Origin of the sequence: Nocardia jiangxiensis NBRC 101359, from assembly GCF_000308615.1 — a bacterium.
Taxonomy (GTDB): domain Bacteria; phylum Actinomycetota; class Actinomycetes; order Mycobacteriales; family Mycobacteriaceae; genus Nocardia; species Nocardia jiangxiensis.
This window is the reverse complement of sequence record NZ_BAGB01000013.1, coordinates 57,672-115,342: the sequence shown is the minus strand read 5'-3', so window position 1 is coordinate 115,342 and position 57,671 is coordinate 57,672. Positions and strand designations below refer to the sequence as shown.

43 protein-coding genes (2 of these 43 cut by a window edge) are annotated in these 57,671 nt (G+C 67.6%); 17 read left to right on the top strand and 26 right to left on the bottom strand.

Annotated features, from left to right (window positions below):
- A protein-coding gene (locus ON40_RS05105; protein WP_040818993.1) for a non-ribosomal peptide synthase/polyketide synthase crosses the window boundary here: on the bottom strand, window positions 1-16,095 show its 5' portion. The gene continues 34,125 nt to the left of window position 1, outside the view; only the first 16,095 of its 50,220 coding nucleotides appear in the window; the start codon lies at window positions 16,093-16,095; its stop codon lies off the left edge, out of view.
- Window positions 16,096-16,502: 407 nt separating this feature from the next.
- Window positions 16,503-17,309, bottom strand: a complete 807-nt coding sequence (gene cobM / locus ON40_RS05100; RefSeq protein WP_051192702.1) for a precorrin-4 C(11)-methyltransferase — start codon at window positions 17,307-17,309, stop codon at window positions 16,503-16,505.
- Between the two features lie 256 nt (window positions 17,310-17,565).
- On the opposite strand from cobM, the gene ON40_RS05095 reads away from it, so the two are divergent.
- A complete protein-coding gene (locus tag ON40_RS05095) occupies window positions 17,566-18,516 on the top strand; it encodes an Rpn family recombination-promoting nuclease/putative transposase (protein WP_040818992.1) in 951 nt (316 codons plus the stop codon).
- Window positions 18,517-18,518: 2 nt separating this feature from the next.
- Window positions 18,519-18,707 (top strand): hypothetical protein, encoded by a 189-nt coding sequence (locus tag ON40_RS05090; protein WP_040818991.1) that lies wholly within the window; start codon window positions 18,519-18,521, stop codon window positions 18,705-18,707.
- A 119-nt stretch (window positions 18,708-18,826) separates the two neighbouring features.
- Here ON40_RS05090 and ON40_RS47905 read toward each other — a convergent pair whose 3' ends face one another.
- The 5 genes from ON40_RS47905 to ON40_RS05065 form a co-directional block, all read right to left on the bottom strand.
- Complete coding sequence (locus tag ON40_RS47905) at window positions 18,827-19,138, bottom strand: DUF202 domain-containing protein (RefSeq protein ID WP_051192701.1); 312 nt, start codon at window positions 19,136-19,138, stop codon at window positions 18,827-18,829.
- A gap of 16 nt (window positions 19,139-19,154) precedes the next feature.
- Window positions 19,155-19,496, bottom strand: a complete 342-nt coding sequence (locus ON40_RS05080) for a YidH family protein (protein WP_040818988.1) — start codon at window positions 19,494-19,496, stop codon at window positions 19,155-19,157.
- 158 nt (window positions 19,497-19,654) lie between these two features.
- Window positions 19,655-20,083, bottom strand: a complete 429-nt coding sequence (locus ON40_RS05075) for a PPOX class F420-dependent oxidoreductase (RefSeq protein WP_040819450.1) — start codon at window positions 20,081-20,083, stop codon at window positions 19,655-19,657.
- A 62-nt stretch (window positions 20,084-20,145) separates the two neighbouring features.
- Window positions 20,146-20,784 (bottom strand): response regulator, encoded by a 639-nt coding sequence (locus ON40_RS05070; RefSeq protein WP_040818987.1) that lies wholly within the window; start codon window positions 20,782-20,784, stop codon window positions 20,146-20,148.
- A complete protein-coding gene (locus ON40_RS05065; protein ID WP_040818986.1) occupies window positions 20,784-21,932 on the bottom strand; it encodes a sensor histidine kinase in 1,149 nt (382 codons plus the stop codon). Before ON40_RS05065 ends, ON40_RS05070 begins: the two co-directional genes overlap by 1 nt.
- A 130-nt stretch (window positions 21,933-22,062) precedes the next feature.
- On the opposite strand from ON40_RS05065, the gene ON40_RS05060 reads away from it, so the two are divergent.
- Entirely contained in the window at window positions 22,063-23,109 is a 1,047-nt protein-coding gene (locus ON40_RS05060) for an ABC transporter permease (RefSeq protein WP_040818985.1), read from the top strand.
- 16 nt (window positions 23,110-23,125) lie between these two features.
- Window positions 23,126-23,848: an ABC transporter ATP-binding protein gene (locus tag ON40_RS05055; RefSeq protein ID WP_040818983.1), complete on the top strand. Its 723-nt coding sequence runs from the start codon at window positions 23,126-23,128 to the stop codon at window positions 23,846-23,848.
- Between the two features lie 51 nt (window positions 23,849-23,899).
- On the opposite strand, the gene ON40_RS05050 is transcribed toward ON40_RS05055, so the two are convergent.
- Both ON40_RS05050 and ON40_RS05045 read right to left on the bottom strand, forming a co-directional pair.
- Window positions 23,900-25,843: an acetoacetate--CoA ligase gene (locus tag ON40_RS05050; protein WP_040818981.1), complete on the bottom strand. Its 1,944-nt coding sequence runs from the start codon at window positions 25,841-25,843 to the stop codon at window positions 23,900-23,902.
- A 142-nt stretch (window positions 25,844-25,985) separates the two neighbouring features.
- A complete protein-coding gene (locus ON40_RS05045) occupies window positions 25,986-26,429 on the bottom strand; it encodes an SRPBCC family protein (RefSeq protein WP_040818978.1) in 444 nt (147 codons plus the stop codon).
- A 778-nt stretch (window positions 26,430-27,207) separates the two neighbouring features.
- Here ON40_RS05045 and ON40_RS05035 point away from each other — a divergent pair.
- On the top strand, window positions 27,208-28,458 hold the full coding sequence (locus ON40_RS05035; RefSeq protein ID WP_040818976.1) for a TetR/AcrR family transcriptional regulator: 1,251 nt from the start codon (window positions 27,208-27,210) through the stop codon (window positions 28,456-28,458).
- A gap of 64 nt (window positions 28,459-28,522) precedes the next feature.
- Here the strand turns inward: ON40_RS05035 and ON40_RS05030 are convergent, their stop codons facing one another.
- From ON40_RS05030 to ON40_RS05015, 4 genes are all read right to left on the bottom strand, one after another.
- A complete protein-coding gene (locus ON40_RS05030) occupies window positions 28,523-29,173 on the bottom strand; it encodes a hypothetical protein (RefSeq protein ID WP_157186198.1) in 651 nt (216 codons plus the stop codon).
- A 116-nt stretch (window positions 29,174-29,289) separates the two neighbouring features.
- The gene (locus ON40_RS05025; protein ID WP_083895442.1) at window positions 29,290-31,500 is read right to left on the bottom strand and encodes a glycosyltransferase family 39 protein; all 2,211 of its coding nucleotides are present in this window, start codon (window positions 31,498-31,500) and stop codon (window positions 29,290-29,292) included.
- Between the two features lie 124 nt (window positions 31,501-31,624).
- Window positions 31,625-32,341 (bottom strand): NUDIX hydrolase, encoded by a 717-nt coding sequence (locus ON40_RS05020; RefSeq protein ID WP_040818973.1) that lies wholly within the window; start codon window positions 32,339-32,341, stop codon window positions 31,625-31,627.
- A gap of 64 nt (window positions 32,342-32,405) precedes the next feature.
- On the bottom strand, window positions 32,406-32,678 hold the full coding sequence (locus tag ON40_RS05015; protein WP_040818970.1) for a hypothetical protein: 273 nt from the start codon (window positions 32,676-32,678) through the stop codon (window positions 32,406-32,408).
- Window positions 32,679-33,388: 710 nt separating this feature from the next.
- Here ON40_RS05015 and ON40_RS05010 point away from each other — a divergent pair.
- The 3 genes from ON40_RS05010 (at window position 33,389) to ON40_RS05000 (ending at window position 35,980) form a co-directional block, all read left to right on the top strand.
- On the top strand, window positions 33,389-34,288 hold the full coding sequence (locus ON40_RS05010) for a lipase family alpha/beta hydrolase (RefSeq protein ID WP_169541825.1): 900 nt from the start codon (window positions 33,389-33,391) through the stop codon (window positions 34,286-34,288).
- A 286-nt stretch (window positions 34,289-34,574) separates the two neighbouring features.
- Entirely contained in the window at window positions 34,575-35,015 is a 441-nt protein-coding gene (locus ON40_RS05005; RefSeq protein WP_040818965.1) for a MerR family transcriptional regulator, read from the top strand.
- A complete protein-coding gene (locus tag ON40_RS05000; protein WP_040818962.1) occupies window positions 35,012-35,980 on the top strand; it encodes an NAD-dependent epimerase/dehydratase family protein in 969 nt (322 codons plus the stop codon). The genes ON40_RS05005 and ON40_RS05000 overlap by 4 nt, the downstream gene beginning before the upstream one ends.
- Before the next feature lie 3 nt (window positions 35,981-35,983).
- On the opposite strand, the gene mftF is transcribed toward ON40_RS05000, so the two are convergent.
- Window positions 35,984-37,342: a mycofactocin biosynthesis glycosyltransferase MftF gene (gene mftF / locus ON40_RS04995; protein WP_051192699.1), complete on the bottom strand. Its 1,359-nt coding sequence runs from the start codon at window positions 37,340-37,342 to the stop codon at window positions 35,984-35,986.
- A gap of 396 nt (window positions 37,343-37,738) precedes the next feature.
- Here mftF and mftR2 point away from each other — a divergent pair, with 396 nt between their 5' ends.
- On the top strand, window positions 37,739-38,383 hold the full coding sequence (gene mftR2, locus ON40_RS04990) for a mycofactocin system transcriptional regulator MftR2 (RefSeq protein WP_051192698.1): 645 nt from the start codon (window positions 37,739-37,741) through the stop codon (window positions 38,381-38,383).
- Between the two features lie 58 nt (window positions 38,384-38,441).
- On the top strand, window positions 38,442-39,515 hold the full coding sequence (locus tag ON40_RS04985) for a ferredoxin--NADP reductase (RefSeq protein WP_040818958.1): 1,074 nt from the start codon (window positions 38,442-38,444) through the stop codon (window positions 39,513-39,515).
- A 177-nt stretch (window positions 39,516-39,692) separates the two neighbouring features.
- Here ON40_RS04985 and ON40_RS04980 read toward each other — a convergent pair whose 3' ends face one another.
- Together ON40_RS04980 and ON40_RS04975 are read right to left on the bottom strand one after the other, a co-directional pair.
- A complete protein-coding gene (locus tag ON40_RS04980; protein WP_040819442.1) occupies window positions 39,693-40,469 on the bottom strand; it encodes a glutamate racemase in 777 nt (258 codons plus the stop codon).
- A gap of 75 nt (window positions 40,470-40,544) precedes the next feature.
- On the bottom strand, window positions 40,545-41,729 hold the full coding sequence (locus ON40_RS04975; protein ID WP_040818955.1) for an NAD(P)/FAD-dependent oxidoreductase: 1,185 nt from the start codon (window positions 41,727-41,729) through the stop codon (window positions 40,545-40,547).
- A 224-nt stretch (window positions 41,730-41,953) separates the two neighbouring features.
- Between ON40_RS04975 and ON40_RS04970 the strand changes: the two genes are divergently transcribed.
- The 4 genes from ON40_RS04970 to ON40_RS04955 all read left to right on the top strand — a co-directional run bounded on the left by ON40_RS04970 (window position 41,954) and on the right by ON40_RS04955 (window position 45,590).
- Window positions 41,954-42,301, top strand: a complete 348-nt coding sequence (locus ON40_RS04970) for an SPW repeat domain-containing protein (protein WP_040818952.1) — start codon at window positions 41,954-41,956, stop codon at window positions 42,299-42,301.
- Window positions 42,301-42,930 (top strand): TetR/AcrR family transcriptional regulator, encoded by a 630-nt coding sequence (locus ON40_RS04965; RefSeq protein WP_085997646.1) that lies wholly within the window; start codon window positions 42,301-42,303, stop codon window positions 42,928-42,930. Before ON40_RS04970 ends, ON40_RS04965 begins: the two co-directional genes overlap by 1 nt.
- Window positions 42,931-43,069: 139 nt before the next feature.
- Window positions 43,070-44,029 carry a type IV toxin-antitoxin system AbiEi family antitoxin domain-containing protein gene (locus tag ON40_RS04960; RefSeq protein WP_040818949.1) on the top strand — a complete coding sequence of 320 codons (960 nt, stop codon included), beginning with the start codon at window positions 43,070-43,072 and terminating at the stop codon, window positions 44,027-44,029.
- 109 nt (window positions 44,030-44,138) lie between these two features.
- Entirely contained in the window at window positions 44,139-45,590 is a 1,452-nt protein-coding gene (locus ON40_RS04955) for a hypothetical protein (RefSeq protein WP_040818946.1), read from the top strand.
- 77 nt (window positions 45,591-45,667) lie between these two features.
- Here ON40_RS04955 and tuf read toward each other — a convergent pair whose 3' ends face one another.
- From tuf to hppD, 7 genes are all read right to left on the bottom strand, one after another.
- Window positions 45,668-46,858 carry an elongation factor Tu gene (gene tuf / locus ON40_RS04950; protein WP_040818943.1) on the bottom strand — a complete coding sequence of 397 codons (1,191 nt, stop codon included), beginning with the start codon at window positions 46,856-46,858 and terminating at the stop codon, window positions 45,668-45,670.
- A 99-nt stretch (window positions 46,859-46,957) separates the two neighbouring features.
- Window positions 46,958-49,060, bottom strand: coding sequence for an elongation factor G (fusA, locus tag ON40_RS04945; RefSeq protein WP_040818940.1), 2,103 nt, complete (start codon window positions 49,058-49,060; stop codon window positions 46,958-46,960).
- Window positions 49,061-49,246: 186 nt separating this feature from the next.
- On the bottom strand, window positions 49,247-49,717 hold the full coding sequence (gene rpsG / locus ON40_RS04940) for a 30S ribosomal protein S7 (protein ID WP_040818938.1): 471 nt from the start codon (window positions 49,715-49,717) through the stop codon (window positions 49,247-49,249).
- 1 nt (window position 49,718) lies between these two features.
- Complete coding sequence (gene rpsL / locus ON40_RS04935) at window positions 49,719-50,093, bottom strand: 30S ribosomal protein S12 (protein WP_014353064.1); 375 nt, start codon at window positions 50,091-50,093, stop codon at window positions 49,719-49,721.
- A 292-nt stretch (window positions 50,094-50,385) separates the two neighbouring features.
- Window positions 50,386-50,922: a DUF3558 domain-containing protein gene (locus ON40_RS04930; RefSeq protein WP_040818936.1), complete on the bottom strand. Its 537-nt coding sequence runs from the start codon at window positions 50,920-50,922 to the stop codon at window positions 50,386-50,388.
- Between the two features lie 8 nt (window positions 50,923-50,930).
- Window positions 50,931-51,464 (bottom strand): DUF3558 domain-containing protein, encoded by a 534-nt coding sequence (locus ON40_RS04925; RefSeq protein WP_040818935.1) that lies wholly within the window; start codon window positions 51,462-51,464, stop codon window positions 50,931-50,933.
- Between the two features lie 39 nt (window positions 51,465-51,503).
- A complete protein-coding gene (gene hppD, locus ON40_RS04920) occupies window positions 51,504-52,694 on the bottom strand; it encodes a 4-hydroxyphenylpyruvate dioxygenase (RefSeq protein WP_040818933.1) in 1,191 nt (396 codons plus the stop codon).
- A 136-nt stretch (window positions 52,695-52,830) separates the two neighbouring features.
- Here hppD and ON40_RS04915 point away from each other — a divergent pair, with 136 nt between their 5' ends.
- Window positions 52,831-53,346, top strand: coding sequence for an Lrp/AsnC family transcriptional regulator (locus ON40_RS04915; RefSeq protein WP_040818930.1), 516 nt, complete (start codon window positions 52,831-52,833; stop codon window positions 53,344-53,346).
- Window positions 53,347-53,354: 8 nt separating this feature from the next.
- Here ON40_RS04915 and ON40_RS04910 read toward each other — a convergent pair whose 3' ends face one another.
- Window positions 53,355-54,470 carry a winged helix DNA-binding domain-containing protein gene (locus tag ON40_RS04910; RefSeq protein ID WP_040818928.1) on the bottom strand — a complete coding sequence of 372 codons (1,116 nt, stop codon included), beginning with the start codon at window positions 54,468-54,470 and terminating at the stop codon, window positions 53,355-53,357.
- Between the two features lie 132 nt (window positions 54,471-54,602).
- Window positions 54,603-55,577: an NADPH:quinone oxidoreductase family protein gene (locus ON40_RS04905; protein ID WP_040818927.1), complete on the bottom strand. Its 975-nt coding sequence runs from the start codon at window positions 55,575-55,577 to the stop codon at window positions 54,603-54,605.
- Window positions 55,578-55,717: 140 nt separating this feature from the next.
- On the opposite strand from ON40_RS04905, the gene ON40_RS04900 reads away from it, so the two are divergent.
- Both ON40_RS04900 and ON40_RS53700 read left to right on the top strand, forming a co-directional pair.
- Window positions 55,718-56,005 (top strand): hypothetical protein, encoded by a 288-nt coding sequence (locus ON40_RS04900; RefSeq protein WP_051192696.1) that lies wholly within the window; start codon window positions 55,718-55,720, stop codon window positions 56,003-56,005.
- On the top strand, window positions 56,002-57,141 hold the full coding sequence (locus tag ON40_RS53700) for a lytic transglycosylase domain-containing protein (RefSeq protein ID WP_040818926.1): 1,140 nt from the start codon (window positions 56,002-56,004) through the stop codon (window positions 57,139-57,141). The genes ON40_RS04900 and ON40_RS53700 overlap by 4 nt, the downstream gene beginning before the upstream one ends.
- Window positions 57,142-57,144: 3 nt before the next feature.
- Here ON40_RS53700 and ON40_RS04890 read toward each other — a convergent pair whose 3' ends face one another.
- Window positions 57,145-57,671 carry the final stretch of a DUF7373 family lipoprotein gene (locus tag ON40_RS04890; protein ID WP_040818924.1) on the bottom strand. The gene runs 703 nt beyond the window's last position, so only the last 527 of its 1,230 coding nucleotides appear in the window; its start codon lies beyond the right edge, outside the window — the gene reads right to left on this strand; its stop codon occupies window positions 57,145-57,147.

The following is a 57,671-nucleotide window of genomic DNA, read 5'->3' as shown; positions in this document are numbered from 1 at the left end:
CCGCTCGATGCCGAGCACCTCGGCGAAGACCGCGGCCACCGCCTCCTGCACCGGCGTCTCCGGCGCACGGTAGGCACGGGCCTGCACCGCGGGTGCGGGCAGCGCGCGGCGATCCAGTTTTCCGTTGACGGTCAACGGGATTCGGTCCAGCACCACGAAGGCCGCGGGCACCATGTAGGAGGGCAGCCGCTCGGCCGCGCCGTCCCGCACGACGTCCAGCGCCGGTGCGGAACCCGGTTCGGGCACCACGTAGGCGACGATGCGCTGATCCCCGGGCTGGTCCTCGCGCACGATCACGGCCGTCTGCGCGATACCCGGCTGAGCCAGCACCGCGGCCTCGATCTCGCCGAGTTCGATGCGGAAACCGCGCACCTTGACCTGATCGTCGGCGCGGCCCAGATACTCCAGCTCGCCCTGCCGGTTCCAGCGGGCCACGTCACCGGTGCGGTACATCCGGGCACCGGCCCCGGCCTCGTCCCCGAAGGGGTCCGGAACGAACCGCGCCGCGGTCAGATCCGGGCGGCCCAGATATCCGCGCGAGAGCTGCGGACCCGAGACGTACATCTCACCGGCCACGCCGACCGGCACCGGGTGCAGGCGGTCGTCCAGCACCCGCACACTCAGCCCGGCGATAGCCCGGCCGACCACCGAACCCGTTGCGGCGGAGACGGTTTCGGCGTCGATCGGCCGATACGACACGTGCACCGTGGTCTCGGTGATGCCGTACATGTTGACCAGCTGCGGATTACCCGGCGTGCTGCCGTCGGCGCCCGCGCCGTACCGCGCGACCCAGTCCGCCAGGCGGCGCAGTTCCAGTGCCTCACCACCGAAGACGATGTACCGCAGCGAAAGCGGCCGCGCCGCGGTCCGCGGATCGGAGACCGCGTTGCGGTCCGCCTCGGCGAGTTGGTAGAACGCCGAGGGCGTCTGGTTGAGCACCGTGACCCGTTCGCGCCGCAGCAGTTCCAGGAACTGTTCGGGCGAACGCGAGGTGTAGTAGTCGACCACGATCAGGGTGCCGCCGAACAGCAGCGGACCCCACAGCTCCCACACCGAGAAGTCGAAGGCGAAGGAGTGGAACAGCGTCCACACGTCGTCCGAGCCGAAACCGAAGTCCCGATCGGTGTTGGCGAACAGCCGTACCACGTTGCGGTGCTCGACCGCGACGCCCTTGGGCCGCCCGGTCGAACCGGAGGTGTAGATGACGTACGCGACGTCCTCGGCGCGCAGCGGTGCGAGACGGTCGACGTCGGTGACCGGATGTTCGCCGGAGTCCAGCAGATCGGGCACGTCGATGCCGTAGTGGTCCATCAGCACGATCGGCAGCGCGGTCCCGTCCGCGCGCATGCCCAGGTCGATCTCGACGGTGCTGTCGATGATCGCCACCGCCGGATCCGAATCACCCAGCACATAGGCGATCCGCTCGGCCGGATAGCTCGGATCGACCGGCACGTAGCCGGCGCCGGACTTGACCACCGCGAGCAGGGCCACCACCAGATCGGCCGAGCGCGGCAGGATCACCGCGACCAGCGAGCCGGGTCCGGCCCCCTGCTCGATCAGCCTGCGCGCCAACTGATTCGCGCGCTGATCCAGAGAGGCGTAGGTGAGCCGGTCGTCGCCGAACTTCACCGCGATCCGGTCCGGATTCGCCACGACCATCTCGTCGAACAGATCCGACAGGGTGCGGTCGCGATCGGCGAAACGCGCGGTCGCGGAGTCATCGGCGCCGGAACTCACCCAGCGGTTCGTGACGTCGAGCCGCTCGGCCTCACCGAGCAGATCGATATCGCCGAGCACCGCCGCCGGATCCTCGACCACGGCGTGCAGGATGCGCAGCAACCGGTCCGAGAAGGCCGCGACCGTCGCGGGATCGAACAGATCGGTGGCGTAGTTCCAGGACAGCGACAGCCCACCGGCGGCCGTGGCCGGATCCTCCGGAACGGCCTCGCCGACGGTCAGCTGGATGTCGAACTTCGCTGTGGCCGCGTCGAATTCGACGACCTCGAGGTCGAGGCCGGGCAGGCTCACCGCGGCCGCGTCCCGCTGACCGGTCGCCTCGAAGGTCAGCACCACCTGGAACAGCGGGTGGTGCGCCTGGGAGCGGACCGGGCTCAGCACGTCCACCAGATGTTCGAACGGCACGTCGGCATGGCCGAACGCGGCCAGATCCGTGCGACGCACCGCATCGAGCAGTTCGGCGAACCGCGCGTCCGGGCGGACGTCGGTGCGCAGCACGAGGGTATTGACGAACATGCCGACCATGTCGTCGAGCGCGCGTTCGCCGCGGCCCGCGATCGGCGTGCCGATGGCGATGTCCCGGCTGCCGGACAGCCGCGCGGCCCAGGTCGCCAGCACCGCGTGCATCAGCATGAACAGCGTGACCCCGTGCGCGCGGGCCAGTTCGGTCAGCGCGCCGTGCAGTTCGGCGTCGATCGAGAAGTTGTGCGTACCACCGGAATTGCTGGCCACCTCCGGACGCGGCCGATCCGCGGGCAGATCGATCTGCTCGGGCAGATCGCGCAGTTGCTCGGACCAGTAGGCGATCTGCCGCGAGGCCGCCGAGGCGGAATCCTCCGGCGCGCCCAGCACCTCGTGCTGCCACAGCGCGTAGTCCGCGTACTGCACCGGCAGCGGGGTCCAGGCGGGAGCCTCACCGCGGGAACGCTCGGAGTAAGCGGCCACCACATCACGCAGCAGCGGCCGCAGCGAGAAGCCGTCACCGCTGATGTGGTGCATCACCAGCACCACGACGTGTTCGTCGGGCAGTTGCCGACGCCGGTCGCCGTTGCGGTTCGGCGCGCCCGCGCGGGTCACCTTCAGCAGACTCGCGCGGAACGGGATCTCGGCGGTGACGTCGAAGTGCACGCTCGCCAGTTCCAGGATGCGCGCGGGCAGTTCCGCCTCGGTCACCGGTTCGGCGGTGAGTTCGAACTCCACCGACGGCGCGGGCAGCACCTGCTGATAGCCGACGCCCTCGATCTCGGGGTAGATGGTCCGCAGCGCCTCGTGCCGGATCTGCACATCGCGCACGGCGGCGGCGAAGGCGTCCCGATCCAGTTCACCGGTCAGCCGGATGGCGACCGGGATGTTGTTGACCGCGGTGCGGTGATCGAAGCGGTTGAGGAACCACATCCGCTGCTGCGCGGGCGAGAGCGGCACCAGTTCGGGCCGCGGCCGCGGGGTCAGCGGAGCGCGACCGCCCTGTCCCGCATGCGATTCCACGCGCGCGGCCAGTGCCGCGACGCTGGACGCCTCGAACAGCACGCGCACCGGCACCTCGGTGTCCAGCGCCGCACCCAGTCGCGCCGCGACCTGCGTGGCCAGTAGCGAGTTGCCGCCGAGAGCGAAGAAATCGTCGTCCAGGCCGACCCGCTCCACGCCGAGGACCTCGGCGAGGGTGTCGGCGACGGCCTGCTCGACGGAGGTGCCCGGCGCTCGGAACACCCGGGCCTCGAAGGTCGGCTCGGGCAGCGCCCGGCGGTCCAGCTTGCCCGAGGCGTTGAGCGGGAACTCGTCCAGCACCACGAAGGCCGTCGGCACCATGTACCCCGGAACATGCTGTGCCAGTTCCGATTTCACCACGTCGACGGAGATCCGCGCACCGGGCGCGGCGACCAGGTAGGCGACCAGCTGATCACCCAGGCGCTCATCGGCACGCACCAGCACGACCGATTGCGCGACCGTATCGATGGCGGTGAGCGCCGATTCGATCTCGCCCAGTTCGATGCGCAGACCGCGCAGTTTCACCTGGAAGTCGGTGCGGCCCAGGTACTCCAGCTCACCGCTCGGCGTCCAGACGACCAGGTCACCGGTGCGGTACATCCGCTCGCCGCCGGCCGCGCCATCTCCGAAGGGGTTGGCCACGAACCGATCCGCGGACAGATCCGCCCGCGCCACATAGCCGCGCGCGAGCTGCGCGCCCGCGAGATACAGCTCACCCGCGACACCCACCGGAACCGGCCGCAACCGCGAATCCAGCACGTACACCCGGGTGTTGAACACCGGCGCGCCGATCGGCACGGCGATGGAGTCGGCATCGGTCACCTCGTGATGGGTGACGTCGACCGCGGCCTCGGTCGGGCCGTACAGGTTGTGCAGGCGCGCGCCGGTCAGCGCACGCAACTGCTGAGCGATCGGACCGGGCAGCGCCTCGCCGGAGGCGAAGACGTTACGCAGCCGCACCGCCGGGACGTCGCCCGCGATCGCCACGGTCCCACGCTCGTTCGCCAGCGCGGCGACGAACACCGCCAGCATGGACGGCACGAAGTGGGCCACCGTCACGCCCTCGGCCGCGATCAGCTCCGCCAGATACGCCGGATCACGATGCCCGTCGGGCTTCGCGACGACCAGGCGCGCACCGATCTGCAACGGCCAGAAGAACTCCCACACCGACACGTCGAACGTCGACGGCGTCTTCTGCAACACCACATCGTCCGGAGCCAGGCCGTACTGCGCGTGCATCCACACCAGGCGGTTCACGATCGCCCCGTGCGGCACCGCCACACCCTTCGGACGACCCGTCGAACCGGAGGTGAAGATCACGTACGCGATATTCGACGGATGCAGTGGCGCAACGCGATCGGCGTCGGTCAGCGGCGCGGCGGAGAACACCGACAGGTCCAGGTCCTCGACCACCGTCGGCGCACTCGCCCCCGGCCGCGCGCCGGGCAGATCGACGAAATCGGTATCGCTGGTCAGCACGCAGGCCGGACGAGCGGTGTCGAGGATGTACTCGTTGCGCTCGATCGGGTGGTCCGGGTCCAGCGGCAGATACGCGCCACCCGCGGCGCTCACCGCGTAGATGCCGACCACCAGTTCGATCGAACGCCGCATCCCCAGTGCCACAACCGATTCGGGGCCGACACCCTGTTCGACGAGCCAGCGCGCGAGCCGCCGGACACGGTCGGCGAACTCGCCGTAGGACAGAGTTGTCCCCTCGAACGTCAGCGCGGGCGCGTCCGGGGTCCGTGCGGCCTGTGCCTCGAACAGCGAGATCAGGGTGTCCGCGGCGTCGTCCGAGGTGCTCGGCAGCGCCGCGGCGATCTCGAAGTCGGTCTCGTTCCAGCGGCGCAGCACCCGCACCCGCTCGGTGGGGTCGAGCAGTTCCAGATCGCCCACCGCCGCGGACGGATCCGCCACGACGGCCTCGAGTACGCGCACGAACCGGGCGCCGAACGTCCGGGCGAACGCGGAGTCGAAAAGATCTGCGGCATAGACGAGTTCGGCGTCCATCGCGGTGTCCGGACCCTCGCCGCCGACGGTCTCGGACAGGGTCAGCTGCAGATCGAACTTGGCCATCGGCGCATCGGCGCGCAGCTCGGAGACGGTCAGTCCGGGCAGCTCGAGCATGGTCGGGCCCATGTTCTGGAAGGTCAGCATGACCTGGAACAGCGGGTGCCGGCCCTGCGAGCGGGCCGGATCGACCACCTCGACCAGTCGCTCGAACGGCACGCCCGCATGCGCGAACGCACCCAGGTCGCGTTCGCGCACATCGGCCAGCAACTCGGTGAACGCCGCACCCGATTCCACCGGTGTGCGCAGCACCAGCGTGTTGACGACCATGCCGACCAGATCGTCCAGGGCCGCCTCGCCGCGACCGGCGACCGGGATACCGACCGCGATGTCGTCGGTGCCGCTCAGGCGGGCCAGCAGGGCCGCGAACGCGCTGTGCACCACCATGAACAGCGTGCTGCCGTGCGCGCGCGCCACCTCGTTGAGCGCGTCGACGAGATAGCCGGGCACCTGGAACCGGTGCGTTCCGGCCGCGTAGGACGCGATCGGCGGACGCGGGCGGGTGGACAGCCGCAGTTCCTCCGGCAGTCCGGCCAGCGTGGTGCGCCAGTAGTCGAGCTGGGTGGAGACCACCGAGCGCGGATCGTCCTCCGAACCGAGCTGATCGCGTTGCCACAGCGCGTAATCCACGTACTGGATCGGCAGCGGCGTCCACTCCGGGGCCTGGCCCGCATTGCGCGCGACGTAGGCGATCATCAGATCGCGCACCAGCGGGCGCATCGAGAAACCGTCCGCGGCGATGTGATGCGCGACCACCGCGAGCACGTGATCGGTCGGACCACTGCGGAACAGGCGCAGCCGCACCGGCGGCTCGGCCGTGACGTCGAACCCGCGTCCGGCGAATTCGGCGAGCGCGGCATGCAATTCACCGGCGTCGATCACATCGATCAGATCGATGCCCGGGAACGCCTGGGCCGCGGGCAGCACCTGCTGATAGCCGACGCCCTCGTGCGAGGGGTACACGGTGCGCAGCGACTCGTGCCGGGCGACGATATCGGCCACCGCGCCACGCAGCGCGGCCAGATCCAGCTGGCCGCGCAGCTGCACCGCCACCGCGATGTTGTTGGCCGCGGAGTCGGTGTCGAACCGGTTCAGGAACCACATCCGCTGCTGCGCCGGGGACAGCGGCGGACGTTCGGGCCGCGGACGCGCGGTGAGCGCCTGGCGCTCACCGGATCCGGTCTGGGTGCTCACCCGCGCGGCCAGTCCGGCCACGGTCGGGGCCTCGAACAGCGTGCGCACCCCGACCTGCGCATCCAGCGCCGCGCTCAGGCGCGCGGTCACCTGGGTGGCGATCAGCGAGTTGCCGCCCAGGGCGAAGAAATCGTCGTCCGCACCGATCCGCTCGGTGCCCAGCAGCTCCACGAAGATGCCCGCGACCAGCTCCTCGAGCGGTGTCGAGGGGGCACGGAACTCGCGCGTGCTCAGCTCGGGCGCGGGCAGGGCGCGGCGATCGAGCTTGCCGACCGGGGTCAGCGGGATCTCGTCCAGCACCATGATCGAGGTGGGCACCATGTAGCCCGGCAGCCGGTCCGCGACATGGGTCGAGACCGCGGCCACGTCGACCGCGTGCCCCGGCACCGCGCGCACATAGGACACCAGCACGGTGGAGCCGTTCTCGACGGTGTGGCCGAGGGTGACCGCGAAATCGACGTCCGGATGGGCGGTCAGCGTGGCATCGATCTCGCCGAGTTCGATGCGGAAGCCGCGGATCTTCACCTGGAAGTCGTTGCGGCCGACGTATTCCACGACCGGAGTCGCGTCACGGCCGCCGCGCCGCCAGCGCACCACGTCACCGGTGCGGTACAGCCGTTCGCCCGGGCCGCCGTACGGATCGGCCACGAACCGCGCCGCGGTCAGCTCGCTGCGCGCGAAATAGCCTCGGGCCAACTGGATTCCGCCGACGTACAGCTCACCCGCGACCCCCTCGGGCACCGGATGCAGGCGGCTGTCCAGCACCAGGGCGCGCATACCGCGGACCGGACCGCCGATGGTGACCGGATCACCCGGCCGCAGCCGCGCGCTGATGTTGGTGGCGACGGTCGCCTCGGTCGGACCGTAGGCATTGTGGAACCGCCGGTCGGTGCCCGAATCACTCGGCGCGGCAGACCATTTGGCAACCAGATCGGCCGAGACGGCCTCACCGCCGGCGATGATGACCGCCATCCCGGCCAGGGCGGCCGGATCCAGCGAGGCCAGCACCGACGGCGTGATCAGCCCGACCGTGACGCGCTCGCGGGCGATCAGCTCGCCGAGTTCCTCACCGCCGTAGGTGCCCGGCGGCACGACCACCAGGGCGCCCGCCGACCCCACGGCCAGCAGCATCTCCAGCACGGAGGCGTCGAAGGAGGGCGAGGCGAACGCCAGCGCCCGCGAATCACGGTCCAGGCCATAGCGTTCCACCTGCAACGTGCTGAAGTTCGCCAGGCCCGCATGGGTGACCACGACGCCCTTGGGCAGACCGGTGGAACCGGAGGTGTAGATGACGTACGCAATGTTCCCCGGCCGCAGCGGGCTGCGCCGCTCGGCGTCGGTGACCGGCGCGGGCGAGGCGGCCTCGGCGGCGTCGGTCAGCTCCGGATCGTCGAGGGCGAGCCAGCCCGCACCCGTCATCGGCGGCAGCGCGCCGATCTCGCCGAGCAGCGTGATGCCCAGTTGCGCACCGGAATCGGTGATCATATGCGCGATGCGGTCGGCCGGGTACGCCGGGTCGACCGGCAGGTACGCCGCACCCGCGCGGGTCACCGCCCAGATCGCGAGCACCGATTCGACCGAGCGCGGAACCGCCACGGCCACCAGGACTTCCGGGCCCGCGCCGCGCGCGATCAGCACCCGCGCCAGCCGGTTGGCCGCCGCATCCAGTTCGGTGTAGGTCAGCGAGCGGCCGCGGAACACGACCGCCTGGCCGTCCGGGTTGGCCGCCACCGCGGCGGCCATGATCTCCGGCAGCGTGGCCGGCTCGATCGCGACATCGCCACGGCGGGTGAGCAGTTCGGCGCGTTCGGTCTCGGCCAGGATCTCCAGATCCCCCACCGCCAGCTCGGGGCACACGGTGATCTGTTCGAGCAGGCGCATGAAGCGCTCGGCGAACACCGCGATGGTCGGCTCGTCGAACAGGTCGCGGGCGAAGGAGAACTCGCCCAGCATTCCGGCGTTGTCGGCGCCGGTCTCGCGCAGGGTCAGCGCCAGATCGAATTTCGCGGTCTCCACATCGAAATCGACCGTGGTGACCCGCAATCCGGGCAGCTCGAAATTGCGCTCGGGCAGATTCTCGAACGACAGCGCGACCTGGAACAGCGGATGACGCGCCTGCGAGCGGGCCGGGTTGAGCACCTCGACCAGCCGCTCGAACGGCACGTCGGCGTGGGCGAACGCCTGCAGGTCGGTATTGCGCGAGCGGCCGAGCAGATCGGCGAAGCTCACGGTGTCCGGCACCTCGGTCCGCAACACGAGCGTGTTGACGAACATGCCGATCAGATCGTCCAGCGCCGCCTCGCCACGACCGGCCACCGGCGTGCCGATGGCGATGTCCGTGGACCCGGACAGCCGGGCCAGCAGGACTGCCAGCGCACTGTGCATCACCATGAACAGCGACGCGTTGTGCCGACGGCCCAATTCCACCAGCCTGGACTGGATCTCGGGCGAGACGACGAAGGTGTGCGTACCGCCGCGATAGGTGGCCACGGCCGGACGCGGCCGATCCGAGGGCAGCATCAGCTCGTCCGGCAGATCGGCCAGCTCGCGAGTCCAGTAGCGAATCTGGTTGGAGATCAACGAGTTCTGATCGTCCTCCGAGCCGAGCACCTCGCGCTGCCACAGCGCGTAGTCGGCGTACTGCACGGGCAGCCGAGCCCAGGACGGGGGCTCCCAGGTGGTGCGCGCGGCGTAGGCGACCATCACGTCGCGGGCCAGCGGCCCCATCGACCAGCCGTCGGCGGAGATGTGGTGCACCACCATGCCGAGCACGTACTCGGTCTCGCTGACCTCGAAAAGCCTTGCGTGCAAGGGCACTTCGTTGGTCACGTCGAAGGCCATCGAGGCCAGCTCGATCAGGTGCTCGACGATATTGGTCTCGGTCACCGGGATCGGGGTCAGGTCGGGCACGATCTGCGCCGCGTCCAGCACCACCTGTACCGGCGCGCTACCGGTCTCCGGGAACACGGTGCGCAGCGACTCGTGCCGGTCGATCACGTCGATGACCGCGACCTGCAACGCCGCGACGTCCAGCTCACCGGACAGCCGGATGGCCACCGGGATGTTGTTCACCGAGGAGGCGGTGTCGTAGCGGTTCAGGAACCACATCCGCTGCTGTGCCAGCGACAGCGGCACCTGTTCGGGCCGCTCGCGGGCGACCAGCGCCTCGCGACCGCCGTCGCCGACGTGGGATTCGATCCGGGCCGCGAGGGTGGCCACGGTGCTCGCGTCGAACAGCATGCGCACCGGCACCCGGGTGTCCAGCGCGATGCCCAGACGGGAGGCGACCTGCGTGGCGACCAGCGAGTTGCCGCCCAGATCGAAGAAGTCGTCGTCGACGCCGACCCGGGCCAGGCCGAGCACCTCGCCGAAGGTCTGCGCGACGATCTCCTCGATCGGCGTTGTGGGAGCGCGGAATTCGCGCAGTTCGAAGACCGGCGCGGGCAGCGCGCGGCGGTCCAGTTTGCCCGACGCGTTGAGTGGCAGCGCGTCGAGCAGCACCAGCGCCGAGGGGACCATGTAGCCGGGCAGCGCCTCGGTCAGTTCGGCACGCACGGCCTCGGTGTCGACCTCGTGGCCGGGCGCGGCGACGAGATATCCGACGAGCTGATCACCCAGATGACCGTCCGAGCGCACCACCGCGACGGCCTGCGCGACCGCGTCGATGGCCGTCAGCGCGGATTCGACCTCACCGAGTTCGATGCGCAGACCGCGCAGCTTGACCTGGAAGTCGGTGCGGCCCAGGTACTCCAGCTCACCCGCGAGGGTCCACTTGACCAGGTCGCCGGTGCGGTACATGCGCTCACCGGCCGCACCGTCCGCGAACGGGTCGGCCACGAAGCGGTCCACGGTCAGATCGGGCCGGGCCACGTACGCGCGCGCGAGCTGCGCGCCCGCGAGATACAGCTCACCCGCGACACCCACCGGAACCGGCCGCAGCCGCGAATCCAGAACGTAGACAGCGGTATTGAACACCGGACGACCGATCGGCACCGATACCGTATCGAGTTCGTTCACCTCGTGATAGGTGACGTCGACCGCGGCCTCGGTCGGGCCGTACAGGTTGTGCAGGCGCGCGCCGGTCAGCTCGATCAGCCGCTGCGCGGTCACCGCGGGCAGCGCCTCACCGGAGGCGAACACCTGCCGCAGGCCGAGTCCGGCCAGTTCGTCGGTCGGGGCGGCGCCGATCTCGGCCACGAACATCGCGAGCATGGACGGCACGAAGTGCGCCGTGGTGACCTGCTCGCCGGTGATCAGCCGCATCAGATACGCCGGGTCGCGGTGCCCGTCGGGCTTGGCGACCACCAGCCGGGCCCCGATCTGCAAGGGCCAGAAGAACTCCCACACCGACACATCGAAGGTGGCCGGGGTCTTCTGCACGACGACGTCGGTGCTGTCCAGGTGGTATTCGTGCTGCATCCACAGCAGCCGGTTCACGATCGCCCCGTGCGGCACCGCCACACCCTTCGGACGACCCGTCGAACCGGAGGTGAAGATCACGTACGCGATATTCGACGGACGCAGCGGTGCGAGCCGATCGTCGTCGGTCAGCGGCATATCGGAGTAGTCCGACAGGTCGAGCCGGTCGATCTCCAGCACCGCGACATCGGTACCGCTCTCGAACTCGTCCTCGACCGTGCTGAGCACACACACCGGACGCGCGGTATCGAGCACGTAGCGGGTGCGTTCGGCCGGATGGTCGGGATCCAGCGGAACGTACGCGCCACCGGCGACGGTCACCGCGTACATACCGACGACCAGATCGATCGAGCGCCGCATCCCCAGCGCCACCAGCGAATCCGGGCCGACGCCCAGCTCGGTCAGATGCCGGGCCAGGCGGTACACCCGGGCGGCGAACTCGCCGTAGGTCAGCGTCGTCCGCTCGAAGGTCAGCGCCGCAGCGTCGGGGGTGCGTTCGGCCTGCCGGATGAACAGCGAGGCCAGCGTGGCCGTATCCGGCACCGGGGCGGCGGTGGCGTTGCGCTCGCGCAGGACCAGGGTGCGCTCGGCGTTGTCGAGCAGTTCGATATCGCCGATCGGACGTGCCGGATCGGAGACGACGGCGTGCAGCGTCCGCAGGAAGCGATCGGCGAAGGCGGCGACGGTGCTCGCGTCGAACAGATCCGTGGCATAGGAGATCACCGCGGACACCCCGGCCGGGGAGCCGTCCGCGCCGCGCTGCTCGGTCAGGGTCCACTGCAGGTCGAATTTGGCGATGTCGACGTCGAGTTCGTCAGCGGTCACGGTGAGCCCGGCCATCTCCATGGTGGCGTGCGAGAGCTCCTGGAACGAGAGCATCACCTGGAACAGCGGATGCCTCGCCTGCGAGCGGGCCGGGTTGAGCACCTCGACCAACCGCTCGAACGGGACGTCGGCGTGCGCGAATCCGGCCAGGTCGGTTTCCCTGGTGCGGGAGAGCAGTTCGGTGAAGGTCTCACCGCTGTCGATCTGCGAGCGCAGCACGAGGGTGTTGACGAACATGCCGATCAGATCGTCCAGAGCCTGTTCGCCACGGCCCGCGATCGGGGTGCCGATCGCGATGTCCTCGGTGCCCGACAGCCGGGCCAGCAGCACCGCCAGCGCGCCGTGCAGCACCATGAACAGCGAAACACCCTGCGCGCGAGCCAATCTCGACAGCAGGATGTGCAGGTCCGGATCGATCTCGAACGTCACCCGGCTGCCGTGGAAGCTCTGCACCGGCGGCCGGGGGCGATCGGTCGGCAGATCCAGCTGATCGGGCAGGCCCGCCAGAGCGCCCTGCCAGTAGGCGATTTCGCGGGCGGCCATCGAATCCGGATCGTCCTCGGAGCCGAGCACCTCGCGCTGCCACACGCTGAAGTCGGTGTACTGCACCGGAAGCGGCGACCAGGCGGGCGGCTCCCCCGCCGCGCGCGCCAGATAGGCGGCGGTCACATCGCGTGCCAGCGGGCCGAACGAGAAACCGTCCGCGGCGATGTGGTGCACCACGAAGGCCATCGCGTAATCGGTGCCGGGCGCACTGGACCCGCCCGAAACCTTGTAGACCCGCACCCGGATCGGCAGCTCGCGCGTCACATCGAAGCCGGTGGAGGCGAATTCGGCCAGCGCGGCGGCCAAACTGGCCTCCGCGATCGGCAGCACCGCGATGCCGAGATCGATCTCCTCGACGGGCAGCACCTGCTGAGTACCGCCGCCCTCGGAAGATTCGGGGAACAGCGTGCGCAGCGACTGCTGGCGCGTCATCACGTCCAACAGCGCCGCGGTCAGCGCATCGATGTCGACCGAGCCGCGCAACCGCACCACGAACGGCAGGTTGTAGGTCGGGACCGTCGGATCGAACTGGTTGATGAACCACATCCGCTGCTGGGCCAGCGACAGCGGCACCGGCTCGCCGTTCTCCCCGGTGTGCTGGGCGACCAGCGGCGGTCTGGAAATCTGTGCGGGCGTTGCGGATTCGGCACGCGCGGCGATGGCCGCCACGGTGGGCGTCTCGAACAGCGCCCGCACACCCAGGGTGATGCCGAAGGCCGCGGAGATGCGCGAGACCACCTGGGTGGCGACCAGCGAGTTGCCGCCCAGCTCGAAGAAGTCGTCGTCGATGCCGACCCGATCCTGGCTCAGCACATCGGCGAAGATCCCCGCGACGATCTCCTCGGCCTGGGTGCGCGGGGACCGATATCCTGCCGCGTCCGCGCTGAACACCGGCTCCGGCAACGCTTTTCGGTCCAGCTTGCCGGAGGTGTTGAGCGGGAAGGCGTCCAGCACCATGATCGCAGCGGGCACCATGTAGGCGGGCAGCTGCTCGGCGGCGAACCTGCTCAGCTCCACCGGGTCGATCGAAAGTCCCGGCGCGGCAACGACATAGGCCACCAGCTGCTGACCGGTGGCGGTATCGGCCACCAGCACCACGGCCTGGCTCACCGCCGGGTGCGCCAGCAGATCGGTCTCGATCTCACCCAGTTCGATGCGCTGGCCGCGGAACTTCACCTGGAAGTCGGTGCGGCCGATGTACTCCAGCTCGCCCCCGACGTTCCAGCGCACCAGGTCACCGGTGCGGTACATCCGGTCACCGGGCAGGCCGTAGGGATTCGCGACGAACCGGTCCGAGGTCAGATCGGCCCGGCCGCGGTACCCCCGCGCCAGCTGCCGACCACCCAGGTACAACTCGCCCGGCGCATCGATCGCGACCGGGCGCAGCCGCGAATCCAGCACGTACACTTCGACATTCCACTCGGGCACACCGATCGGCACGACGGTGGTGTCGGCTTCGGTCGCGGTCCGGTGGGTGACCGAGACCGCGGCCTCGGTGGGGCCGTAGAGGTTGTGCAGACCGGCGGCGCAGATCGCCCGGAAGCCCGCCGCGGTCTCCGGCGGCAGCGCCTCACCGATGACGAAAACCGCACGCAGCGTGGCACAGTCGTCGCGGGAGGCGGAGGCGACGAAGACGGTCAGCATCGAGGGCACGAAGTCGGTGATCGTGACCCCGTGGCGGCGGATCATCTCCGCGACGTACACCGGATCGCGATGTCCGTCCGGTGTGGCGACGACCAGCTTCGCACCGGACAGCAGCGGCAGGAAGTAACCCCACAGCGAGACGTCGAAGGTGGTGGCGGTCTTCTGCAGATAGACGTCGGCGGCGGTGAAACCGTACTGCTCGAGCATCCACAGCTGCTGGTTGACGATCGCCCGGTGGGTGACCGCGACGCCCTTGGGGCGACCCGTGGAACCGGAGGTGTAGATGACGTACGCGGTATTCGAATCACGCAGCGGCGCAAGCCGATCCGCATCGGCGATCGGATCGGCGGAGTACTTCGACACGTCCAGGGTGTCGATCTGCACCTGCCGCACCGACTCCGGCAGCTCCACCTCGTCGCCCGAGACGGTCAACACGCAGACCGGTGCCGCGGAGTCCAGGATGTACGCGGTGCGCTCGGCCGGGTGATCGGGATCGATCGGCACGTACGCGCCACCGGCCTGCAGGACCGCGTGCATGCCGACCACCAGATCCAGCGAGCGCCGCATACCAAGGGCCACAAGCGATTCCGGACCGACGCCGTCGGCGATCAGATGCCGGGCGAGCCGGTTGACCCGGGCGGCGAACTCGGCGTAGGTGAGCGTGTCACCCTCGTAGTCGAGCGCGACGTTCGAAGGGGTACGCCGCATCTGCGCGTCCAGCAGTGCCGCGAGCGTCGTCTCGGGGACCTCGTGGGTGGACTCGTTCCACTCGACCAGAGTCCGGTCCAGCTCGGCCGCGGTGGTGATCGGCAGCGCCCACACCTGCTGGTCGGCCGCGGCCGCCAGAAACCGGTCGAAGAATTCCAGGAAACGCGAATGATGCTGTTGCGCTTCGTCTTCCGAATACAGGTTCGGGTTGGTCTCGAAGTCGATGCGGGAGCGCGCACCGCCCTCGGTCTGATAGAAGTTGACGCCCAGATCCTCGATGGATCCGGTCGAGAGCACATGCAGCTGCCCGACCAGCTCGCCCAGGGCGAGTTCGTCCTGGAACAGCATGATGTTGACCCACGGCCCGAAGAACTCCTTCGTGACCGCGCCTGTCCCGCCCGCGCTGTCGCGGCGGATGTCCTCGTGCCGGTAGCGCTGATGCCGCAGCGCGCCGGAGACCTCCACGGTCACCGAGCGCAGCAGATCCGCGACCGTGGTCTCGTGGCCGACGTGCAGACGCAGCGGCACGATATTCGAGGTCACACCGCCCGAGCGGCGCATCAGCGCGGTGGTGCGCGCGGTCACCGGCAGGCTCAGGATGACGTCCTCGGCGCCGTTCCACTGCGCCAGATAGGCCGCGAATCCCGCGATGAGCAGGGCCGCGGGCGAGGAGTCGTAACCGCGCACGGCCGCATCCAGCAGCTCGTTGCGCTCGTCGCTCAACGCCTCGGACACCACGCCGTTCAGCGGTGCGGGCGGGGCCGAGCGGCCGGTCAGGCTCGTGCCCTCCTCGAGTCCGGCCACCCGCTGCGCCCAGTGTTCCTTGTCGGACCGGAAGCGCGTGCTGTCCCGGTAGGCGAATTCGGATTCGACCAGTGAGCGCAGATCCGCGGCCTTGGCGGGCTTGGGCTCGGCCCCGGCGAGGTACGCGGTGTACAGCTCGGCGATGCGCTTCTGATTCGTCATCGCGCCGAAGCCGTCCAGTGCGATGTGGTGGGCGCGGGAGTACCAGAACCAGTGGTCGTCGGCGAGCTGCAGGGCTGCGACGGCGACGAGTCGTTCGGTGGTCGGATTCAGCGGGCGGCTGTACTCCGCGCGCATCCAGGCGTGCGCGGCGGCTTCGGGGTCGGCCTCGTCGCGCAGGTCGACGTAGGTGACCTTGTCGTGGTCGGCGATGGAGTGGTCGATCCACTGCAGGGGCTCGCCGTCACGTTCGACGATGCGCAGGAAGCCCGAACCGAGCTCGCGGGAGGCATCGATGCTGGCTCGCTCGAGCACGTCGACGTCCAGGTCGCCGTGCAGGTCGACGTACTGGGCGATGGTGATCGGCACCTGCGGGTCCAGGTGCTGGGCATACCAGATGCCCAGCTGCGCCGGCGACAACGGGAAGAGCGCCTCCCCGGAGTCCGGCGCTGCCGCGATCTCGCTGCCAGCTTCGCCGTTCCCGCCGAAATCCCGCCGGTCCAACCCGCAACCTCACTTCCGGAACACCCTGCAGTGCTCCCCAATGGCACACCGACGCGAACGCACATCTGTCCCAGCATGGCGTCCAGCGGTCGGGGCTCACTTCGAATTTCAATCAGACATACGTGTTCAAAGGAGTTATCCGTCGCTCGGGCCGATCTTGTTACATCGACCCGACCACGCTCGCCGGCCACGGCACGGCCCTCCGTCGAACCTCACTGATGAACACCGAACCAATCTACCGTCCGCATCCCGTGTAGGACCAAAAAGGTTCATAGCCACAAAACATCAGATCAGCTCATGGTGTTCGCCCCCACGTAGATTCCCATCGGGAGATGGTAACGCTCACGATTTCGCGCCGCCCGCGCTCGACCCCTGGCGAATGTGACGCGGCCGATGGTTGGGACAACTCACAACCGCACCTGCCCGCCCCCGGACTCCGACGCGGCCGAGGCGACCGGCGCGGACGGTCGACTCCGGTCCCGGGCGGGATCGTACAGATGCGACTGCGCGCACTCCGCGGGGACGCCCACCGCACCGCCGACCAGAATCACCGCGGCCTGCCGCAATCCGGCCTCGGCGACCCGATCCGCGATATCGGCCAGGGTGCCGCGCAGCACCAGTTGCTCGGGCTGACTCGCGCGATAGATCACGGCGACCGGACAGTCCGAGCCGTATTCGGCGGTGAGTTCCGCGGCGATCGGCCCGATTCGGGTGATCGCCAGATGCAGCACCAGCGTCGCGCGGGTGCGCCCGAACCCGGCCAGCGCCTCGGATTCGGGCATGGCGGTGGAGCGCGCCTGCGTCCGGGTGAGCACCACCGATTGCACCAGCTCCGGAACGGTCAGCTCGGCCCCCAGCACCGCGGCCGCCGCAGCGTACGCGGGCACCCCCGGCGTCACATCCCACGCGATACCGAGCGCGTCCAGCCGCCGGGTCTGCTCGGTGAGCGCGGAATACAACGACGGATCCCCCGAGCACAGCCGCGCCACATCCAGTCCCGCCGCATCGGCCCGAGCACAGTGCTCGATGATCCGATCCAGATCCAGCCCCTGCGTATCCACCAACTCGGCCCCCGGCGAACACTGCGCCAGCACCTCCGGATCCAGATACGTCCCCGCATACAGACAGACCGGCGACTCCCGGATCAACCGCGCCGCACGAAGCGTCAGCAGATCAGCGGCCCCGGGGCCCGCCCCGATGAAGTGCACGGTCATGCGGGCGAGTGTAGGCGGCCTCAACACCGCGTCGACCGGCTACCACCCCGCACAGCCCTGCCGGACGAGCGACGTCACAACTGCGTCACCGCCGCCGCGTCAACGCGGCATTTCCGACGAGATCACTCTGAAACAGACCACCCTGAACGCGCCCATTTCACAAACTGCCAGAAGCTCGAAATACCTTTCTGCACAACATATTTCGGTACTTTTCAAAGTTCGCCATCCATCGAATTCCCCGCTACCGTTGCCGCCCATGGGGACCATTCCGTCGAATCCGCACGACGCCTTCTTCCGGCACGTCTTCACCCGCCCTGCCGACGCCGCGTCCGAGCTACGCGCCGTCCTGCCGGAAAAGATTGTCGCAGCGGTGAATTGGAACACCCTGACAGTCTGCAAGGACAGTTTCGTCTCCCCCGAACTGCGCGATCGCCGCAGCGATGTCCTCTTCCAGGCCCGCATAGACGGCCACGATGGCTACATCCACGTCCTGGTCGAGCACCAGAGCCGAGTCGACGACTTCATGGCCTTGCGGATGCTCGAGTACACGATCAACATCTGGAACCACCACCTCCAGACCCACCAGGAGGCCAAGCGCCTCCCGGTCGTGATCCCGCTGGTCATCTACGCATCCCGCACGAACACCCGCTGGAATGCAGCACTGGATATCGCGGACCTCCTGGACACTGGCCCCGTCCCGGACGCTTTCGCCGATTGCCTCCCCCATTTCCGCTACCAGGTCGACGACCTCACCACCACCGACCCGCCAACTCTCCTACGGCGACCACTCACCCCCATGATCGGCATAATGTTCGTCCTGCAGAAGGAGGCCCCCGGCAGCACCACCCTCGACGAGGTCCTCTCACTCATCCTCACCCCCCTCACCGCAATGTTCGAGGGCCCACACGGCATCAACGACCTCAACGCCGTCCTGAAGTACATAATCAAAATGGCCGACACCCCCTTTACCCGCATGAAACCCATCATCGACCGACTCGGACCAGCAGCCCAGGAGGCCACCATGACAACCGGCGACATGCTCCGCGCAGAAGGACGCGCAGCCACACTGCTCGATCAACTCACCACCAAATTCGGTGGCACCTCCGAATCGGTCCGCCGCACCGTCCGCGAAGCCACCCTCCCAGACCTCGAAACCTGGAGCCGACGCATCCTCACCGCCGACACCATCGACGCGGTCTTCAGCTGAGCATGACAACCGAAGATGCGCTCCGCGCGGCAGGACAGACAGAGGCCCTGCTCGTGTTCCTCCTCACCATCAAGTTCGGCGACCTCGACCAATCGGTCTTCCGCATCATCCGCGAAGCCACCATCCCAGACCTCGAAAACTGGTGCCGACGCACCCTCACTGCCGTGACTATCGACGGCGTCTTCGCCTGACCAGGTAAGGCTCGAGGGGTGCGGAAGTTGTCAGAATTTCGCTGACTTCGGTTGTGCGACAACCAGAGTCGAGCGTATCGCAGGGAAAATCGGTCGTAGTCGACTTGTCGACGAAGCGGCTACCGCGGGGGACCACTCAGGCCGATCAGGAGGGCGACGGCGCAGACCAGGACGACCACGGTCGCGGTCAGCGTGACTTCGATGCGGGAACGGCCCAGTTCGCCGTGGTGCAGCGCGCGACTGCGCTGAAAGCTCATGGTGGCGAGGACGATCAGCATGAGGGCGGCGACCAGTGGGGCCGCGGCCGAGTGGCGCCATCCGCTGACCACGGCGTGGTTGACGAACAGTGCGGCGGTGGCCATCGATGCGACAGCGGTGCGGCGCCATGACAGCGCCGTCCGTTCCCGGGCCATGCCGGTGTCGGGGGTCATCGGCCGATCGACCGCATCATTCGAACAGCACCGCGAGAGCTGCCAGCACCGACACCACCGCGATACCCACCGCCAGCAGCGCGACCATGACGGTGCCGGTGAGCGGTTCGCCGCGACGCATCGTGTCCTCCACATTGCGCCAGTGCCGGTAAGCGCCGATGGCCACGATCACCGCAAGCACGATGCAGCTGACCGCGATGACCCGCCGCAATCCGGAATGATGGAACGGCTGCACGAGGGTGTGCACCGCCACGCCGCCGGCCAGCAGGCCCAGCGAGGTGCGGATCCAGGCCAGGAAGGTGCGCTCGTTGGCGAGGGTGAACCGATAGTCGAGCTGGTCGCCGGGACCGGAGGACATCACCCTGCTCCCCCACACGACGCACCGGGCCGCGAACAGCCCGGGAATACGCCCGCCACGGTCGTCGCCGAGCGAGGCCGGTCCGTCGAGTTCACCATCACCGCCTGATCTCGGGTCGCGGAAACTTCTGTGGCCCTGGGAGGGTCGCGGATGCGCGGCTATCCGGTCATATCGAAACCGCCGAGCACCTTGGCCGGGCGGATGCGCACCACCAGTTCACCGGGTACGCCGTTGCGCGCGCCGAACTCCTCGGCACGCTCGGCACCCATATAACGAGCGGCGATGGCGGTCGCGGTGCGCAGCAATTCGGCCGGATCCTCGGACACCTCGGCCACCCCCTGCACCTGCACGTACCCGAAGGGCGGTTCCTCGAGGTCGACACACAGCGCAAGGCGCGGATCGCGGGCGATCGCCCGGCCCTTGGCGGTGTCCTTACCGGTGTTGAAGACCAGTTCCGCACCCTCGACGATGAACCACACCGGATTGATCACCGGTCGGCCGTCGGCGGTGACGAATGCGAGTTTTCCGGTGCGTGTGCCGTGAGAGAGGAATTCACGCACCTGCGGGTCAGCGAGTGTGAGGGCCATCTGCACAGCGTAAGGGTGCACGGTGACATTCCGCGGCAACCGGGCGCTGCCGCCCGGATCGCTCAGATCGCGCCGCGCTCGCGGGCGCGCGCCACCGCGGAGGTGCGGGACTTCACCCCGAGCTTGGCGTAGATGTGCACCAGATGGGATTTCACGGTGGTCTCGCTCAGGAACAGGCCGCGGCCGATCTCCCGGTTGGAATGCCCCTCGGCGACCAGTCGCAACACCTCGATCTCCCTGGGGCTCAACGTCGTATCCGGTTTTCGGACGCGGGTCATCAGCCGCGAGGCCACCGACGGCGACAGCACGCTCTCCCCCGACGCGGCCGCGCGCACCGCGGCCAGCAGATCACCGGGCGGGGTGTCCTTGAGGATGTAACCGCAGGCCCCGGCCTCGATGGCGCCGAGGATGTCGGCATCGGTGTCGTAGTTGGTGACCACCAGTACATTCGGCGGATCGGGCAGCGCGCGCAGCGCCGCCGTGGCGTCCACACCGGATTTCCCGGGGCCGAACCGCAGATCCATCAGCACCAGATCGACAGGCATTGCGGCACAGGCAGATACAGCCTCCTCGGCGGTCGCCGCCTCGCCGGCCACTTCGACGTCCCGCGCCGCGTCGAGCAGAGCACGCAGTCCGGCCCGAACGATCGCGTGATCGTCGGCGAGCAGCAGCCGGATCTTCTCTCCGCCAGTGGAATTCATCATGCCACCGAGGAGGGGAACGAGACGGTGACAGCGGTGTGCCCGGATTCGGATTCCACATCCATACTGCCGCCCTGCTGTTCGACGCGACTGCGCATCGCGTTCAGGCCGAACGTCCCCTGCGCGAAAACCTCGGGGGCGATGCCGATTCCGTCGTCGACCACGTCCAGGTGCACCCCGTCCTCGCCGTAGGTGAGGGTGATTCGCATCCGTTGCGCGTGCGCATGACGCACCACATTGGATACCGCCCCCTGCGCGACGCGCACCAGCGCCGCCTCGACGGGCATCGGCAACCGCTCCGGCTCCCCCTCCACCAGAACGTGCGCGTCGAGCCCGGGTGCACTGGCCCGCTGAGCGATTCGCTCGAGCGCACCGGCCAGCGACTGCCCCTCCAGAGCCGCCGGGGTGAGATCGCCGATCAACTGCCGGGTCTCGGCGAGATTATCCGCGGCGGTCTCGCGCGCCAGCTGAATCTTCTGCAACGCAGGATGATCCGGCGCGACCCCTTCCGCCGCGTGCAGCAGCATCTGAATACTGGACAGGCCCTGCGCCACCGTGTCGTGGATCTCCTGAGCCAGCCGCTGCCGTTCGGCCAGTTTTCCGGCGGTGCGCTCACGTTCGGCGAGCGTGGCGCGGGTGGCCAGCAATTCGTCGATGAGCTGCTGCCGATCCGCGGCCTCCCGATACAACGCCCGATAACCGAACCCGATCGCGAGCGCGACGGCCGCACCCAGCACCGGCCCGATCACCCCGCCCGCCGTCCAGCCCTCGTGCAACGCGAAGCCGACGACCGAGACCGCCGTCGCGGCCAGCACCGCGATCAGCCCCCAGAACCGCGGCAGCAGATGCAGATACAGGAAGAACAATCCGAAGACGAGATAGATGGCCTCGGGCGCCAACGCCACCAGACCCAGCCACAACACCGTCAGCGCACCGAGCCAGACCCGCGCCGCGACGGGCCGTGACCGCAGCATCGCACCGCCGAAATAGGTGAGCAGGAACAGCACCGCCAGCACCACCACCGCGATCCGGTGCTGCCCACCCGGCACCAGCGCACGCACCATCACGTAGGCCGTCAACGCCACCATCAGCACATGCAGGGCAGCCTGCAGTGCGGCGAAGACGGGAGTCAGCGGAGAGCGGTGCACCCTGTCAGCTTATGCGGGGTTACATCGACGGCATCCATCGAAAGATGGAATCGGACACCCATCCTCGGCTGGTCGCAGGTTCGTTCGCTCGCCCGATGAACCGAGCCCCGAATCCGGGCACGGTGGGAACATGTTCGTCGCACTGAGAGATCTGCGGGCCGCGCGCGGCCGATTCGCGCTCATCACACTGGTCGTGGTCATGGTCGCCCTGCTGGTCAGCTTCCTGAGTGGACTCACCTCCGGACTCGCCCACCAGAACATCTCCGCCCTGCGGAAGATGTCCGGCGACACCGTCGTCTTCGCGAACTCCGGGACCACCCCCTCCTTCGACTCCTCCGCGCTGACTCCGGATCAGGTGCGGACCTGGCAGCGGGCCGCGCACGCCGACCCGGTCGGCATCAGCCACGCCCAGGCCACCCGGGACGGCGGTCCGCCCGCGCAGGTGGCGCTGTTCGGCACCACGGGCCCCGCATTCGGCAACCGATCGGCAACCGCACCGGGATCGGTCGTGCTGAGCGCGCCCGCCGCAAGAGATCTGTCCGCCACGGCCGGTGACCGCATCACACTCGGGAATACCACGTTCACCGTGACCGCGATCGGCGACGACGACTGGTACGCGCACTCCCCGGTCGTCTGGATGACGCTCGCGGACTGGCAGTCCGCCACTCCCCGCGGCGGTGCCGCCACGATCCTCGTCACCTCGCAGGTATCCGATGCGGGCAGGGTGAACGCCGCCGCGCACACCAGCACGACCAGCGCCTCCGGCGCACTCCAGGCGATCGGCTCCTACCGGGCGGAGAACGGCTCGCTCACTCTGATGACGATCCTGTTGTACGCGATATCCGCGCTGGTCATCGGGGCCTTCTTCACGGTGTGGACGATTCAGCGCACCCCCGATATCGCGACATTGAAAGCCTTGGGCGCGACCACCGGTTCGCTCATCGCCGATGCACTCGGCCAGGCACTGATCGTGCTGTTGACCGGCGTCGGCATCGGTCTGGCGATCACCGCGCTCGCCGGGGCGGCGCTGGGCACGACGGTGCCGTTCATCCTCAGCGCCGCAACGACTCTTGCACCAGGCGCGGCACTGATCGGCCTGGGTCTGCTCGGCGCGGGGGTCGCCCTGCGCTTCCTGGCCACCGCCGACCCGCTCACCGCGCTCAACCAGACACGCTGAACCACAGGAGCTCTCGATGACCACACTGACCGTCGACAACCTCACCCTCACCTATCCCGATGGCGGCGAACGCATCACCGCCCTGGATTCGGTGAATCTGCGGGTGGACGGCGGCCGGATCGCCGCCATCACCGGCCCCTCCGGCTCGGGTAAATCCAGCCTGCTGGCGGTCACATCCACCCTGCTGTGCCCGGACTCCGGTCGCGTACTCCTCGAAACCGACGGCAGCACGGTCGATCTGGCCGCCCTGAACCGCCGCGAGGCGGCAACCCTGCGACGCGAACGGATCGGCATCGTCTTCCAGCAACCGAACCTCATCCCCGCTCTGACCGCCGCCGAACAGCTCGAGGTGATGGCCCACCTGGGCGGCCGACGCACCGCCACACACCGTCGACGCCGCGAAATACATTCCCGAGCGAGAGATCTCCTCGACGCCGTAGGGCTGTCGGGACACGAACACAAACGCCCGTCCCAGCTCTCCGGCGGCCAACGGCAACGCATCGATATCGCCCGCGCCCTGATGAACGACCCGGCCCTGCTCGTCATCGACGAACCCACCAGCGCTCTGGACACCGAACGCGGCATCGCCGTCATGGACCTCATCCTGCGGATCGTCCGCGACCACGCCGCCCCCACCCTCCTGGTCACGCACGACCGCGCCCACCTCCAGCGGATGGACGCCGTATACCGGATGGTCGATGGAAAACTCACCGCCGACACCACAGAACTCGTTGCCTGACAAATCATTACAGCGCGCCATCGCGCTGAACGCGTCGCCGCGGCCTCTGCTCTATTCGGTGGCCTTCGGCATCCGGACCGCCCTGTACCAGTCCAACAGGTCGGGGTCATCGACGGCGGTGCGTTCCACGACGCGGGCGGCTTCCGCACCCTGGAAGAGTTTCTTGATCGGCACCTCGAGTTTCTTGCCGGTGCGGGTGTGCGGAATGCCGGGGGCGAGAATGATCTCGTCCGGGACGTGGCGCGGAGAGACCTCGGTGCGGATCACCGATCCGATCCGTTCGCGGAGTTCGTCGGTGAGTTCGGCACCGGGGGCCAGAACCACGAACAGCGGCATCCAGTAGCCGCCGCCGGGTTGTTCGACGCCGATCACCAGGGTTTCGGCGATCTCCGGCAGCGATTCCACGGCCTGGTAGATATCGGCCGAGCCCATCCGGATGCCGTGCCGGTTCAGCGTCGAATCCGACCGGCCGTGCACCACGACGCTGCGGTGATCGGTGACGGTGATCCAGTCGCCGTGCCGCCAGACGCCGGGGAACATCTCGAAATACGCTGCGCGATATCGTGATCCGTCCGGATCGCGCCAGAACCGGATCGGCATCGACGGCATCGGCGCGGTGATCACCAGCTCGCCGACCTCGCCGCGCACGGGTTTTCCGGATTCGTCCCAGGCGTCCACCGCCGCGCCCAGGAACGGCACCGACAGCTCACCCGGCCACACCGGAACGTTCGGCGCACCACCGATGAACGCCGAGACCACATCGGTACCGCCGCTGATCGAGGACACCTGCACATGCTCACCGACGTTCTCCCCCAGCCACAACGAGGAGGGTTCGGGTAGCGAGGCCCCGGTGATCCCGACCGTGCGCAGCGCCGTCAGATCATGGTCCCGCGCGGGCCGCACGCCCGCCTTGATGCAGGCCAGCACGTAACCGGGACTCGTGCCCAGCACGGTGGTACGCGTACGAGCGGCAATGTCCCACAGCGCATCCGGCGCCGGATAGGCCGGGCTGCCGTCGTAGCAGACGATCGTCGCGCCCACCAGCAGTCCGGCGACCTGGAAGTTCCACATCATCCAGGACGGGCTGGTGTACCAGAAGAACACATCGTCCGGACCGATATCCGATTGCAGCGCAGTCGCTTTCAGATGTTCGACGAGCACGCCGCCGTGGCCGTGCACGATCCCCTTGGGCAGACCGGTGGTCCCCGAGGAGAACAGGATCCACAGCGGATGATCGAATTCCACCGACTCCGTGGCGATTTCGATATCGCCGGGCGCGCTGACCCGTGCCCAATCCAGCGAATCGGGCACCTCGCCACCCAGCCGGGACACCACGACCGTCGCCCGCAACCCCGGCAGGCCCGCCCGCAGCGCGGCGATGTCCGCGCGCTTGTCGTGGACCTTTCCGCCGTACCGGTAGCCGTCGGCGGTCACGAGCACCACCGGTTCGAGCTGACCGAGCCGATCCAGCGCGGCCTTTGCCGAATAGTCCTGCCCGCAGGCGCTCCACACCGCACCGATCGATGCCGCGGCCAGGAAGGCGATCACCGCCTCGGCGATATTGGGCAGATAGCCGATCACCCGATCACCGGGCGCGACCCCTTGCGCGCGTAGTGTCCGCGCGAATGCCGCTGTCCGGCCGAGTAATTCCCCCCAGGACAGCTCGGTGAGCTCGCCGTCCTCGGTGGCCGAGACGATGGCCGGTCGATCGGCTCGCGCCTGCCGCACGACCTGATCCACGTAATTCACTCGTATCCCCGGAAACCACTGCGCCCCAGGCATATCCGCATTCGCGAGCACCTGCTCCGGCGTCGGCCCCAGATCGAAGTACTCCCACAGCGCACCCCAGAAACCCGCCGGATCGCGAACCGACCACTCCCACAACGCGTAGTAGTCCGCGAATTCGATCCCCGTGCGACCGGTCACGAATCGCGCGAAATCGGTGATCCGCGCCCTCGCGACAGCACTCTCCTCAGGCACCCACTGCGGCTGCATCACCCTCCACCTTCCTGCACAGGGGGAATCCATCGCACGCCCGCCGGCCCGCACTCCCGGCGGTCCCGCAGCACGCACCAGCTATTGTCCGCCCACCACCCCGCGCGCGGCGCAGAACACGCGCGACATGCCGAAACACCGCTCAGTGCCGCCGCAGCTCCTTCTCGGCGGTGCCGAGCACACTGCGAATCCCCCCGAGAACCATCGGCGCCATCCCCGCGGTCCACAGATCGGCGAAAAGCGGTGCGTCGACCTCGAAGTGGGCGGTCCAGCGAATCCAGGCGCCGCCCTCGGTCTCCTTGAACTCCAGGCAGCCGTCCTGGGTTCGCATCGGCGGGTAGGAGCTGAGCAGTTTGTAGCGGATCAGGCGCGGCGGGTCGTATTCGACGATCTCCTCGGTGACCCGGACCAGCGGCGTCACCAGCAGCCGCACCGCACCGACACCGTGCTCGACGAGATTGCCCGGCCGCACCGGCGTCACCCGCCGGATGATCGGCACTCGCTGGAAATTCGTGGCGTCGGTGAGCCATTCGAATACATCGGCGAGGGGTGCCCGGATGGTGCGCTCCAGCTTCACCGTGCGCATCGATCGGGACTCCGTTCATCAGGGGGGGCGGGACTCGCAGCGCAGCCTACGATGCGCTACCCCCGGCGAGCCAGGGCAGCGAGCCGAATCGATGCGGTTTCGAGACCGGCCCGCGACCGGTGCGATGACGTAACAGATTGTGACAGCAGGCTTTTCAGATCATAGCGCGATGCTTGCGCATCCGCTTGCGCACGTCGTGCATCAGCACATGGATCGGCGGTGCGCGATGAATCCGCCGCTGTGGCTATGACTGGTGCGCCAGCGCGTCATCCGGCCGATATCGGACTGATCCTGATACCGGTGACCGGATCGGGCTATCCGGGCCGGGAAGTGTTGCGGTTCAATCCCTTTGCGCGCACCTTCCAGGTGACCGCCGATATGGCGAACTCCGGCGTGCTGCGTAGGCCGGTTGCCGTTGATCATCCGACACCACCGAATCATCGGCCACGGCATCGACCACCAGCCTCGGTACGCAGGGCAAACCCGAACCCGGACAGCTGTCGATCTCGATGCGCCCGGAGAAGGACGGCGGTCGCCGGCTGGTCGACGAGGTCCACTCTCCGCTGGCGACGACACCCGGTTCCAGCGGTACCACGGTTGTGAAACGACGACCGCCGGTAGCACGGGAAGGCGGCATACCGCCTGCTAGCTACCATGGCGATCATGAACATTCCGGGAATGCCACGGCGGTGAACCAACCGCGACGGCTACCCGCCAGCCGCGTGCGCACACCGAAATCCGGCGCGCGCACGCCGTCACCGAAAGACAGGCCAGCACTGTGAGCCGAGGTCAGCGCGATACCGCGCACTCAGCAGAGGTATCGACGACCGGAAAGCCGGACCGGGTGATCCGCCGCCGCCCCAAGAACCGCCGGGCGCAGATCGCGGCGACCTCGGCGGCCGCCTTCGGCTCCCTCGGCTATCACGGCGTGAGCATGGAGGACATCGCCTCCCGCCTCGGCATCTCCTCCGCGGCCCTGTACCGGCACTATCCGAGCAAATACGCGCTGTTCCGCGAGGAACTGCTGCGGCTGGGATCGGGCACCGTCACGACGGTCACCCTGCCCGACGAGTCGGTGGACTGGACCCCGGAACAGCGCCTGGCCCACGTGATCGACGCGATGATCGCCGACACCATCGCCAATCGCCCGACGGTCGCGCTGACCCGCTGGGAGCGGCGCTATCTGGACGACACCGACCGGGAAACCCTCGACGAGCAGTTCCGCACCTCGATCGCGGTGGTGCGCCGGTTGATCGACGATCTGCGCCCGGAGCTGAGCAGCCGGGACAGCCTGGTCCGCGCGGTGACGTTGTTCAGCGTGATCAGCAGTGTCGGCGACCATCACGCCGCCCTTCCGGTGAAACCGCTGACAGCCGTGCTGAATTCGGCCGCGTGGGCGGTCGTCCGCGCGGATCTGCCCGAGCCCCAGGCCGATCCGCGCACACCGCGTGCGGTGGAGATCCCGCAATCGTTCAAACACGAACTCCTGCTGAAGAAGGCGGTGGAGCTGTTCCACGAGCGCGGCTATCCGAACGTGAGCGTCGAGGACATCGCGACGGCCGCGGAACTGTCGGCGGCCTCGGCGGTGTACCGCTACTACCGCAGTAAGAGCGATCTACTGGCCGCCGCGTTCCGGCGGGCCGCCGATCGGATGGCGGGTGCGATCGGACCGGCCACCACGTCGTCGAGCACTCCGGCCGAGGCGCTGTCGAAACTGATCGACCTCTACGTCGTGGGCTGTTTCGCCGAGCGGGAACTGACCTTCGTGTACTACGCGGAGTTCGGCCACGTCCCGGCCGAGGAGCGCACGATGCTGCGCAACGTCCAGCGGCTGGTCGTGGCCGAATGGGTGAAACTGCTGGTTCAGGTGCGTCCGGAACTGTCCCAGGCTCAGGCCCGCATTCTGGTCCAGGCCGCGTTCAGCCTCGTGGTCGACCTGGGTCGCGTCTTCGGCGAGGGCGATCGGATCTGCCCTCAGGACCGCGTCATCAGCCTGCTCGAGGTGACACTCTTCGGCGAGGCACAGTAGATCGCGACACCCCTTCGGGTGCAACGGACCTGCGTCGCTTGCCGACCGATTCTCCGGTGCGACTTCAGGATCCGTAGCGCGGCCAGGGGTAGAGGGCCAGGTGCAGCAGCAGGATCACCAGCAAGGCGAGGATGATCGCGGCGATCGGGTGAGCGCGGCGCTCCAGATAGCCGATGGTGCGAAACAGCGTGGGGAACGGTACTTCTCGCGCGAAGAACATCGCCAGCACACTCGGCACGATCACCCACAGCACCGCGATGAGCCCGTAGAGCACGTACGCGCCGGCGTAGGTGCCCGGATGCATGTGCCGGGCGCCGGCCGCGACGACCAACCCGACCACGAGCCCGCCGACGGCCAGCACCAGATACCAGCCCATCCCACCGGATCGCACGGCCTCCGCATCACGGGTGGCCCGCCCGTTGGCTGTGGTCTGCTGTCCCGGCACGATCCGCGGCAGGGACGGATGCGCAAGCAACTGCGGCACCGCGTAATAGCCCAGAACGACGATCACGAACACCACCACCAGACGCACCCAGGAATGCGCCGCCTCGAGATGTCCGATCGTGGCCGAGATGGTCGGCCAATCCCCCACCCCGAACACCGATGCCAGCTCGGGCCCGGCAATGGCCAGCGCTGCCAGACCCCACATCAGATATCCCCAGTACTCCGCCGACCATCCGCGAGTCCCCCGCACATCGGCCACAACCTCGCTCATAGCAATGGTGTACCACAGCATTTGCCTGTCTACGCAGTAACTTTGGCCGCTGCTTCGGTGCAACGGGCGGTAGCCGAAATTCGATCACCGAATCGCGGCCACACCCATTCCGGCGTTCAGTTCCGCGGCGGGACCGTCAGGTCGTACACCTGCACACCGTCGACGGTGACCGCGGTGTAGTGCGCCTGCACCCAGGCGCTGATCCGGCCACCGCTGGTGCTCGGATTCGACGCGGCACTAGACCGTCCGGGCTGGGGCGTCGTGGACGATTCCGCGCTGCCCGGAGGTGTTGTTGTCGTGGTGTCTCGATGAGCGCTCGTGGTGTGCGCACCGGCTTCGTCCGACGTGGTGACCCGCCCGGTGCCGTGCGACTGCGGGCTGGCGTTCATCAGGAAGTAGTGCACATCCCCGTCTGCGACGTACTGCTCGAACTGCGCCAAAGTCGGCGAATCGTCCCGGCCGCTGAAGCCGCCGACAGCCAACAGTGATGCGCCCGTGCGCAATTCGATGGCGCCGACCTGCTGGGAACCGACAGCCGCAGCAGCCCAGCGGTTTTCGGCGTCGGAAAGCATCGCATCCAAGCGTGGCGCACTCCGGGTCGCCGAATCGTGCCCGAATCCATTGCCGCGTACTCGAACCGGTCCGCTGTACGGACTCCCGCCGCTGTGCGGCAACGCCACCGTCTCGACCGCGTAGGCCGCCGGACCGGCCAGTCCCGCGATCACCGCGACGGCCGCGACCACGACGCCGAACCGCCGCAGCCGGGAGATTCCCAGAATCAGCAACGCCGCCATGGCGAATCCGGCGATCACCAGCGTCCACCGCAACGAGGGCAACCATGTCGGCGTCTCGTCGAGGAGATGGAACACCCACAGTCCGGTCGCCGCCGACATCGCACCCAGACCCACCCGCGCCGCGACATGCGCACGCCGCTCCCACAGCAACGTCCCACCGATCGCACCCAGCGCCGCCAGGGCCGGGGTCAACTCGATCGTGTAGTAGGTGTGGAACGAACTGCTCATATAACTGAGCACCAGCCAGGTCCCGACGAGCCAACCGCCCCACAGGATCAACGCCGCGCGGGCCGGATCGATGCGCGGCGCGCGGCGAGTCAGCCACAGCCCGGCCAGCACCCCGATCACCGCCGCGGGCACCAGCCAGGCGAATTCGGTCGCCAGCGAGTCCTGGAACAGCCGCAGCAACCCGGTCTCACCGTGCGCCATCCCCCCGAAATGCGGCGCCTGCGCATGCACCGCCGCGTCCGTGCCATGCGTCGCAGCCGACGCACCATGCGCAGCAGTGGCCGTACCGTGCGTCGCGGCCGTCGCACCTTGTGCTGCGACAGTCGGGGCGTTCGTCGCCACGGCATGCGCACCGGCGGTCGCGCCGTCCGGCCCCGTAACGGCGGCGTGCGCGGATGCGGCCTGATGCTTGTTCTTGTTCCCCAGAACCCGGCCCAGACCGTTGTAGCCCACGGCCAGATCCCACAGGCTGTTGTCGGTGGACCCGCCGATGTAGGGCCGAGCATTCGCCGGCCACACCTGCACCAGCGCCACATACCAGCCCGCGGAGATCAACACCGCCGAACCCGCGGTCACCAATTTCCCGATGCGCGACCAGAATCCGCCCGGCAGCGCCACCAACACCACCAGCGCCAGCCCCGGCAGCACCAGGAACGCCTGCATCATCTTGGCCAGGAATCCGAAGCCGACCGCCACACCCGCCAGCGCCAGCCAGCCGGTACTCGCCGACCACCACCGCGTCCCCGGCGACCGCAACGCCCGCACCACGCAGTAGGCCGCCGCAACGACCAGCAACATCATCAGCGCATCGGGATTGTCGTAGCGGAACATCAACGCCGCCACCGGAGTCAGCGCCAGCCCCGCACCCGCGATCAGCCCGGCGGCATATCCCGCGCACCGCCGCACCGCGCCGTACAGCAGCGCCACCGTCGCGACCCCGATCAACGCCTCCGGCATCAGCATCGACCACGCCGTGAAACCGAACAGCCGCCCCGACAACGCCATCACCCACATCGCGGCGGGCGGTTTGTCGACGGTGATGCCGTTGCCCGGGTCGAGCGAGGCGAACAGCAGCGCCTTCCAATCCTGCGTGCCCGCCTGCACGGATGCGGCGTAGAAGGGGTTGGTCCAGCCCGCCGAACTCAGCCCCCACAGATACAGCACGGCCGTCGCGATCAGCAGTCCGGCCAGACTCGGACGCACCCAGCGCGGCCGGGTGTTCCCGGGATCTCGCCGGAACCGCGTTCCGGATGTACCCACGTACTTCTCGGATACGCTGCCCGCACCCTCGTCGACGCCGGACATCGACACCATGTTCCCGCCTTCCTCCACGGATTCCCCGGTTGTCCGCCAGAGCGTAGAAATGTCGTCTGGCAGGCTCGCTGTGCCGCGGCTGGGAACTTGCTGTGCAGGACGTACGTCCACCTGTTCAGGCCGCCTGCGGTCGCATCATCGGCGGGCGCAGGGCCAGCGCCGGACCGGCCCGGTACAGCTGTGCGGGGCGGCCGCCGTCACGGATGCTGGTCCGCCCGGTCGCCTCCACGAATCCGGCGGTACTGGTCACCTTGCGATGAAAATTGCGCGGATCGATCGCGGTCCCCCACACCACCTCGTACACCCGACGCAGCTCGGCCACGGTGAACTCGCGACCGCAGAACGCGGTGGCCAGCGGGGTGTACTCGAATTCGGCCCGTGCGCGCTCGACCCCGTCGGCCAGGATCCGGTGATGGTCGAAGGCCAGTCGCCCCGGATCGGCCAGAATCTGCTCGGCGGACCAGATCGCCGCCGCGGTGGCATCCCCACCCGCGGCGGGCGCGGGAAGGTTCGGCACCAGCGCGAGATAGGAGGTGCTGATGACCCGGCCCCGCGGATCGCGGCCCGGTTCGCCGTAGGTGGCGAGTTGTTCGAGATGCATCCGGTCCGCGCGGATGCCGGTCTCCTCGCGCAGCAGCCGCACGGCCGCCGCCGAGAGACTCTCGTCGGTCTGCACGAATCCACCCGGCAATGCCCATCTGCCCCGATACGGTGCGTACAACCGCTGCACGAGCAGGGCACACAGGGTGTCGTTGGGCGCGTTGCGCGCGCCCAGAGTGAGCACGACGAGATCGACGGCGACCGCCGCGTTGAGGCGAAAAGCATTGCCCATGACCGAGATTGTAATCGTCACCCTGACGATAACGGTCGGTGCGGCGGAGCTTCCGGTCGAATGATCAGTTCATTGCGACGGGCATGAACGGTGCGTAGTCACGCACATGCCCCTCCACCCAATCCCACAGCGACACCGGATCCACCGCGACTCCGCGCTGCAGGATCAGCCGCCAGCCCTGAGCCTCCTTCTCCCAGACATCTCCGTCACGATCCAGGTAATAGCCCGCCGCACTCGGTTCGGCGGATCCACTGTCGTTAAACACCAGCACATCTCCTGACTGTTGTTCCACCAGGATCTCCGCGGCCTCCCGCCGCCGGTTCCAGCTCTGGCTCATTACAGCGCACCCCTTCGTACGACAACCCCGGAACGCATTCCGAGACACTCTTCCGAACGACTTCGGATCGAATTAATGCCAACCTTCAACTTCGGGATCAACAGCGTATGCCGACATTAACAAAACCTGCCCGCACCTTGGGTTACGTTCGAGATACGGCCCAAGATCGAGAGCAATCGGAAGGTTTGCCGAAGGCAAATGAGTAATGTGCCCGGACGGGCGATATGACCGAATGCCCGTATGACCGGCCGGGGTGACACGACAACAAGCCTCCGGCGATGTTTCAGCCCTTGATTACATGCACAACTCACAGAGATGTAAGTTGATTGAAGAATTACTTTTTCATAAATATTCAGCAACTATACGGCATGCGTCGCGGATATTTCAGGTTCGAATCATCCACCGCGCGTCCCGAACCGCTTCGACGCCCGGACGCGCGACCGGGCGCACCTGCGAGCTCCGAACGCACCCCTTCCAGCGGCGCGTTTGCGTCACCACGCCGAATAGCCATTGACATGGGCGGATGACGCTGGTGCGATAAGGGACAGTTTCGGGGGGTGGCCCGATCCACGGGTATCAGGGGGCCCATCCCGCCACAGAGTCCGGTGTCGGCAGCACGGTGCGCCGGTCACACCGGGTCGGGATGGTTCGGACAGTATCGAAAGGCTGTGCCGCAGATGAGGACAACGTTGCGCGCTCGAATCGCGCTGATGAGCATCGCACTGACGGGGGTGGCGGCGATCGTGGCCGCACCGGCCGTCGCCGCGCCGATCGGGCCCTCGGCAGATCCCGGTATCGAGTCGCCGATCCGGAGCAATACCTCGGCCATTCCGGCGGGCACTGTGATCGAGCCACCGGTGAACTGCGCGCCCGGTCCGCATCGGCCGCATCCGGTGATCGTGCTCCCCGGCGCCGACGGAACCACCGATCAGACTGCGGCGCAATGGAATCCGATGCTCACCGCATTGCGCGCCGACGGCGGCTGCGCCTTCGTGTTCCAGGGCGGCATCATCAAGGGGCAGCGCTGGGCCGGTGATGTGCCCAGCGAAGCGCGGCAGGTCGCCGATTTCGTCTCGAAGGTTCGCAGAGCCACCGGCGCCGACAAGGTCGACATCGTCGCGCATTCGGCGGGCAGCTTCGTCGCCCAGTACTACCTGAAGGTGCTGCACGGGGCGTCTTCGGTCCGGGACGCGGTACTGCTCGCACCCGAATCACGCGGTTGCGACGGCACGGGTCTGCTCGCCCAGTACGGCATCACGAACCCGCCGATGACTCCGGTCCAGGCGGCCGAGGTCGCGCCATATCTGGTGTCCGCGTTGGCGATCAGGTTCCCCGGCATGGCGCCAGCCATGCAGATGTCCCCCACCTCCGAGGTGTACCGGGCGGTCTTCGACGGCACGGTCACCCAGCCCGGTGTGCACTACTCGGTGCTGGCCACCCGCAACGATGGCATCGCCACCCCCGCGGTGACCTGCTCGCTGATCAATGAACCCGGTGTGGTGAACGTCGTGTACGAGAACCGATTCCCCACCGCACCCGCGGTCGATCACTCCACCCTGCGCTCGAGTCCCGACACCACGGCCTGGGTGGTCGAACAGTTGCAGTCGTGAATTCCCGAGCCGGAACATCGAATCCGTCCGCGGTGCGCTCCCCCCACGAACCTCCGCCGGTGCCGCACCTTCCCCGGGACCGGCACCGGCGAAGCATTCGGTGACCCCACCCGCGCCGCCGCGAGCACACCCGGACCACCTCAACCTCCACACTACGCCCCCAACCCGGCCCACGACCCGCGCAGCACCGCCACTCAACTGCCGAAATACCGAACCAGGCATGCCCTTTCCCGTGTCGATCGGCAACCCTTGACTTCAAGCGCTTGAAGTCTGCTTTCCTGCATATATGTCATTGACCATCCAGGACGCCGCCCGGCGTAGCGGGCTGAGCGAACCGACACTGCGCTACTACGAACAGGTCGGGCTGATCGGCCCGGTCGACCGCGATCCCAGCAGCGGGCATCGCCGGTATCGCGAGGAGGACCTCGACGATCTGCAGATCCTGGCCTGTCTGCGGGCCGTCGGCCTGGGCATCGCGGAGATGCGCACCTATCAGGCGAACCGCACCCGGGGCCACGCCGCAGCCGGTGAACAGCGCGATCTGCTGCTCCGCCATGCCGAGCGGATCGAGGCCGAAATCGCGACGCTGCACGTCCACCTCGAATATCTGCAGGCCAAGGCCGCGCTGTGGGATGCCCGCGATCACGGCGACGCCGCCGCGGAAGCCGCGGCGAACGAACGGGTGCAGGGCATGTACCCCCGACTGGAAGCGATGGTGCTGCAATGAACCGAGTTCTGGTGACCGGCGGGACCGGTTATCTCGGCACGCAGTTGATCGCCGCACTGCTGCGCGAGGGTCGGCCGGTCCGCACGACGGTGCGCTCACTCGAGAGCGAGGCCCAGGTGCGCGAGGCGGTGCGGCGCGGCGGCGCGGACGACGGCGACCTCGAGATCGTCACCGCCGGGCTGACCGCGGACGACGGCTGGGCCGAGGCGACAAAGGGCTGCGAGGAGGTTCATCACACCGCCTCACCGATGATCCTGTCGCAGGATCCGGACGAGGTGATCGTCCCCGCGCGCGACGGCGCTCTGCGCGTACTGCGGGCCGCACGGGATTCCGGCGCGCGACGGGTCGTGCTGACCTCGTCGTTCGCGGCGATCGGCTATTCGCCCAAACCAGGCGCGGAGTACACCGAGCAGGATTGGACCGATCCCGATACCCCAGGTCTGGCCCCCTACCCGCGGTCGAAGGCGATCGCCGAGCGCGCCGCGTGGGATTTCCACGAACGCGAGGGCGGCGACACCGAACTGGTCACGGTCAACCCGACGTTCATCCTCGGTCCCGCCCTGATCGCGCAGGTGCGTTCGTCACTGGGTCTGACCAAGGCGATGCTCGACGGGACGATGTCCGCCGCGCCGCGTCAGCGTTTCGGCGTCGCCGACGTCCGCGATGTCGCCGATCTGCACATCCGCGCGATGGCCGCCCCCGAGGCCGCGGGCAAACGCTATCTGGCGCTGGCCGACGGCCCGACGATCAGTTTCCTGGGCATGGCCCGAATCCTGCGCGATCACCTCGGCCCCCTGGCCGCCCGGGTCCCGACCGAGGAGGCTCCTGGCACCGAACCACCGCACCTGATCATCCACAACGGCCGCGCGAAATCCGAACTCCACTGGTCCCCCCGCCCGGCCGAAACCACGATCGTGCAGACCGCCGAAAGCCTCCGCGACCTCGGCCTACTCGACCACCAATAGCAATCAGACCCGGCACCAGCCCATCCACAGGCCGGTGCCGTAGGCGAGGTCGTCGAGGCGTTTGCAGACCAGGTAGCGCAACGGGTCCAGGCCGCCGGGGTCGCGGTGGGTGAACCAGTCGGCGAGGCCGTCGGCGGCGGCCATGGTGAGGGCGAATCGGCGCAGCCGGGCGCTGAACACCATGGCCACCAAGGTGACCGGCCAGTAGTCCCGGCACATCGCCGAGACGATGCGCCACACACCCCCGGAGTAGCCGCGTGCCAGGGCCAGCGCGGCCACCCTGGTCGGATGATCGAGTTCGGCGAAGACCCGGCGTAGCCGCACCAGTGCGGCGGCGAGGGTCACCACCGCGCCCAGCACACTGATTCGGGAGGCGATACCCAGCAGAACCGTCGCCACGACCGCCCACAGCGGAACCGATTGCGGGGCAGCGGTCCCGGGATGCCGGCGTGCCAGCGGAGCAACTCCGGCGCCGTGGGATACCTTGCGGCGGAACCACTGTCCGAACGACACCGGATGATCACAGGCGACGTGTGCGGCCGGTTCGTAGCGCAACCGCCACCCGGCCTGCTCCAACCGGCGGCACAGATCGATCTCGACCGCGGAGAACATCTCCTCGTCGAATCCTCCCTCGGTCAGCACGGCGCGACGCCGCACCAGCAAGGCCGCCCCCGGCACATAGGACACCGCACCGCGCGAACTCACTTCGGCCTCGCGCCGACCCCGATCCAGCGATGAACGGGTCTGCTCGTATCGGCCCAGCACGGTGGCGGCCGGTTCCCGCGCGACGATGCGCGGTGCGACCAATGCCACTTCGGGATCGCTGAAATGTCCGAGCATCACCTCGAGCCATCCGGCCCGGGGCACCACGTTCGAATCCAGGAATGCGACGAATTCGGTGGTGGCCGCGCGCAATCCGGAATTGCGTGCGGCCGCGGGCCCTTGTCGGCGATCGTGCCGCAGCACGGTCACCCGGCATCGGCCGCCGGTGCGCGGAATGGCCACGGGCTTGTCCGAACCGTCGTCCACGATCACCACGCTGTGCCCGCGCAGGGTGCGCAGCAGACGTCCGAGACCGTCGGTGTCGTTGTGCAGCGGCACCACCACGGTCACCTCCTCCGGACGCGGCAGCAGACGCGGGCGCGGATTACCTATCCCGGCATCGAGCAGTCGTCTGGCAACTACGGCGGACTTGGGATCGGTCACCTCGAGGTACCCGTCGCCGATCAGGGCGGCGGCATCCGGCGCGAGTCGCAGCAACCTCGTCGGTGAATCGCCGACGAGGAACCGCCCACCGGAATACGCGCGCACCCTGGGATCGATCCGCACCCCGAACCCGTCGGGCAGTCGCTGATGGCGCATTCCGGAAATGTTATGCGCTGTCAGCCGTTCCGGTGCAGGGTGTCGGAAAAACGGATCGTATTCGGCGTGAACACCCGGGCGCGGGGCCCGATGCCGGCCGCCCTGCGGACTCGCACCGGATCGCGATCAATGGCTATCGTGCCGCAAACGAACTCGCCGACGAACCGGATCGCATTGCGGCATCGAACAGTTCACAACTGGCTAATGCATTCGTGCGCCCGCACGAATGTGCACGGCCGATGAGTGACACACAACCGAACCTCCGCCGGGTCACGCGCTCTAGACTTCGGAGAGAAAGCACGGTGAACAGCTACAGGTCCGCCGAATGAGCGGTCAGGGCCAGTGCGCATGAGCGGACCACCGGCACAGTCTCGAGGTGTTATGGGAGTCGGACGGATGCAGACCAGTGGGGGCCGTAATGCCGGGGGCGCCGCCAATCAGACACTGTCGGAATCGGAGATCGTGGAGGCCGCGCTGCGTGTCGTGCGGCAGGACGGCGTGGAGAAGTTGTCGATGCGGCGGTTGTCCCGCGAACTCGGCGTCTCTCCGATGGCCCCCTACTACTACGTCGCCGACAAACGCGAACTACTCGATCTGGTGGCCACCGCCGCGTTGACCGGTGTGCGTAAACCGACCCGGGAATCGGGTCCGTGGCAGCAGCGCCTGCGCGAACTGGTCGATCAGATCGATGAGAAATTGCGTAAACATCCGGGACTGGGCGATGTGCTCATCGAACAGATGCTCGGCAAACAGTTGGATCTGATCGGCGCTGTGATGGAAATCCTGTCCGATGCCGGGTTCGACGATCGCGCGGTGCTGTCGGCTTATGCGACGATCCATACGTATCTGTTCGGGCGCAGCCGGGTCAATCCGCGCGACCGCGCTGCCCTGGCCGATGCGACATTGCCCGATGCGATGGCCCGTGCGGTCAAGCATATGGGCGACCTTCGCGGCCGATACTCCTACGACTTCGGCATGGACGTACTGATCTCCGGTCTGGAAGCCCAGCTTGTCCGGCGGCAGGAGGGCTGCGTATCATGAAATTAGAACACGTTCTAGTTTGATGTTTTCGCGTGAACGCCCGGCCCGAGAGGACGTTATGACCACCGCCGACCCTCGACCCGACCCCGCTGCACCGCACAGCTCCCGCTCGGTGCTGCTGCGGGTATCCGAGGTCGTCAACGAGACGGCCGACGCCTGTTCGCTGGTTTTCGAGGTGCCCGCGGAGCTGCGTGAGCGGTTCGAGTACCAGCCCGGTCAGTTCCTCACCCTGCGCATCCCCAGCGAGCTGACCGGCTCGGTGGCGCGCTGCTACTCCCTGGCCAGCTCACCGCACACCGACGACGCCCCCAAGGTCACCGTCAAGCGCACGCCCGACGGATACGCCTCGAACTGGGTGTGCGACAACGTCCGCGCCGGGGACACCCTCGAAGTACTGCCGCCCTCGGGCGTGTTCACGCCCAAGGATCTGGACGAGGATCTGCTGCTGTTCGGTGCGGGCAGCGGAATCACGCCGATCATGTCGATCCTCAAATCGGCGCTGGCCGGCGGCAGCGGCCGGATCACCCTGCTCTACGCGAACCGCGACGCGGAATCGGTCATCTTCGCCGATGAACTGCGCGAACTCGCCGACAAACATCCACAGCGCCTGGTGATCGTGCACTGGCTCGAGAACCTGCAGGGCCTGCCGAGCGTGGAGAAGCTGGCGGCGCTCGCCCGGCCCTTCGCCGAGCACCGGGCGTTCATGTGCGGGCCCAAACCGTTCATGGACGGTGTGCACGATGCCCTCGCCCAACTCGGCGTACCGCGCAACCGCACCCATGCCGAGGTCTTCAATTCCCTTGCCGGAGACCCGTTCGCGGACGTCGAACCCGAAGCGGTCAGCGAACAGGAGGCCGCCGACGCCGCCACGGTCGACGTGGAGCTCGACGGCGAGGTGCACAACCTGCAGTGGCCGCGCAGCAAGACCCTGGTCGACATCATGCTGAGCAAGGGCCTGGACGTGCCCTACTCCTGCCAGGAGGGCGAATGCGGCTCCTGCGCCTGCACCGTGCTCGAAGGCAAGGTGGAGATGGACAACTCCGAGATCCTCGACCCGGAGGACATCGAGGCCGGATACATCCTCGGCTGCCAGGCACACCCCGTCACCGACCACCTCAAAATCCAGTTCTGAATTTTCGACCTCCGCTCCGCTCCGGCGTGTTCGCGGCCCCTGAGGCTCGCCGTTCAGCACTCGAGACTCGGGCTTCGCCCATGCGCTTCGAGTGCTGAACGGCGAGCCGGCCGCGAACGGTCGCTCGAAGGCTCGCTCCGTGCGGGTCAGAAAGAGCGCACATCACGAGAATTGCGGTCAAGCGGTAATGACCTCGACGGGGGCGCCCAGGACTCGCCCGGCTTCGAAAGCCGATGCGCTGGTGGGTAGTTCGCCGGGGCGGCCGCTGTTGACGACGGTGACCGCGCCCGACCCGGCGGTGGGGCGGCCGAGCGCGTCCATGCGGCGGAGGGTCTGCACCGCGACGGCCTCGGCGCTGTCGAACAGCCGCACACCGGGCGGCAGCGCGGCCAGGATGGCATCCAGGACCAGCGGGTAGTGGGTGCAGCCCAGGACGACGCCCTCGGTGTCGGGCGGGGTCAGTGCGGCGGCCTTCGCGATAGCCTCCTCGATACCGGCCGGATCGCCGCGATCGATGGAGTCGGCCAGGCCGTGACAGGCCACGCCGGTCACCTCGGCGTCGCCGCCGAAGCGCGCGATCAGATCGGCCTGATAGCGGCTCGCGGTCGTCGCGGCGGTCGCCCACACCGCCACCGCCGCGCAGGCGGCCGCCGCGGGTTTGATCGCAGGAACGGTACCGATCACCGGAACGCCCGGCCCGACCTCGGCGCGCACCTGCTCCAGGGCCGACACGCTGGCGGTGTTGCAGGGCAGCACGATGACCTCCGCGCCCAGCTCGATCGATCGCCGAGTCGCGTTCAGCACCCGATCCACGAGCCAGGACTCGGGTTTCGGGCCCCACGGCGCACCGTCGGGATCCAGTTGCAGCAACAGGTCGAGATCGGGCCGCAGCCTGCGCAACCACGCCCCGGTGGTCAGCAGTCCGAGGCCCGAATCGATCAGCGCGACAATCACACCCGCCACTGTATTGGTGACCGGCGCGCTACCGTGCGCCGCACCCGGCTCGTCCGGCCGGATGAGCCGCGTATTTCAGCCGACCCGTTCCCCGGGACGGGTGTTGGCGGCGAGTTCGGCGCGCATCTTCATCACCTTGCCCGCCTTGCCCGCGCCGACCACGGCCGTGAGCACGCCGTCAGTGAGGTAGTGGGCGAGGAACTTGCGCCCGTCGTCCTCGACGATCCGGATCTCGTCGGCCCCGCGAGTCGAACCCAGGACCTGGATCTTCACCTCGTACTGATCGCTCCACACGTACGGCACCCCGGCCGCGGGGCCCTCGGCCCCCAGCAGCGCGGCGGCCAGCAATTGAGCCTGCTCACCAGCATTGGTCCAGTGCTCCACGCGACGATGCACACCGCCCTGACGCCAGGCCGCGACATCGCCGAGCGCCCAGACGTTCTCGACCGAGGTGCGACCCGTCTCGTCGGCCAGGACACCGCCGCCCGAGGACCGATCGGCCAGCGGGATTCCGGATTCGGTGAGCCAGTCGGTCGCCGGCGCCGAGCCGACGCCGATCACCACCAGATCCGCCTCGACGGTCGACCCGTCCGACAGCCGCGCACCGCGCACCGCGTCGTCGGAGACGACGAGCGATTCCAGACCCACGCCGCAGCGCACATCGACGCCCTCGGCCCGATGCAGCCGCCCGACCAGCGCACCGACCTGCTCGCCCAGCGAGGCGGCCAGCGGCGTCGGCTGCGGTTCCACGAGCACCACCTCGACGCCGCGAGAGCGGAAACTGGCCGTCAGCTCACAGCCGATGAAACCCGCGCCGACGACCAGCGCACGGGACGCGCTGCTCAGCCCGTCGCGCAGACCGGCGGCGTCGGCGTGACTGCGCAGCACGTGCACCCCGGCCGCATCGGGCAGCCCGGGAATCCGCTTGGGACGCAAGCCCGTCGCGATGATCAGATGTTCGTAGTCCAGCGCGTTTCCGTCGGCCAGCAGCAGCCGCCGCGCGACGATGTCCACGCCGGTGGCCGCGACGTCCAGACGCAGCTCGATGTCGTTCTCGGCGAAGAACTCGGCCGGGCGCAGGGTGGTGTCGTCGGTTTCCCCGCGCACGAACTGCTTGGACAGCGGCGGTCGGTCGTACGGCAGTCGGCCCTCGTCGCCGACCAGTACCAGCCCGCCTTCGTATCCGGCGCGTCGAAGCTCCTCCGCGGCGCGCAGGCCGGACAGCCCGGCGCCGATGATCACGATCGGGCGGCCGGTCATCGGGTCACCCCGGACGTGGCGCGGGCTATGCAGATCTCAGGTTTCGAAAGGCGCACATTATCCAACTTATTCTAGAACCTGTTCTAATTTTGCCACTGTGACGACCGCCACGCCCAGGCGCATCGGGTATCGCCACCGAATCGTGCCAGGACAGGTATTGATCGGGCGGTCAATCAGAGTTATACCGGAAATGAACACACATCACCGCCCTGAGGAGGCAAAACATGTTCACCGAATCCCGTGCGCAGGACTTCGTAGCAGTCGTACTCGGTGTCTACACTGCGCTGTCGCCGATATGGGTCGATCACAACGATCGAGCCATGTGGACGTTGATCGTGCTCGGCGTGCTCATCGCCCTGACCGGTCTTGCACAGATGGCGCGTCCGGCGATGTCCGGTCTGGACTACGCCATGGGCGTGCTGGGCGTCCTGCTGTTCATCGCCCCATGGGTCATGAACTACAGCTCCTTCAACGGCGCGGCCTGGACGTCCTGGATCGTCGGCGTACTGACCGTCGTGGTCGCCGTCGCCGCACTTCCGCAAGTCACGGCACGGATGCATACTGCTCACTGATGCAGATGCCCAAACCCCATCGAGCGGGGCGTCGCCGCAGTAAGAAGGTCGACGGCGACGCCCGGCAGCTCATCCTGGATGCCGCCGAAAGTCTTTTCGCGACACACGGATTCGACGCCACCGCGACCGCGGCGATCGCCACGACCGCAGGTGTGCCCAAAGGGCTGGTCTTCTATTACTTCCCGACCAAGGACTCGATCCTGTCGGCGCTGATGGCCGAGCGGATTCCGGCCAACCCGCTCGACGACATCGATGCCGTCGTCTCCCCGGGGGATCCGGCGGGGAGCCTGATCGCCCTGGATGCCGCGCTGAATCTGCGCGATCACCATTCCTCGGTGCTGCGCGTCATCATGTGGCGCGAGGCCGACACCCATCCCGACGTTCGTAAGCAGTTGCGGCGCATGCGCGATCAGCTGCTCGACATCACCGCGCGGGTGCTGCAAGCCAGTGCGCCGGGGCCGGTGCAGCCCGGCACGTTGCGCGCCTGCGCGGGCGCGTGGGTCTCGGCGATGTTGGCCATCGCCACCACCGACCGGCTGCACACCCTGGATGGTCTGAGCCTGCCGACCGCCGACGAGATCCTGAGCATCTCGAAGGTCGTCGCCGCGGGCATGACCCATCTGGGCTGAGCGGTTTCCGCGCTCGGCCGGCGAATCCTCCGGCGTGGCGAAACGGACCGCGAGACGGTGAACTATCCACACCCCCCGAGTTGTCCACATTCGTCCCGAGGCAAGTCCGAAAGGGCTTCGGCGCACCGATGATCGACGCATGGGAACCCCGCAACCGATCTCGCGCCGCGATGCCCTCGCCACCGGGCTGTCGGATTCCGATCTGCGCAGACTGTGCCGGCACGGCCTGTGGCATCGCGTCCGGACCGGGCACTATCTCAGCGCACCGGCCGAGACGCTCAGCGCGGTGGACCGGCATCGAGCGCTGATCCGGGCGACGATCGCCGCAACCACCGATGCCGCGGTGGTGAGCCATGTTTCGGCGTTGGTCGGGCACGATCTGCCGACCTGGCGGATTCGGCTGGACCGCGCCCATCTCACCCGCGCCCGCCGCAACGGCGCGCGGGTCGGCCGCTTGCTCGTGGTGCACGCCGGGCAACTCGCGGCCGACGAGGTCGTCACTGTGGCGGGCATCCGCTACACCACCGCGGCGCGCACGATCCTCGACATCGCCCGCACCGAGGGTTTCGAGCAGGCGGTCGCAGCCGGTGACGCGGCGCTGCATCGCGGCGCGACGACGGCGACGCGGCTGCGCGAACAGTTGCATCGCGCGCGGGCGCGTCCCGGCTACCGACAGGCCGCACAGGTCCTGACCTTCCTCGACGGCCGCAGCTCCGGTGTCGGCGAATCGCGTCTGCGAGTGGCGATGGCCGCGGCCGGACTGCCCGCCCCCGAGGTGAAGGCCCGAATACTCAGTCCCGACAACAGCTTCGTCGCCCGCGTCGACTGTCTGTTCCCCGAACTCGGCGTCGCGGCCGACTTCGATCCGAGGCCGGCGATCGACCCCGACCCCGGCCACCCCGAGGCCGCCGAACGGGCCGCATTCGCCGCCGAACTGCGCGACGACCGGCTGCGCGCGCTCGGCTGGATCCCGGCCCGATGGACCTGGGACGAACTCGACGATCGGGCGGAGATGGCCCGGCGGATCACCGCCGCCGCCGAAGTCGCCGCCCGCCTCACCCGCCACGGGCGGTGGGTTCCCACACCCCGGCTCCGATGATTTCACACCGTCCGTATCTTCCCAGCTACCAAGCGAATCGAGTGCGCCTGTGGATAATTCGACGACCCGCGGGGTCGCATACCACGGATGTGGAGGTAAGAATGGCGATATGACCGACCCCGATTTCGCCAGTTTCGGAGAACCTAATCGTTCGCGCCCGGAGGGGTATCGCCTCACCCATCCGCGCAACGAACCGGCGACGGGATCGACGAATGCGCTCACCGGATTCGATCCGGGTCGAGGCAGCCTGGGCCGTCCGGAGGTCGCCGTGGGCTGGACTCCGGCCGATCCCGCTCCGGAATGGGCCACCGGACGATCGGAATCGCTGATGTCCGCACCCGATTCGGTAGCGATCAGACCCGATATCGGAACATCGATAGCCGGTTCGATGGCCAACGGCGGACGGCAACCCGAGAATTCCTCCGGCACGAACGGCCACCAATTCCCCTCGGCGCCCACGGGTTCCACATTCTCCGCGTTCGACGCACCTGCCGGGGACGATCCGCGCAGCGCGAATCCAGCGCCGGGCACACCCCCGGCCCAATCGCCGCCCCCCGCACCGAATAATCAGCCTCCGACAACCGAATTCAGCGCGCCGACCGCACCGAAGCCGCCGAATCCGGCACTCGATTCCGCTTTCCGCACAGATACCGAACCGTCCGAAAAATCCCCCGGCCTACCTCGGCGAACTCCCGGAGTGCCGCACCAGTTCACCGATTCCGAGGAGTCCGACTACGTCTACAGCCAGCCCATCATGAATTTGCTGGACTCACAATTCGATTCGCCACCACCGGCCCGCCGCAAGTCCGGCAGTTCCGGCAGCCTGACCAACGGTTCGGCATTCACCTCGACCGAATCCGGCCACCTCACCAATAATTCACTGCTGGCTACCGTCGAGCGCGAATCCACCACGCCGCCGAATTCCGCCGAATTCGGCGCCCACCCCGGCGGTCCGGCTGTCCCACCGGCTCCGGCCCCACTCCCCGAACGTTCCGCCTCGACTGCCGGACCGGAAGCGAATTCCACAGCGCCCGATCCGGCGTCGACCGTCAAGGCTTCCAGCGCGCTCCCCGAACGCACGGCCCGCAACCGCACCACGTCCGGACTCACCGCGCCCGACCTCACCGACCCGGTCGAGACCGCCGCTCCGCCTACTCCGGCTGCGCCGCGCACCAGAATGAGCCGCAAAGCCGCCGAGCGCGCCGCAGCAGTCACATCGGATGACGAAACCACAAGCACCGCAGCGACATCCGACTCCATCGCACCCCGCCGCACGACCACCCCGCCACGCATCGCCGCCGAAACACGCCGCACCCCAGCCCAGGACGACGTCACCAAGAACGTCGACGTCCACCTGATCATGCACCTGCTGCTGGCCAGCCACACCCTGGAGAACATCGCCGACAAAGCCGAAGCGGGCGACGTCTCCCTGGAGGAGTTCATCCGCGCCGCCCGCCGCACCCGCACCGCGGCGGTAGACCTGGTCTCGACCTGGTTCGGCGGCGCAGACCAGATGCGTCAATTCGCCGAGGCCCTCCTGGCCGCCTCCGACTCTGCGTGAAACGCCTCCGCAGAACGAAAAAGGGCCGCTCCCCGAGGGGAACGGCCCTTTTCGCGTAGCTCTGCTGAGCGCAGGTCCTACTTGATGATCTTGGTGACGCGACCGGCACCGACGGTGCGGCCACCCTCACGGATCGCGAAACGCAGGCCCTCGTCCATGGCGACCGGCTGGATCAGCTTGACGCTCATCTCGGTGTTGTCACCGGGCATGACCATCTCGGTGCCCTCGGGCAGGGTCACAACGCCCGTCACGTCAGTGGTACGGAAGTAGAACTGCGGACGGTAGTTGTTGAAGAACGGGGTGTGGCGGCCACCCTCGTCCTTCGACAGGATGTAGGCCTGACCCTCGAACTCGGTGTGCGGGGTGGTGGTGCCCGGCTTGATGACGACCTGGCCGCGCTCCACGTCCTCGCGCTTGATGCCACGGATCAGCAGACCGACGTTGTCGCCCGCCTGACCCTGGTCCAGCAGCTTGCGGAACATCTCGACACCGGTGACCGTGGTCTTGGTGGTGGTCGGGCGGATGCCGACGATCTCCACGTCCTCGTTCACGTTGACCACGCCGCGCTCGATACGACCGGTGACGACGGTGCCACGACCGGTGATGGTGAACACGTCCTCGATCGGCATCAGGAACGGCTTGTCGGTCTCACGAACCGGGTCCGGGATCGACTCGTCGACCGCGTCCATCAGCTCGATGATCGACTCGGCCCACTTCTCGTCGCCCTCCAGCGCCTTCAGGCCGGAAACGCGGACGACCGGAGCGTCCTCGTCGAACTCCTGCGAGGCCAGCAGCTCGCGGACCTCCATCTCGACGAGCTCGAGGATCTCCTCGTCGTCGACCATGTCCGACTTGTTCAGCGCGACCAGGATGTAGGGCACGCCGACCTGACGGGCGAGCAGCACGTGCTCACGAGTCTGCGGCATCGGGCCGTCGGTGGCGGCCACGACCAGGATGGCGCCGTCCATCTGCGCCGCACCGGTGATCATGTTCTTGATGTAGTCGGCGTGACCCGGGGCATCCACGTGTGCGTAGTGCCGCTTCTCGGTCTGGTACTCGACGTGGGAGATGTTGATCGTGATACCACGAGCCTTCTCCTCCGGAGCCTTGTCGATCTGATCGAACGCAAAGCTCTGGTTCAGGTCCGGGTACTTGTCGTGCAGAACCTTGGTGATAGCCGCCGTCAGCGTGGTCTTGCCGTGGTCGACGTGACCGATGGTGCCGATGTTGACGTGCGGCTTCGTCCGCTCGAACTTCGCCTTCGCCACTGTGGTGTCCTCCTGGACTTGTTGGTGCGTGCAGTTGCAGCAGTGCGGTTTTTCGGATCGTCCCCGCGGGGCGGAGACGGGGTCGTGCTGACGTCCGGACTACTCGCCGGTCGCCTTGGCGATGATCTCCTTCGACACGTTGGCCGGAACCTCCGCGTACGAGTTGAACACCATCGAGAAGTTCGCTCGGCCCTGGGTCTTGGACCGCAGGTCACCGATGTAACCGAACATCTCCGAGAGCGGAACCAGCGCCTTGACGACACGGGCACCACTGCGTTCCTCCATGGCCTGAATCTGACCACGGCGGGAGTTGAGGTCACCGATCACATCGCCCATGTACTCCTCGGGCGTGGTGACCTCGACGGCCATCAGCGGCTCGAGGATCACCGGACCGGCCTTGCGCGCGGCCTCCTTGAGCGCCTGCGCACCGGCGATCTTGAACGCCATTTCCGAGGAGTCGACCTCGTGGTAGGCGCCGTCGAGCAGGCTCGCCTTCACATTGACCAGCGGGTAACCAGCGAGGACACCGTACTGCATGGCGTCCTGGATACCGGCGTCCACCGAAGGGATGTACTCCCTCGGCACGCGGCCACCGGTGACCTTGTTCTGGAACTCGTAGGTCGCACCGTCCTCGCCGGTGAACGGCTCGAGGGCGATGATGACGCGAGCGAACTGACCCGAGCCACCCGTCTGCTTCTTGTGGGTGTACTCGTGCTTCTCGACCGGCTTGGTGATGGTCTCACGGTAGGCCACCTGGGGCTTACCGATGTTGGCCTCGACCTTGAACTCGCGCTTCATCCGGTCGACGTAGATGTCGAGCTGCAGCTCGCCCATGCCGCCGATGACGGTCTGGCCGGTCTCCTGGTCCAGCTCGACGTTGAAGGTGGGGTCCTCCTCCGCGAACTTCTGGATGGCGGTGCCCAGCTTCTCCTGGTCGGCCTTGGTCTTGGGCTCGATGGCCACCTTGATGACCGGGTCCGGGAAGGTCATCGACTCGAGCACGATCTGGTTCTGCGGATCGCACAGGGTGTCACCGGTGGTGGTGTCCTTCAGGCCGATGACCGCGTAGATGTGGCCGGCCTGGGCCTCATCGATCGGCTGCTCCTTGTTGGAGTGCATCTGGAACAGCTTGCCCAGACGCTCCTTCTTGCCCTTGGTCGAGTTGATGACCTGGGCGCCGGAGGCGACCTTGCCCGAGTAGACGCGCACGTAGGTCAGCTTGCCGAAGAACGGGTGCGTGGCAACCTTGAACGCCAGGGCCGCGAACGGCTCGGTGACGTCGGCGTTGCGGTGCAGGACCTCGTCCTCCTTGCCGGGGACGATGCCGTCGGTGCCACCGTCGTCCAGCGGGGTGGGCAGGTAGTCGATGACGGCGTCGAGCATGGGCTGCACGCCCTTGTTCTTGAACGCCGAACCGCACAGCACCGGGTAGAGCTCGGAGTTGACGGTCATCTTGCGGATGGCGCCCTTGATCTCCTCGACCGAGAGCTCCTCGCCGCCGAAGAACTTCTCCAGCAGGGTCTCATCGGACTCCGCGACGGTCTCGAGCAGCTCCTGGCGGTACTGCTCGGCGCGCTCGGCCAGGTCGGCCGGGATCTCGATGGTCTCGTAGGACTCACCGAGCTTGGTCTCGCCCTTCCAGACCTTCGCGTTCATCTCGACCAGGTCGACGATGCCCTCGAAGTCGTTCTCCGCGCCGATCGGCAGCTGGATGACCAGTGGCTTGGCACCGAGGCGATCCTTGATCGTCTGCACGGTGAAGTAGAAGTCCGCGCCCAGCTTGTCCATCTTGTTGACGAAGCAGATGCGCGGGACGTCGTACTTGTCTGCCTGCCGCCAGACCTGCTCGGACTGCGGCTCAACGCCCTCTTTACCGTCGAAAACGGCGACCGCACCGTCGAGCACGCGCAGCGAGCGCTCCACCTCGACCGTGAAGTCGACGTGTCCGGGCGTGTCGATGATGTTGATCTGGTTGTCTTTCCAGAAGCAGGTCGTCGCGGCCGACGTGATCGTGATGCCGCGCTCCTGTTCCTGAGCCATCCAGTCCATCGTGGCCGCGCCGTCGTGGACCTCACCGATCTTGTAGGTGATACCGGTGTAGAAGAGAATGCGTTCGGTTGTCGTGGTCTTACCGGCATCGATGTGGGCCATGATGCCGATGTTGCGGACCTTGTGGAGGTCGGTGAGCACGTCCTGTGCCACGGAAATCTTCCCCGCTCTGCTTGTAGCGATCAGCTAGTTGGGATTTTCGGGAACAACCCGGCGGTGAGCCGGGAAATTCGACTCTGTCGGGGGTTCTGTCTGTACAACGCCGGACGCGGCGCGCGAGTGCCGCGCCCGGCTGCGACCAACCCTCCCGGCACCGTCAGCGGCGGGCCGGGTGGTGGATCACCAGCGATAGTGCGCGAAGGCCCGGTTGGACTCGGCCATCTTGTGGGTGTCCTCGCGACGCTTCACCGAAGCGCCCAGGCCGTTGCTGGCATCGAGGAGCTCGTTGGCCAGACGCTCGACCATGGTCTTCTCACGACGGGCGCGGGAGTAGTTCACCAGCCAGCGCAGCGCCAGGGTGTTGGCGCGGCCCGGACGAACCTCGACGGGCACCTGGTAGGTGGCGCCACCGACGCGACGGGGCTTGACCTCGAGAGCCGGCTTGACGTTGTCCAGCGCACGCTTGAGGGTGACGACCGGGTCCGTGCCGGTCTTGTCGCGAGCCTGCTCCAGCGCGCCGTAGACGATGCGCTCGGCGGTGGACTTCTTGCCGTCCAGCAGGATCTTGTTGACCAGCTGAGTGACCAGCGGCGACCCGTAGACCGGATCGTTGATCAGCGGACGCTTGGGTGCGGGGCCCTTGCGTGGCATATCAGCTCTTCTCCTTCTTGGCGCCGTAACGGCTGCGGGCCTGCTTGCGGTTCTTCACACCCTGGGTGTCGAGCGAGCCGCGAATGATCTTGTAGCGCACACCGGGAAGGTCCTTCACACGACCGCCGCGGACGAGCACCATCGAGTGCTCCTGCAGGTTGTGGCCCTCACCGGGGATGTAGGCCGTGACCTCGACCGCGCTGGTCAGGCGAACACGCGCGACCTTGCGCAGCGCGGAGTTCGGCTTCTTCGGGGTCGTGGTGTACACGCGGGTGCACACGCCACGACGCTGCGGGCTCCCCTTCAGGGCCGCAGTCTTGGTCTTGGCGACCTTGTCGCGGCGACCCTTGCGGACCAGCTGGTTGATGGTTGGCATAGACCGGCTTTCCTCGTTAGTTACCAGGTGTCTGGAACTTCATGTGTCTGTTGTCGAGCCTTCACCCGCTCGCCCGGATCGCGTCACTCGCGTCCCGAGGTCGGGCGTGTCGCGCGCAGATCAGGGCCCGATTTTCGGGCATGTCTGAACGTTCGGCCGCTTTCGCTGGCTTACGTCCTGCACACAAACTTGCCCGCACGCTCCGGGCACAGCGATCCACGATACTCGTCGGCGCGGCGCGGGGCAAAAAGGGGTCCCCCCGGGGACCGCCCGGCAGGCCCGGATCGGAACCTCATCGAGCCAGATTCACCGTCAACTCGACCAGCTTCTGCGCGGCGGTGCACGGATCGCCGTGACCACCCGGGTGGTAGTTGACCCACCAGCCGACGATCCCGGTGTCGGCGGCCGGGGTCATCACTCCGCACGAGTCGTTGTCGTTGGGACGATGGATCTGCAGCGAGCGGCGGCCCTGCACGTTCACATTGGTGGAGCTGTAGCCGAGTTTGTCGTTCGTCGTCTTCTCGTTGGTCAGCGATCCCATCTCGTACCAGTTCAGCGTGACCATGCCGTCGCCGCTGGGCGTGCCGGCCAGACTCCACATGCACACCGCGCCGTTGAACGAACCCTGCGCGTCCTGCGCGCCGGTCGTCTTCACGATGTCGTCCTTCTTCACCACATCGCATTCGCGCAGCAGTTTGTCGAAGTTCGTGTTGATGCCGCCACCGCCGCCGGCCGGTTGGGCCGTACCGGAGACGGTCTTGCCGCATCCGCCGACCGACACACCCACGACCACCGCGAGCGTGGCGACGAGAACGGACCGAGCCTTCATGGAGCTCCTCATTTCAATCGCTGCACGGTCAGCTCGGCGAGCTTGCGGTTCTTGTCACACGGAGTGGCGTTGGCCGTCCCGAAAAGGCCGCTGGAGGTGGACCATTCGAAGAAGTCGTCACCGAGCTGCACCGCCAGATCGCAGATGCTGCCGTCCGGGGTGGCGTCCTGGAAGCCGGCATGTCCGCCCACATCGATGGTCTCGGGATTACGGCCCTGCGCGGTCACCCACGCCTTCTCCCGGCCCAGCGGGCTGCCCCGATAGGAGGCGAATGTGACGCTCGCACCGTCCAATCCGGTCGCCTGCCAGTTGCAGCCGACCGAATTCTTGTACTCCGCCGAGATCTGACCGAGCCCGCCGATATCGCGCACCTCGTCGTCGGTGACACCGCCGCACTCCCCGACGAACGGCCCCAGTGCGGCCACCTTCATCGGCGGCCGCATCGACGAGGTGTCGCTGGTGGAGTCGCCCCCCGATCCGCAAGCCGTCAACAGTGCCGCGATGGCAGTCCCCGTGACGATTGCCGACGTCATCCTCCGCATGCGCCGAAGTGTAGTAGTTGATGCCGTCCGGCTGCCGGGTCAGAGGTTTCCGCGGGCGTCCTGCTCGCGTTCGATGGCTTCGAACAGGGCTTTGAAGTTGCCTTTGCCGAAGCCGAGTGAGCCGTGCCGCTCGATGAGTTCGAAGAAGACGGTGGGGCGATCGGTGAGCGGACGGCAGAAGATCTGCAGCAGATAGCCGTCCTCGTCGCGATCGACCAGGATGCCGCGCGACTGCAATTCTTCGACCGGTACCCGCACGTGTCCGATCCGGGCGCGCAGTTCGGGATCGGAGTAGTAGGCGTCGGGGGTGTCGAGGAATTCCACGCCCTCGCGGCGCAGGATGTCGACCGTGCCGAGGATGTCCGCGGTGGCCAACGCGATGTGCTGGACGCCCGGTCCGCGATAGAACTCGAGGTATTCGTCGATCTGGGATCGCTTGCGGCCCAGGGCGGGTTCGTTCAGCGGGAATTTCACCCGATGGTTGCCGCTCGCGACGACCTTGCTCATCAGCGCCGAATAGTTCGTGGCGATGTCGTCGCCGACGAATTCGGCCATGTTCGTGAAACCCATGACGCGGCGGTAGTAGTCGACCCACCGATCCATCTGGCCCAGCTCGACATTGCCGACCACGTGATCCACCGCCTGGAACAACCGGACCGGGGCGTCGTGCCGGGGTACGAAGGCGGATTCGCGGGCGATGTATCCGGGCAGATACGGACCCGCGTAGCGGGAACGATCGACCAGCGTGTGCCGGGTCTCGCCGTAGGCGGCCAGCGTCGCCGAGCGGACGGTGCCGAATTCGTCGGTGTCCTCGTGCGGTTCGACCAGCACCTCCGCGCCCTGCGACCGCGCCCACTCGACGCAGCGGTCCACATCGGGCACCTCGAGCGCGACGTCGATGATCCCGTCGCCGTGTCGATCGTGGTGCGCGACCAGCGGACTGTCCGGATCCACCGCGCCGGTCACCACGAAACGCGCACTGCCGCTGCGCAGGACGAAGCCCTTGTGATCGCGCACGCCGGTCTCGGGACCGCAGTACGCCTCGAGCCGCATCCCGAACGCGGACTGCAGATAGTGCGCGAACTGGGTGGCGTTGCCGACCACCCACACCAGTGCGTCCCAGCCGGTGACCGGGAACGGATCGCGTGCGGAGTCGTGTTCGACCAGGCCGATCAGCTGAATGTCCGACGGCTCCTCGCGGGTGATCGCCGGCGCGGTTTCGGTAGTCATTCCCCTAGGTAATCGCCCGTCCCCGATCTAGGCAATATCATGGAAATTCGGTAGACATGATGGCGAATTACGCCACCGAAACACCGTCCATGCTGGACAATCTGTCTAGAACAACGGATCGAAGTGGAGACTACCGATGGGCCGCACCGAGACCAGGCTGGACGAGCTGGACCTGGCGATCCTGACCGCAATGCATGAATACCAGAAGGCCGGAATCCTGGAGTTGTCGCGCCGCACCCGCGTCGCGCGCGCGACCGTCCAGTCGCGGATCGCGCGGATGGAGGAGGCCGGCGTGATCGCCTCCTACGATCCCCACATCGATGTGACCGCGGCGGGCTTCGACGTACAGGCCTTCGTCACCCTGGAGATCGCCCAGGGTGCGCTCGACGCCGTCGCCGCCGATCTCGAGGCGATCGCGGGCGTGCTGGAGGCGTACGCGACCACCGGTTCGCAGGATGTGCTGTGCCGCATCGGGGCCGATTCGCATGCCGGGTTGCAGTCGGTGCTGCTGAGTATCGACCGCAGCGCGGCGGTGGTGCGCTCGCACAGCGTCATCGTGCTGTCCACGGTCGTGCCGAGTCGGACCCTGCCGCTGCTGCGCACGCTCACGCCCACCGGCACCAGTAAGGCCCCCGCATATCGGCACAGCTGACGCACGGATCAGATTTTCACGTCGGCTTCCGGGGTCAGGATTTCGATGCTCGGAGACAGATCGGGCTCCAGAAAGCCCAGCAGCGCAGCACCTTCCGCTTCGACCGCGGAACGTTCGGCCGCAGACCAGATGCGGTGGGGCACGATTCGCAGCCGGGCGCGTTCGCGGTCGGTGAAGATCTTGTAGACGGCCGCCACCATGCCGTCCAGCAGGATCGGGGAGACCTGCGTCCCGCGATACTGCGCGGGTGGTGCGGCGACGCCTGCCGGGATGATGCGGCCCCGATCCTTGTGGGACAGAAAGACATTGTCGTACCAGCCGAGGTACCGCACCGGGGCGGGCAGATCCGGATCGGCCAGTTCGGCATCGGCCCGGTCGTACAGCGTGCGGCCGCGTTCGTCGGTGTAGGTGCGGACTCGATCATCCAGTGCCGCAATGACTTCGGCTACTCCGGTCAGTTTCGACCAGGTCGCGATATCGCCCGCGGTGGCCGGGCCGAAGGCGGTCAGATAGCGAATGACCAACTCCGGCAGGGGATATCGATCGTCGGGCGGCGCACCGAGCCAGGACTCGATCCGAGACCACACCGGCCGGGCGTTGTTGCGCCACAGTCCGCGGGGCGGTGTCTGCAGCACGGGGAGCTGATAGAGCCAGGTCTGCAGTACCGCGGACGGATTGCGATCAGGGTATTCCCGGGCCGCCAGCACCCGTAGTTCGGCGGCGGGGATCGGCTCGTCGCCCAGGGCCGCCTCCCCGCGCCGACGCACCTCCGCCGGATCCAGGCCGACCATCGCGCTGGCGTTGAACCCCTTGCGAAACGGGATCTTCTCCAGCTCCGGTTGGATATGCGGCGCGATCCGCAACGCATCGGCGGCGGTGACGAGATGGATCGTCGCGCGCATCAGCGTGATCCGCACCAACGACCGGTCCCGCAGCCCCGCCGATACCGCCGCCGGATCGAAATCGACCGTGCGACTCCACAATCCGACATACGGCGGCGGAACATCCTGCGCCTGCAATCCCACCAGGTGCGAGCACATATCCGTCGCGGACAGCGCCGAGCGCGCCAGCAGATGCTGCCGGGCCAGCAGAGTCCGGTTCAGGACGCGATCGGAAAGTTTCATGGTCCGGTCACCGTAAACGTCGGCACCGACAAGAATCCGACGAATCGGCCCGGTCCGGCGAATGCCGCCGTCGTCGCCCCGAGCCGCAGCCGGGGCGACGACGTCCGGACCGGACGCTTTCGCTCCGCCGATTCAGCGGATGGTGACGACGACCTTGCCCGTGGCGGTCCGATTGTCCAGGGACGCAACCGCATCCGCGGCCCGGTCCAGCGGGTACAGCACCGGCCGGGGCGGGGCGATCTTTCCCGCGGCCAGCAGCGGCCCGACCTCGGCCCACTGTTCCTGCAGGTAGCCCGGGTGCGAGGTGACCCATTCACCCCAGGCCGCACCGACCACCTCGACGTTCTTGAGCAGCAGCCGGTTCACCTTCACCGTCGGGATCTCACCCGCGGTGAAACCGACCACCAGCAGACGACCACCCGCGGCCAGCGAACGGACACTGTCGGTGAAGCGGTCACCGCCCACCGGGTCCAGCACGATGTCGACCCCGCGACCGCCGGTCAATTCCTTCACCGCGGCCAGCCAGCCGTCGGTGAGCACCACGTCGGTCGCGCCGTTCGCCCGCGCCACCTCGGCCTTCTCCGGCGTGCTCACCACCGCGATCACCCGGCCCGCACCCAGCGCCGCGGCCATCCGCAACGTCGACGTGCCCACACCGCCGGCCGCGCCGTGCACCAGCACCGACTCGCCTTCGGCCAGACGGCCACGGTTGCGCAGGCAGAAGTGCACGGTCAGATCGTTGAACACGATGCCCGCGCCGGCCTCGAGGGGGATGTTGTCCGGCAGCGGGAACACCATCTGCACGGGCGTCACCGCGACCTCGGCCAGGGCGTTGCCGAGCATGGTCAACGCCACCACCCGGTCACCCGGCCGCACATGCGCGTCCTCGGGCGCGGAGCGCACCACACCGGCGACCTCACCGCCCACGACATACGGCATCTGCGGTTTGAGCTGGTACAACCCCCGAGTCATCAGCACGTCCGGGAAGGCCACACCGGCCGCGTGCACATCGATCACCACCCCACCGGTAAACGGCTGCGGTTCCGGAATATCGACGACCTCGATGGACTCCGGCCCCTCGAGCTTGCTCACCTGGGCTGCACGCATGAATCGACTCCTGTCGTCCGACACCTGTCCGAACAAGTTAACCGGTCTTCGCGGCGAGCTGTCCACGGGTGTATGTCTTGCTACGCTTGTGCCCGCTGGACTCATGAGCAAGGGGGATCGTCTTGGCACCGGAACCATCGATGAACGTCGACGTCGGAGCGCTGGCCAATTTCGCCAAGGCCCTCACCGACGAGGCAGGCGCGATCGGCAAGCTCGATCCCGGCCTCGGCGACGCGGTGACCGCCCTACCCGGTACCGACTGGCAGAACACCTGCCAGCAGACCAAGACCTCGGTCGACAATGCGCTGCAACGCATCTCGGACCGCGTGACCACACTCGCGGACTCGGTCGATCACGCGGGCAAGGTGCTCACGATGACCGATGAACAGTTCGCCGCCGACCTGGAGAAGATCGGGATGCACGCATGACGCTCACCATCTCGAACGTCGAGGCATGGAACCCCGCCGCGATCACCACCGCGGGCACGGCCGTCAACACCACCAGCACGGGCCTGGACAAGGCCCTCAGCAACGCCGACACCACGATCAGCAACCTGACGTGGGACGGCAACGCCGCCAAGGCCGCCCGCACCCGCATGGGCACCGAGAAGACCCGGGCCTCGGCGGTGAGCGGAGCGCTGCTGGAACTGCAGAAGGCGTTGAGCACGCACGTCGAGAACCTGACCAATACCCGGCAGGCGGTCCTGGACGCACGCGAACCCGCACTGCATCCGACCGGCCCGGAAGCAACACCCCCGGATCCGTTCGAGATAGCGGACAACGGCGTGGTCACCGCGACCAAGCGCAAGGACTACATCGACAAACTGCAGGGCCTGAACGACGGCGAGAAAACCTGGCAGAAATGCTTCCAGGATCTGCTGGCCGCCAACCATCAGTCCAAGATCACGGGCGCACTCGCGCAGGCCGAGTCCGCCGCCACCGATCTCATCACTGCGGTGAACACCGCGAAGGGAAAAGTCGACGCGGCCTATGCCGGACTCGGTGACCCGAAACTGGGCGTCACCGCGGCGCCCTCCGCCCCGGCGAACACCAGCCCCGCCTCGCTCAGCTCGAATTCCGCTACGCCGCACTATCAGTCGACGAGTAATACCTCGCACAGCAACGGCACGTCATCGCACAACGGCAGCAGCCACTACAGCAATGCCTCGATGAACGACCGCAACGAATCCAATCTCTCGCAACCGTCCGGGAATGTCGCCGAGTGGATCGCCCAGGCACGAGAAATCCTCATCCAGGAAGGCGTTCCGGCCGATCAGATCGACGACAAGGCCATCGCGACGATCATCGAGCACGAATCGGGCGGAAATCCGTCGATCGTCAACGACTGGGACAGCAATGCCGCGGCCGGGCACCCGTCGAAGGGGCTCATGCAGACCATCGACAGCACCTTCAATTCCTATGCGGTACCAGGCCATACGGATATCTTGAATCCGGTCGACAACATCGTGGCGGCCAGCAGATACGCGATCAACAGATACGGTTCGCTGAGCGATGTTCCGGGCGTGGTCGCCGTTCGCCACGGTGGCGCCTACGTCGGCTACTGACGTTCAATTCGGTAGCGTGGCTTGCGCATTGGCCAGCAGCGCGTACTGCGACGCGGCTCGCTGCTGGGTCTGCCAGAGCTGCTGTCCCAGAACCAGTGCCGCATAGCGTCGATACGCGACGAAGCAACGGAACCGGGCTGCCGCGGGCGCGGTGTAGTTCTCGACGCACATCGTGTTCGGCACCCCTTCGGGTGGGTCGACATCGCGTCGGGCATCGGCATCACCCAGATGAGCCGAGTCGGCGACGAACTGCACGGCCGCGGCGGAATCACGAGCTCTGAACACATAAGCCGCCGGGGCGACCGCGACACGGTCGATCCCCGCACGGCGCATCACCGGATATCTCGTGCCCTGATCCTGCACGTAATTCAGATAGGCCCGCAGGGTGTACACGATCTCGCTGCCGCCGTCGGGCGGGGACGCCGCCGCGCCCTCGTGCAGGGTTCGCACCAGGATGTGGTCCGGATCCTGCTGCAGCGTAGGGATTTTCTCCGCCGGTGTCGGAACGAACTTGTCCAGCACGGGCAGTT

Excerpts from the sequence above, each read along its gene's own strand:
- cobM (WP_051192702.1), bottom strand. The coding sequence starts at position 17,309 with ATGACCGTGCACTTCATCGGGGCGGGCCCCGGGGCCGCTGATCTGCTG.
- ON40_RS05095 (WP_040818992.1), top strand. The coding sequence starts at position 17,566 with ATGGGGACCATTCCGTCGAATCCGCACGACGCCTTCTTCCGGCACGTC.
- ON40_RS05090 (WP_040818991.1), top strand. The coding sequence starts at position 18,519 with ATGACAACCGAAGATGCGCTCCGCGCGGCAGGACAGACAGAGGCCCTG.
- ON40_RS47905 (WP_051192701.1), bottom strand. The coding sequence starts at position 19,138 with ATGACCCCCGACACCGGCATGGCCCGGGAACGGACGGCGCTGTCATGG.
- ON40_RS05080 (WP_040818988.1), bottom strand. The coding sequence starts at position 19,496 with ATGTCCTCCGGTCCCGGCGACCAGCTCGACTATCGGTTCACCCTCGCC.
- ON40_RS05075 (WP_040819450.1), bottom strand. The coding sequence starts at position 20,083 with ATGGCCCTCACACTCGCTGACCCGCAGGTGCGTGAATTCCTCTCTCAC.
- ON40_RS05070 (WP_040818987.1), bottom strand. The coding sequence starts at position 20,784 with ATGAATTCCACTGGCGGAGAGAAGATCCGGCTGCTGCTCGCCGACGAT.
- ON40_RS05060 (WP_040818985.1), top strand. The coding sequence starts at position 22,063 with ATGTTCGTCGCACTGAGAGATCTGCGGGCCGCGCGCGGCCGATTCGCG.
- ON40_RS05055 (WP_040818983.1), top strand. The coding sequence starts at position 23,126 with ATGACCACACTGACCGTCGACAACCTCACCCTCACCTATCCCGATGGC.
- ON40_RS05050 (WP_040818981.1), bottom strand. The coding sequence starts at position 25,843 with ATGCAGCCGCAGTGGGTGCCTGAGGAGAGTGCTGTCGCGAGGGCGCGG.
- ON40_RS05045 (WP_040818978.1), bottom strand. The coding sequence starts at position 26,429 with ATGCGCACGGTGAAGCTGGAGCGCACCATCCGGGCACCCCTCGCCGAT.
- ON40_RS05030 (WP_157186198.1), bottom strand. The coding sequence starts at position 29,173 with ATGAGCGAGGTTGTGGCCGATGTGCGGGGGACTCGCGGATGGTCGGCG.
- ON40_RS05025 (WP_083895442.1), bottom strand. The coding sequence starts at position 31,500 with ATGTCCGGCGTCGACGAGGGTGCGGGCAGCGTATCCGAGAAGTACGTG.
- ON40_RS05020 (WP_040818973.1), bottom strand. The coding sequence starts at position 32,341 with ATGGGCAATGCTTTTCGCCTCAACGCGGCGGTCGCCGTCGATCTCGTC.
- ON40_RS05015 (WP_040818970.1), bottom strand. The coding sequence starts at position 32,678 with ATGAGCCAGAGCTGGAACCGGCGGCGGGAGGCCGCGGAGATCCTGGTG.
- ON40_RS05010 (WP_169541825.1), top strand. The coding sequence starts at position 33,389 with ATGAGCATCGCACTGACGGGGGTGGCGGCGATCGTGGCCGCACCGGCC.
- ON40_RS05005 (WP_040818965.1), top strand. The coding sequence starts at position 34,575 with ATGTCATTGACCATCCAGGACGCCGCCCGGCGTAGCGGGCTGAGCGAA.
- ON40_RS05000 (WP_040818962.1), top strand. The coding sequence starts at position 35,012 with ATGAACCGAGTTCTGGTGACCGGCGGGACCGGTTATCTCGGCACGCAG.
- mftF (WP_051192699.1), bottom strand. The coding sequence starts at position 37,342 with ATGCGCCATCAGCGACTGCCCGACGGGTTCGGGGTGCGGATCGATCCC.
- mftR2 (WP_051192698.1), top strand. The coding sequence starts at position 37,739 with ATGCAGACCAGTGGGGGCCGTAATGCCGGGGGCGCCGCCAATCAGACA.
- ON40_RS04985 (WP_040818958.1), top strand. The coding sequence starts at position 38,442 with ATGACCACCGCCGACCCTCGACCCGACCCCGCTGCACCGCACAGCTCC.
- ON40_RS04975 (WP_040818955.1), bottom strand. The coding sequence starts at position 41,729 with ATGACCGGCCGCCCGATCGTGATCATCGGCGCCGGGCTGTCCGGCCTG.
- ON40_RS04970 (WP_040818952.1), top strand. The coding sequence starts at position 41,954 with ATGTTCACCGAATCCCGTGCGCAGGACTTCGTAGCAGTCGTACTCGGT.
- ON40_RS04965 (WP_085997646.1), top strand. The coding sequence starts at position 42,301 with ATGCAGATGCCCAAACCCCATCGAGCGGGGCGTCGCCGCAGTAAGAAG.
- ON40_RS04960 (WP_040818949.1), top strand. The coding sequence starts at position 43,070 with ATGGGAACCCCGCAACCGATCTCGCGCCGCGATGCCCTCGCCACCGGG.
- ON40_RS04955 (WP_040818946.1), top strand. The coding sequence starts at position 44,139 with ATGACCGACCCCGATTTCGCCAGTTTCGGAGAACCTAATCGTTCGCGC.
- rpsG (WP_040818938.1), bottom strand. The coding sequence starts at position 49,717 with ATGCCACGCAAGGGCCCCGCACCCAAGCGTCCGCTGATCAACGATCCG.
- rpsL (WP_014353064.1), bottom strand. The coding sequence starts at position 50,093 with ATGCCAACCATCAACCAGCTGGTCCGCAAGGGTCGCCGCGACAAGGTC.
- ON40_RS04930 (WP_040818936.1), bottom strand. The coding sequence starts at position 50,922 with ATGAAGGCTCGGTCCGTTCTCGTCGCCACGCTCGCGGTGGTCGTGGGT.
- ON40_RS04925 (WP_040818935.1), bottom strand. The coding sequence starts at position 51,464 with ATGCGGAGGATGACGTCGGCAATCGTCACGGGGACTGCCATCGCGGCA.
- hppD (WP_040818933.1), bottom strand. The coding sequence starts at position 52,694 with ATGACTACCGAAACCGCGCCGGCGATCACCCGCGAGGAGCCGTCGGAC.
- ON40_RS04915 (WP_040818930.1), top strand. The coding sequence starts at position 52,831 with ATGGGCCGCACCGAGACCAGGCTGGACGAGCTGGACCTGGCGATCCTG.
- ON40_RS04910 (WP_040818928.1), bottom strand. The coding sequence starts at position 54,470 with ATGAAACTTTCCGATCGCGTCCTGAACCGGACTCTGCTGGCCCGGCAG.
- ON40_RS04905 (WP_040818927.1), bottom strand. The coding sequence starts at position 55,577 with ATGCGTGCAGCCCAGGTGAGCAAGCTCGAGGGGCCGGAGTCCATCGAG.
- ON40_RS04900 (WP_051192696.1), top strand. The coding sequence starts at position 55,718 with ATGAACGTCGACGTCGGAGCGCTGGCCAATTTCGCCAAGGCCCTCACC.
- ON40_RS53700 (WP_040818926.1), top strand. The coding sequence starts at position 56,002 with ATGACGCTCACCATCTCGAACGTCGAGGCATGGAACCCCGCCGCGATC.